Raw genomic sequence first — 57,092 nt, 5'->3', positions numbered from 1 at the left:
AGGTTTCCTCGGTGTTGGTATAGGGGGCCATGGCGGTTCCGCCTCTGGTCCGGAAGGGTTCCGCGTCGGCGATGCCCAGAGCCTTGAGGCGGCGACCCACCTCCTTGTCGGGGTTGGGAGTGATTCTGTCGATCATGGTCAGCGGGAAGGTGATCTTGTTCTTGTCTCTGAGGTAGTCGCCGAAGCCTTTTTCGGCCAGGCCCCTTCCTATCCACTCGTCGGCCATCTGTCTGACGGCTTGGCCGAACCGCTCCCCGTTTCGTGAGAAGTTGTCGGTGCTGACCAGGGCCAGTGGAAGGGCGTCGGCCTGGTAGCGCTCCAGCAGGAGGGCCGTGATGACTGCAATGGCGCTCTTGGCTTTATCAGGTCCGCCCTCGAATTCCGGAGCGATCCACGGCAGTGGCCGACCTTGGGAGTCGACCAGGGCATAGCCTTTCTCGGTGATGGTGGTGGTGACCATCTGCAGGCTGGGGTTGCGGAAGACCTGCCTCAGATCATGCAAGGGCTTCGGATCCTCGCCCAGCGGGTAGGCGCCCGCAACGGAGGCGACCAGTGAGGTTTTCATGGAGCCGTCCGCTTTCAGGATGACCTGAAGATAGCGGTCGTCGAAGGGGGTGTAGGCCTGATCGACAATGGCGGGGTCGAAGGATTCGGCCACCAATATGCCTCGGTCGGTGGCGCCTGAATCCAGAAGTTTTTGGGTAATGGGGGCGTGAACCGCCCTGAAGAGATTGCCGGCCCCGAAGTGGACCCAGGTAGGCGAGCGCTTGGTGGCCTGGCGCATGGCTTCGATGTCGTAGGTTGGCAAAGTCACGCCGGCCTTCTGCCAGGCTGCGGACTCATTATGTATATCGTCACTAAGGTGAAGCATCAGTGCCTTCCTTTATCAAAAAAACATATCGCGGAGACCAGGCGTAAACGCTTGCCCATCCTGCCTCCGAACCTATCAAGTTGGTGCCTGTCTGCTTTCGTAGTTGCAGTTTGTTTCTCATCAGACTGCTGTCGGCTGCCATAGAACCGGGAAGTCACTTATACTTGGATGCCAGGAAGTGCTCGGCGCCGTTGGCGTGTATTTCATGCGATATGGGGCAGACGAAGGAAGGCTGATACGTATAAATGAAGACCGGAGCAGATTCGGGTAGCGATTCCTCCACGGACAACCGCCGTATCACCATATATGATGTGGCTCGCCAGGCCGGAGTGTCCCCTTCAACGGTCTCGCGTACCTTCTCGCGCCCGGATCGGGTCAGTATTTCGACGGCTCGAATGGTTCAGAAGGTCGCTGATGCACTGGGCTATCACAGCGATATCGTCGACAGCCGGTCAGGTTCGCAGGGCAGGGGGCTGGTTGCGGTCGTTGTGCCCGACTTGGGCAATCAGTTTTTCACCGGCGTCATTCGCAGCATTCAGGACGAGTGTGAGCGCTTCCGCTTTGAAACCCTGATTCTTGATACCCGGGAGTCCATCACCCGGGAGCGCAGGATCGTCGATACGGTCGCTCCCGTGGTCTCGGGAATCATCCTGGTCTCCCCAAGGATGCCCGATGCCATGATCCGAAAGTGCGCCCAGCTGCGTCCCTTGGTCAGCGTCAACCGTGACGTTCGCGGTGTATCCAGCATTAGCATCGACGTGGCCAAGGGGGCCTGCCAAGCGGTCGACTACCTGTACTCATTGGGTTACCGGAGTCTCACCTATTTGGATGGTCCCGCGGCCTCATGGTCAGGAGGTATCCGGTGGCGGCATATCTTCAATGAATGCGACACCAAGGGGATGAGCGTCAAGCGTTCGCTGCCTTGCGCACCTACCTTTTACGGAGGCTATTCCTTCGCAGAGAAGTATATGGACGACCCTACAGGTGCGGTCATCGCCCATAATGATCTGATGGCAATCGGCCTGATTGTGGCCCTCAGAAGGCTTGGTTGCGAGTGCCCTCGTGATATCTCTGTCATCGGGTTCGACAACGACACCATGTCCATGGTGAGCAGTCCGCCTCTGACCACCATTCATATGTCCCTTTCAGTCCTTGGGCGGGGGGCTGCCGACCTCCTTATGCAGCGCCTTTCCGGAGCCAACCTGTCTGTAGCCCCGACGGTTCCGGCCCGTCTGGTCATCAGGCAGAGCACGGGTGCCAGGTCGAGCAAGCCTTTGGGCCGGAACGGGGCAGAGAAGGAATCCCGGTCATGAGCGGTCATAACCGTTCCAGGCGTGTCACGATCAGAGAGGTGGCTGACAAGGCAGGAGTCTCCCCCTCCACGGTATCAAGAGCATTCGCTCGGCCTGATAGGGTCAGTGCGGCCACAACCAAGCGGATATTCGCTGCAGCCGACGCACTGGGGTACTATACGGAGCCGGTCGATACGGTTCCGTCCAGGACGCTGCGGGGCATGATCGCCATCATCGTTCCTGACATCGCCAACCAGTTCTTCTCCGACATCATCCGTTCTGTACAACACGAGTTCAATCTGGCTGGATTCGCCCTTATCGTCGCTGAATCCGAGGAAAGTGCCAGCAGAGAGCGGCAGGCCTTCAACAGGATTGCCGCCTATGTGGACGGGGTAATTCTGACCTCATCGAGAATGCCTGATGCCATGATCCGCAAGTGCGCCCAGACCAGGCCCATCGTCGTGGTCAACCGGACTGTGCGTGGGGTGCCCAGTGTGGCCATAGATATCGGCACTGGTATCCGTCAGGCCGCGCAACTGCTGGTTTCCATGGGTTTTTCGCGGGTGACCTATCTCGATGGACCTTCCGCATCATGGTCTGTGGGAGTCAGGTGGAATCACACTTACGAAGAATTCCACAAGCGTGGAGTGGCTGTTCGACGAATTTGGCCGGGTCTTCCCACCTTCGTCGGGGGTTATGCCTTGGCGAAGCAGTATCTGAATGATCCCACAGGTGCCGTCATTGCCCACAATGACTTGATGGCCTTGGGTTTCATGGCTGCCATGCGTCGTCAGGGTATTCGCTGTCCGGACGACTATGTGATCATCGGATTCGACAACGACACTATGGCACAGGTAAGTGATCCGCCATTGTCCAGCGTGGGTAACACGCCTCCGAAACTGGGAAAGACAGCAGCAGGCATCCTTCTGGATCGGCTGAATGGCCGAACTAATCCGGCGCAGAGCATCACGATCCCCTCTCGCCTGATCGTCAGGGAAAGCACGGGTAAGGCTACGTCGGATTCCTGACCAGGAAAGGTTCCGGCAAATCATGGCAACATCAAGACCGTCCCTTTTCAGGCGTGCATAGGCTGACTAATAGCATATGTGAGTTCCGATCGTGTGACTGTTCCGCCTGTCCGTTGGTCTGTGCAGGAGGATTTTGAGCATCGCGGAAATTCGAATGCCGAACTTGCTGTTTTCGACTAAGGAGTTTGTGGTGGCTTTTCTGGATGACGATTTTCTTCTCGGGACGCAGTTGTCTCGGGAGTTGTTCCATGATGTGGCTGAGAACCTTCCTCTGGTGGATTATCATTGCCATCTGCACGCCAAGGAGATTTATGAGGATCCCAACTTCGATAATATTGTCGATGCCTGGCTGACGGATGGCCACAATTATGGAGACCATTATAAATGGCGGCTGGAGAGGGCCAATGGCGTTCCGGAGCGGCTGATCACAGGGGACGGTGACCCTTGGGACAAATTTATGGCTTATGCCCAGACTATGGAACAGGCTGTGGGTAGCCCGGTCTATCTGTGGACGCACATGGAGCTGCAGAGGTACTTCGGCATCTCCGAACCCCTGACCACCAAGACCGCAAAGTCCATCTTTGACCAGACGAATGAAGAGCTGGCCACCCCAGACTTCTCGAGAAGAGCGCTTCTGCGTCGCATGAACGTCAAGATCGTCTGCACCACGGATTCCCCTGAGGATAATCTGGAGTATCACGATCGATTCGCCAAGGAGGGGGAGCCCTTCAGGATGGTTCCCGCCTTCCGTCCGGATGCGGCCCTGAATCCGACCGCCAAAGGGTATGGCGATTGGATCGGCACAATGGAGTCGGTTTGCGGCAAGCCGATCAATGACTTCAGCGGACTGGTCGACGCTCTGCGTGATCGGGTGGATTACTTCCACCGGCATGGTTCCAGACTCTCCGACCATGCTGTCGATGTGGTGGAGTTCGCTCCGGCGACTGCTGAGGACCTGGATGCCATTTTCAGCAAGGCCAAGGCCGGACTAGGCCTGGACAGGCATGAACAGGCCCAATATCGTGCGGCCATCCTTCTTGAGCTGATGCGAATCTACAAGGATAAGGGCTGGACCATGCAGCTGCACCTTCAGGCCAGCCGCAACAACAACTCGACGGCTTTCCAGAAGCTTGGAGCCGACACGGGTTACGATTCCATGGCTGACAACTCGGTTGCCGCCCCCCTTGCCGCCCTTCTTGACCAGGCGCAGAGTTCGAACATCTTGCCCAGAACCATCGTCTATTCCCTCAATCCCAACGACTACATGGCCATAGCCACTGATTTGGGCTGCTTCGGAGGCGATGACAGGGGCCAGCTTCAGTTGGGCAACGCCTGGTGGTTCAACGACACCGTCACCGGGATGCGTCGGCAGCTCGAAGTTCTGGCTGAAACCTCGCTCCTGGGCAATGCGGTAGGGATGACCACGGACTCCCGCAGCTTCCTGTCCTTCCCCAGGCATGAGCTCTTCCGCAGGGTGCTCTGCGGGCTCTTGGGCGACTGGGCCGCCCAGGGCATCATACCTGATGACAAGGAGTATCTGGCTCCTCTGGTGCGTGCGGTCTCCTATGAGAACGCTCTGGCCCTCTTCGAGGGCTAAGGCCCGAGCAGCCGGCAGGGTAGTCTTGCGCTACACGATTCCTGTCCGTCCCTGGTTCATGCGATTTGGCGGCGGACAGGTCGATTCGCGGACAACCAGCGTGTTGGGCAGGATGGCTCTCGGGTCTACGGCCTTGCCTGACCTGGTATCCAGGATCATCTTCGCCGCCCTGGCTGCCATCTCGGTCAAAGGCTGATGGATGGTGGTCAGAGCGGGGCCCATGAACGCCGCAGTCTGTATGTCGTCGAAGCCGACGACTGAGAGTTCATCGGGGATGCTGATCCCCAGGTGCTTGGCTGCCTTGTAGACTCCCATGGCCAGGAAGTCGCTTTGGGCGAAGATGGCGGTGGGACGATCGTCGAGGTTCAATAGCTCCATGGCGAATCGTTCACCATCGGCCACGCTGAATTGGCCCTGGCGTATCAATCTTGGATCGGATTCCAAACCAGCCTCGTGCAGGGCGGTTCGGTAGCCGTCAAGGCGTGCTATGGAGCACATGACCCCATCTGGTCCTGTGATGGTGCCAATGCGTTGATGACCCAGCTCGATCAAATGGCGTGTGGCGAACAGACCGCCCGACCAGTTGTCTGATTGAACTGACATGGTCCCCAGGACGGGGTTTCCCCATGGGTCGACGAAGACCGCCGGTATGCGGCGGGATGCGAATCGTCTGGACAGGTCAGCCGATGGATTGGAAAAGATCAGGATGGCTCCCAGAGGCCTGCGGGCCAGGACCTCGTCCAGCCAGGTTGTGGACAGAAGGCGAGGATCGCCTATCTCGCTCAGAACCAGCCGAATTCCGCGGCTGGAGGTTACCTCGGCAGCCCCGTCCAGGAGGTTCAGGGTCCATGGATTGTCTAGATGCTGCAGGGCCAATTCAATTAGGTTGGAAGAGGTCCCGATTCTGTCAGACTTGAAGTACCCGAGCTGATCAATGGCTTCCTCAACCCGTTCGCGAGTCTTGTCGGCCACATCGCTCTTCCCGTTTATCACCTTGGACACAGTGGCGATGGAGACTCCGGCCAGACCTGCGACATCGGCTAAGGTTGGATTCTTGCCATTTTGGGACGACGATTTCGGGCTCACAGTTCCCCCTAGCATCATGGATTGAACAGAAACAGTATAACGAAAAGTTTCGATCATTTTCGGACTAGAATGTGATGAAAATGTGGATTTACCGGTAATGATATTCTGTGCTTAACCTGGGAATAAAGACGATAAAGCGGTCATTGCAGGCATTGTCCTCAATAGTTAGACGATTTGACTGTGAGAGATGTCACAACTACTATCGAAAATAGCGAAAATGATATTCGCAAAATCAATGAAGATTATCGAAAGGCAGCTGGTATGAGCTGGAGAACAAAAGGGAAGCAAGCCTTGAGCGTTTGTGCCGGGCTGGCTATGATCATCGGTCTATCGGCTTGCGGAGGCGGCGGTAATTCCTCCTCGTCAAAAGTCGCCAAGGAAAACAGTGGCATGACGATGAGCGATGTGAACAAGGCGCTCAAGTCCGACAAGAAGGTGACACTGAACTTCTGGACATGGCGTTACGACATCGAGCAGGCCAATATCGACGCCTTTCAGGCTAAGTACCCTAATATCAAGATCAACGTGACGCAAACCGGTGCTTCGTCAGATCACTACACGAAGTTTCAGAACATATTGAAGTCAGGCAAGGATGTTCCTGACATCGTCCAGCTGGAGTATGACTACCTGCCCCAGTTCGCAGTGACGAATTCCCTTCTGAACTTCGCGGACAAGAGCATTGAGTCCGACATGGGCAAACTTTACAATGACGCAGCCTGGAAAAATGTCCATGTAGCCGACGGACTGTATGGCACCCCGTTGGATCAGGGGCCCGAGGTCATGTTTGTTCGTCATGACGTTCTGGATCAGTTCGGTCTGAAGGTGCCTACCACCTGGAAGGAATTCGAGGAAGAAGGCATCGCCCTGCATAAGGCCGATCCCAACAGGTACATGAGCTTCATAGACACCACCGATGTTCGCTACATGGCTTCCATCATCCGTCAGTCCGGCGCCAAGCCATGGACCGTCAAGGGCGTTCAGGATGTGACGCTTGACATGACCAATTCCAAGGTCAAGGAGGCCGTCGATTTCATTCAAAAGCTGATCGATGAGGATGTGCTTGAGCCGGTGGCCAATAAGAGCGACCAGTACAACCGCGGATTCGCCCAGGGCCGATGGGGCATCCAGTTCGATGGTTGCTGGAAGGGCACCTCCTTCGTCCAGCAGCAGCCCTCCCTCAAGGGGAAGTTTGAAGTGGCCCTCCCGCCGGCATGGGGCGATGGATCCACTGGTCTGAAGACCGGCGAAATAGGCGGATCGCTGCTTTCCGTAACCTCAAAGTGCGCCAAGGAGAAGCAGGCCGCAGCCGTCGCCTTCATCAACTGGATGGGTTCGGATAAGCAGTCCATCGATCTTTTCCAGAAGACGGGAAGCTTCTTCAACGCGGCCAAATCCTTCCAGACGGACAAGGATGCCGCCAATGTGCCCAACGACTACTTTGGCGGTCAGAAGGTCAATGCGGTCTACTTCAAGTCGGCTGATGCCCTCAATGCCGACTGGTCGGTTCTTCCCTTCAACTCACAGTACGCCACGGACTTCAAGGATATTGTCGTGCCGCAAATGAAGAAGGGCGGAGACTTGTTCGGCTCCTTCTCCAAGTGGCAGTCTTCCCTGAAGACCTATGCCGATGGGCAGGGCTTCAAGATCACCGCCAAGTAGCAGTGGATATAGCCCCGCAGGCCGGCTTGGCCTCGGGGCTTCCATTTTGAACTTTCAAGAAAGGAAAGCGCCATGAGCGCAGCGAGTGTATCCGCGGGACCCGGGTCTCGGGTGAAATCGCGCAAGGAACGGCTCCAGCACATTGGAATGTTGTGGTGCCTGCCTTACGTGATCGTCTTCCTCGGCGGAACGATAATCCCGATGGTCTATGCCTTTTATCTGGGTCTGTTCAAGCAGCAGATGATAGGCGGCGAGCAGTTCACAGGCTTCGCCAATTACATCAGGGCCCTGAAGGACCCCCTGCTTTGGGACGGTTTCAAGCGGGTTGCCGTATTTGCGATCATTGAAGTGCCGCTCATGACCTTCCTTGCCCTCCTGGCGGCCTTGATGCTGGATTCCCAGAGGATTCGGCATGTGGCCATCCCGCGCATCCTGCTCTTCCTGCCCTATGCGGTTCCCAATGTCATCGCCGCTCTGATGTGGAGCTACATCTACGGCACCGACTATGGCCTGATTGGACAGTTCTTCAGACTCTTCAACGGGCACGCGCCCAATATGATGTCCAAGGAGTTGATGATCTTCGCCATGATCAACATCAGCATCTGGGTATCCATGGGGTACAACACCTTGATTTATTATTCGTCCTTGAAGGCTCTGCCCGAGGAGCTCTACGAATCGGCCAGAGTGGACGGAGCGTCCGAGTTCAGAATCGCCTGGTCCGTCAAGATTCCGCAGATCCGTTCCTCGGTGGTCATGACCCTGCTCTTCAACATCATCTATGCGCTGCAGCTGTTCAACACACCCAGCATGATGCAGACCATTGCGCCTGAGGTCGTGACCAGCTACTACACGCCCAACCTGTACACCTATTCCCTGGCTTTCAGCGGCAATGATCTGAATTACGCGGCTGCCGTCTCTCTGGTCGTCGGTCTGTTCACCATGATCATCATCACCGTTGTCAAGACCCTGGGCAACCGCTGGGAGGAGAGGTAAACCATGTCCAGTACACAAACCGAATCCCGACCCAGGCCCGCCCAAAGGCGGTCTGCATCACTGAGCAGGCGGGATGCCAAATTAGCGCGGAAGGATCATGCCATAAGGCTGCGGAAGGCCTCCGGTGGCAATGGCGTCCCGGTCCGTCTGACCCCAGCGCAAAAGGTCATGGATATCCTCCTGCACCTGATCATGCTGATCATGGTCATTTACTGTCTGATCCCCTTGATCTGGCTGGTCTTCTCCTCGACCAAGACCAATGAGGGACTCTACAGCTCCCCCGGGCTTTGGTTCTCTGACCAAAACGCCTTCTTCCAGAATATCCATGACGTGTTCGTTTTCCAGGATGGAACTTACGGCCGTTGGCTGATCAACACCCTGGTCTATGCAATCGTAGCCGGCTTGGGAGCCACGCTCTTCGCCACTTTCGCCGGGTATGCCATTGCCACCATGAAGTTCCACGGCCGTAAAGCCCTGCTTTGGGTCACGCTGATTTTCATGTCGATACCTTCTACGGTCATCACGGTTCCCCTCTTCCTCCTGTACTCGAAGATAGGCATGACCAATACACCGTGGGCCGTCATCATTCCTCAGCTGTCCAACCCCTTTGGTCTGTACTTGATGATCATCTATGCTCAGACTTCCATCCCCATATCCCTGGTGGAGGCCGCGAGGATCGATGGCGCCAACACCTGGACCATATTCTGGAAGATTGCCATGCCTCTGCTTGCCCCCGGTTTTGTTACCACACTCCTCTTCGCCCTGGTCAGTGTCTGGAACAACTATTTCCTGCCTCTGATCATGCTCTCCGATGTCAAGGACTACCCACTGACTGTGGGCCTGAACGTCTGGATGAAGATGGGGGGCGACGCCACCTACCATGTGGTGCCCAACAATATGATTCTGACAGGGTCACTGATAGCCATCGTGCCGTTGATCATCGCCTTCCTCTTCCTGCAGCGGTACTGGCAATCCGGTCTTTCGGCCGGCGCGGTCAAGCAGTGAGGAATGTTATGAGCAGTCTGACCAATCCCATCATCCCGGGATTCCATCCCGACCCATCCGCCCTCCAAGTGGGGAAGGACTATTACATAGCCAATTCCACCTTCGAATGGTGGCCAGGGGTCGACATATATCACTCGACAGACTTGGTGAACTGGCAGTGGGTGTGCTCGCCCCTGACCCGGACCAGCCAGGTCGACCTGATGGGGGATCCGAATGCGGGGGCTATCTGGGCGCCTCATCTCTCCTATGCCAAGGGATTGTACTGGCTGGTCTTCACCGATGTGAAGACCGGGACCATATATAAGGACACGCTGAACTACATTGTCACTGCCCCTTCCATTACCGGACCCTGGTCCGATCCGGTCTTTGTAACGGCTTCCGGCTTCGACCCCTCCCTCTTCCATGATGAGGATGGGCGTTCGTGGTTCGTCAATATGCTCTATGACTGGCGAATGGACCATGAGCGTTTCGCCGGCGTGGTCATTCAGGAGTTTGATACCGACGCCAAGCGTCTGGTCGGACCTCGCCGCCACATCTTTCGGGGCACGAGTCTGGGGGTCTGTGAGGGACCGCAGATCTATCGTCGACACGGCTACTACTATCTGGTATGCGCAGCTGGTGGAACCGAGTGGAATCATGCAGCCACAGTGGTGCGTTCACGCAAACTGACAGGACCTTGGGAGGAATCCCCCCATACGCCTCTGATCACTTCCAGGGACGATCCGGACGGGCCCATCCAGAAGGCAGGGCACTGCAGTCTTTTGGAATACAAGGGTCAATGGTACATAGCCTATCTTTGCTCGCGTCCTCTGGGCCGCAGGGGTGATTGCGTTCTGGGCAGGGAGACCAGCCTGGATCCCATCGTCTGGGATGAGGACGACTGGCCGCTCCTGGCGAATGGCGGTCATAATCCTTCTCTTCATGTGGAAGTCAAGGGGAGCACGGCCAAACAGGTTGTGGATTATTCCGAATCCGTCCGATTTACGCCGACCAGCGGCCTGCCTGCCTCCTTCAAGACCCTTCGTGGCCCTCTGCGCCCTGAGCTTGATTATTCCCTTAAGGAGCGTCCGGGTTGGCTGCGGCTCCATGGCGGTCAGAGCCTGTCCAGCCTGCACAGGCAGACCCTGCTGGCCCGTCGCTGGCAGACCTTCGACTTTGATGCCTTTACCTGGATGGAGTTCGAACCTGCCAACTTCCAGCAGACCGCCGGCCTGGTCCTCTTCTACGACACTGCCAACTGGATGTACGCTTACGTCACTGCACAGGAGGAGGAGCGTGACTGCCCGGTGGTCCGTGTCCTCATCAACGAAGGGAATCACTTTGGGTTCGGGAGCGACTTGCTGCCTCTTCAGCCTGGTGTGGGTGTGGGCCTTGCAGTGAAAGTCCGGGGATCGAGGGCCCGCTTCTATTTCGGTCAGGACCCGGACGACTTCCAGGGTGAACGCAAGAAGCTCCAGCCTTTGGGGGACACCCTGCCAGCCAACCATCTCAGTGATGACCACGTAGGAGCGCTCCGGGGGAAGACCGTCTTCTCCGGAGCCATGGTCGGCATCTGTGCCCAGGATATGGATGCCCATTGTTCATATGCCGACTTCAAAGGTTTTGGCTATAAGGAGGTGTCAAGGGATCGATAAGAGCTGCAGCATTCAATAGACCCACCTGGGCGCAAGGGGATCCATGCCGCAAGACTTTTCGAGCTGAACGGCGGACCAGGTCTGCCGGAAATGCATGTTCACAACGTTTGTGGGCCTTTGTGCTTCTCGTGCAGTGACAGCGCCCAAGGGGCCAATAACGGTTTTCAAGGAGGAAAACTGATGATTCGAAGACGATATTCCGCCGTTTGGGCTGCTATAGCTGCAGTGACCATGTTGGCGGGTATGGGCTCCATGGGAGTCACCGGCGTTCAAACCGCTTGGGCGGACGAAACTGGTCCCATCGCGGTTGAGACGCCATCGGCTCTGGCCCAGGCTCCTGCATCGCTGACCGACCAATCGGTGGTGCTGACCTGGAGCAAGCCAGCTGGGTATGACAAGATCATCGGGTATCGGGTTTACCGTGACGGCAAGGAGGTGGGAACCACCCCCATGACCTACTTTAAGGTCCTGGGTCTGCAGCCAGAGCACGGCTACGACTTCACAGTCCGAGCGGTTGGCGCTGACGGTACGCTGTCGTACCAGTCAACCAAGCTTCACCTGACCACAACGGCTACTCCCAAGCGCTACAATGTGCGTGATTTCGGTGCCTCGGGCGACGGCAGCACGAAGGATACGGCAGCGATACAAAAGACCATTGACGCCTGCAAGGAGAAGAACTGCCAGGTGTATCTGCCTGCCGGCACCTACCTTTCCGGGGCGCTGAACCTGCACAGCGACATGAGCTTCTTTGTTGACGCCGGCGCCCAGCTCAAGCCCAGCAGGGAACTGGCTGACTATCCGTTCACCTCGGCACGACATGACATAGAGGACGTGATGGGCCGCAACCCCGCCTATTCCAGTCTCCTCAACGCCGGTGAGATGGACAGCAAGGCAGGAGTGACCACCAGGAACATCAAAATCATGGGTCCGGGAACCATCGGCGATGAGGCCAATGGCCTGCTTCTGCGCAAGGCCTACGACGACTTCACCCACAACGGCGACGGCGGGGATCTTGATATACCTTCAGACATCTACCAGCCAGGCCAGCATGTGGGCGGCGGCAGCCTGATCAGCATGAAGAACGTGGGTGGCGTCTATCTGGATGGCATTCATATCCGCAACGGGATGATGTGGACCGTGGTCCCCGTCTACAGCAAGGACATTACGGCGTATGGCCTCCAGTTGGTCACCTCGGTCCATAATGGCGACGGTTTCGATCCGAACTCCTCGTCAAACGTCTGGATCCTTGGCACATCGTTCTCTACCGGCGATGATTGCAGCGCCATCAAGTCCGGGAAGGATGCCGAAGGCATCGCCATAGCCCGCCCCTCTGAAAACATCTATTTCCGTGGTGACGTTTTCAACTCCGGTCATGGCGGTGTGACCATCGGCAGCGAGATGTCGGGAGGGGTCCGCAACGTCTTCGTGGAGGATTCGACCATCGTCCCGGTCGATCTTACTTCGGGCGCGGTCAATCCCGGCATCAGAGTAAAGGTCAGCCCCAAGCGGGGCGGGTACGTGCGCAACATCCAGGTGCGTGACAGTGTGATCAACAAGATCAGCGTCATCACCAACTATGACCGGACTTCGGTCGATGACCTGGATTCGCAGACCCCATTGCCGCAGACCGAGAATTTCAAGTTCTCCCATATCACGGCGCCTAACTGGGACAAGCCTGCAGGCAAGGACAACATCATCGATATCAGTGGCTCCAACTTCGGCCACGGCCTGGTCAAGTACCTTAAGGACATTCGCTTCGACGATTGCCGATTCCACGGCGCCTCCCTGGACACAACCCAGAATGTGTCCTTTGTCAAGACCAGCCTGACCGATGGTCTCTCGGCTTCCCGCTCCGTCAACGTCACCCGCGACGGTAAGGTCTACAAGGACGACGGGTTCCCGGTCCATGACGATTTCGAGGCCGAGGGCGCCTCCTTGCCCAAGGGCTGGAAGACCAAGGATTCCCAGACCGGTGGCGGTGCGTTTGTGCGCCACGATGGCGGAAGGGGATACCTCCTCCTGGACGACAAGGGTCCTGGCTATGAGACCATTGAGCGCACCTTCAGCCAGCAACAGGGGTTGGTCAAATCCTCCCTCTCATTCATGTTCCCAGGTGATCCCGCCACGGCCTCCAATGCCGTTTTCACCTACAAGGACAGCAATGGCAAGTCTGCGGCTTCTTTCGTCTTCCGGCAGTCCAAGTTGGTTCTGACTGGAAAATCAGGTGATCGGACCCTCACCAATGAGTTGGAGGCTGGTACCTGGTACACCCTTGAGGTTCGCATGGACACCGATGCCAAGAAGATCGACGCCTCTGTCGCCGGACAGGGTTCGGTCACCCAGGTGCCGCTGAGCGACACCAAGGCCGCCGGGGTGGCTGCGCTTGAAGTGCACATGGCCAATTCCAACACCCAAGAGGTCTCCATGGCCTTGGATGATCTGGTCGTCGAGTCCGATGCCGCCGCAGGTGCTGGTCTTCAAGGCATAGAGCTGACGGCTCCGGCCGGCGTCATCGATCGCAGGGGCGGATCCCTCCAGATTGCTGCACGACTGATCGGCCCCGGCCGTTCTAATGCCGTGACCTGGCAGGTTCTTCGTCCTGATCTGGGACAGACCAGTGCTGGCGTGATTGATCAGAACGGTCTCCTCCAAGCCAAGTCCAACGGCACTGTGCTCGTTACGGCTACAGCCACGGATGGCTCCGGCATTCAAGGCATCCTGCCGATACTGATGACCAATCAGCAGGTACAAACCGGATACGTCCCGATTGAAGTGATGACCACGGTGGGCGTGGCTCCGGTCATGCCGACGACCATCTATCGCACATTGGACGACGGAAGCGCCATACCCGCCAAGGCTACATGGGAGGCTATCGGCGCTGACTCCTACAACCGCGAGGGTGACTTCCAGGTTGCCGGGAATTCCGGGGGCGACAAGATCACGGCCTCGGTTCATGTTTCCAAGGTAGCGATAGCTTCGATCGACGACAGCATCGTCAAAACCACCCCTGGCAGGTTGGTGATGCCCATTGCGGTCAAGGTCGTCCTCAATGACGGAAGCAGAAGGATTCTGCCGGTCAACTGGGATAAGGTCGAGCCCTCTCGCTACGCCAGCCAGAATATCGATGGCTTCGATGTGCAGGGGACCGTCCCCGGCACAGAGGTCAAAGCCGTGGCCAGGGTCTTGGTCCTTCCGGACAACAAGGAGGGGGTCATCCCCATCGTGGTTTCGGCTGATGGGCATGGTGACTTCCGGACCGTTGGGCAGGCTCTGGCTTCGATTCCGGAGAGGAACGCCCAGCGGAGGGTGATTTTCATCAAGCATGGGACCTATCGGGAGAAGCTGCTTATTGACCGTCCCTATGTGACCATCCAAGGCCAGGATCCGGATGGCACCGTCCTGACTTATGATGACAAACCCACGGATCTGGGTCCTGACGGCAATCCTCTTGGCACTTATGGCGACTATGCCGTCAAGATCACCGGCGGGGATTTCGTGGCCAGGGACATCACCATACAGACGCTGGCTGGTTCTACTGTCGGCCAGGCAGTCGCCCTGGATGTGAACGCGGATCATGCCTCCTTCGACAATTGCCGGATCCTGGGTTACCAGGACACCCTGTACTTGCAGAACCGTACGGATGAGACCGCCAGCAGCAATCCTCCGGATCAGCCGACTGTGCAGACCAACAGAATGTACTTCAGGAATTCGACTATTGCGGGGTCGGTGGATTTCGTTTTCGGATCAGCCATCGCGGTTTTCGACCATTGCGATTTGCATTCCGTTCTGAACGGATACGTGACTGCCGCCAGCACGCCGAAGGAGCAGAAGTACGGCTTTGTCTTCCTGAATAGCAAGCTGACTGCCGAGAACCCCTACAGCGGTTCCCTCAAAACCTATCTGGGCCGTCCTTGGAGACCATATGCAAGCGTGGCCTTCATCGACACCAGTATGGCGCGGCACATCCTGTCCGAAGGGTGGAACGATTGGGGGAGTGCATCCAACCAGTCCACGGCGAGGTTCTCCGAGTATGGGTCCACCTATGAGAACGACGCCAAGCCGAGTCGCGTTCCGTGGGCGAAAACCCTATCGGAGCAAGAGGCCTCCGACTATACGATCCAGCGGGTCTTCGCGCGTTCAGCAGGCATCAATGCAGCCGACGACTGGGATCCCACGAGGATAGTCTCGCCTACGCCATCACCGGCCACGCCGATCACTGTGGATGCTCAGGGTTCCACTGACCAAGGCGTTACGCTGAATGCGACCCTGGTGCCTTATGCACAGAGCGAGGATGGGACCAGGCTCTCCTTCAAGGCCAAGGATCAGCCTCGGCACGGTCTGCTTACCATGCGTGGGGACGGTACCTTCTCCTATACTCCTCAGCCAGGATTCAGCGGGGGCGATCAGTTTACCTTCCAGGCCTTCAACAGGGACGTTGCTTCCAACGTATCCACCTTTGCGATCACGGTCAGGCCGGGTTCGGATTCCGGTTCTGCGGGAATGAGTGGTGGAGACAATGCCGGCGGGACAGGGACGGTCAAGCCCGGGCCCGCCCATCCGGTCGGGAAGACGGACAAGGGAGGAAAGAACCGATTCTCAACAGGGCCGAAGGATCCAGGTTCGGCTCTTTCCCGGACCGGTACGGATGTGACCCGGCTCGTCCTGGCTTCTGTTGCAGGAATCTTCATGGGGCTGGCCGCCCTGATTGGGATTAACCGGCATCCAAGGTCGGAACGCTAGTCGAATATGGCCCCGGACCCCGCCTCGGAGGAGGGGGACCGGGGCCTTTTTCTGCGCAAAGGTTGGCAACAAAGTGACCGGTATCTTAGAAGGTTCGTTAGCTTGAGAGCATGAGTGAGGCAAAGAGGCAATGCATGATTCCAGAGGGCGGCTCCACAGGATTCGTCTCCACATGCGGCGACGGCAAAGCCACTGGTTTGAAGCATGACTATATCAAGGATATACCAGCGCGGACCGGTCAGGACACAATCCTGCTTAATCCTACGGATATGGTGGCTGTCGCTGCCAGGAATCTGGAGCCCGGCGAAAGGGTCCTGGTCGAGGGGCATGGCGAGGTGACGGTGCTTGACCAAATTCCCCGTGGACACAAACTTGCGCTTCAGGACATTGCCAAGGGTGAGGACGTCATCAAGTATGGCTATGCCATAGGCCATGCCAAGGAGGCTATCAGAACGGGGCAATGGGTCCATACACACAATCTGGCCACCAACCTGGGCGCCGACCTGACCTACCGTTATCAGCCGGTTACCGACACGGTCAAACCGGGCAGTCCGACCGGGACTTTTCAAGGATACCGGCGCGCGACGGGCAAGGTAGGCATCCGCAACGACCTCTATATCGTCCCAACCGTAGGTTGCATCAACAGTCTGTGCAACGCCATGGCACGGTCTTTCTCAGCCCGCCATCCCGGCAACGGATCCTTTGACTCGGTGATCGTGGCGCGTCATCCTTATGGATGCTCCCAACTCGGCGGCGATCTGGTCTACACCAGGCGTTGTCTTCAGGACATCGCCACACATCCCAACGCCGGGGGTGTGCTCCTCGTCGGTCTGGGGTGTGAGAACAATCAGATGGAGGACATGCTGAGCACCTTGGGGGAGTATGACGCGAACCGGGTTCGTTGGATCATATGCCAGGAGGTGGAGGACGAGCTGGATGAGGCCGATGCCCTCCTGGACAAGATTAACGAGGCGGCCAAAGGTGATCACCGTGAAGAGGTGCCCCTGTCCGAACTCAAGGTCAGCGTCAAGTGCGGCGGGTCCGATGGAATGTCAGGCATCACGGCCAACCCGCTGGTCGGTCGGTTCGCTGAATGGGTGGTTACCCAGGGCGGTTCCGTGGTCCTGGCCGAGGTTCCTGAAATGTTCGGGGCCGAGCAGGTCCTGATGAGCCAGGCACGCGACGAGCAGGTCTTCCATGATGTCGTCGACCTTATCAACAATTTCAAGGGATTCTTCCGCAAATACGGCGAAGTCATATCCGACAACCCCTCTCCAGGCAACAAGGAGGGTGGAATAACCACTCTGGAGGATAAATCCTTGGGATGCATCCGCAAAGGCGGTCGTTGCGAGGTCGAGGATGTGCTCAACTATGGCGACCATATCTCCAGACCCGGGCTCTCACTGTTGCAGACGCCAGGCAACGACCTTGTCTCCAGTACGGGAATGGCTGCGGCCGGAGCGCAGGTGGTCCTCTTCACTACTGGACGGGGCACTCCCTTCGGAACCTTCGTGCCTACTGTGAAAGTAGCCACCAACACGCCTTTGGCCACCAAGAAGCATCGTTGGATTGACTTCGATGCCGGCCGTCTTCTGGATGAGCCAGGTGATCGGGTTTTCAATGATTTCCGCGAGAAGGTCATTGCAGTGGTCAACGGTGAGCAGACCTGCAATGAGCGTAACGGCATGCAGGATATCGCCATATTCAAGGATGGCCCGACTGAATAAAGTACGGGTTGTATCCAGTGGACACCCCGGTCGGAACGGCTGGGGTGCCTTGTTGTCTACTTGTCTATTGGCGGATTGCTGCGCCTGGATCGAGTCGTCGATTCCGGAAGGCCTGCCAGCGGGTAATATCCCGAAATGAGCAAAGTCCGGAGTTGTGCGCCCCCATCTCCTATAGTGATGGGCCGGAGGAGTTTGCGGCACAATAAGTCACGATTGGGAGCAGGATGGAATTATTCAGGAAGAAATCCGTTGAACAGACCCTGGCGGAGACCGGGGAGGAAGGCAGGTCGCTCAAGCGGACGCTGACCACCTGGGACCTGGCCATCATGGCCGTCGCAGTGGCCGTGGGCGCTGGCATCTTCTCGGTGGGGGCCCAGGCGGCGGCCTTCCATGCGGGTCCGGCCGTCATCATCTCCTTCGTCATCGCAGGCATCGTCTGCGCGGCAGCCGTCATGTGCTACGCGGAGTTCGCCTCCATGATCCCGGTTTCAGGCTCGGCCTACACCTTCACCTACAACACCATGGGCGAACTGGTGGCTTGGATCATCGGCTGGGACCTGATTCTGGAGATGCTCATGGCCGCTTCGGTCATCTCCAAGTACTGGGGCGTCTACCTGAACGACTTCATCCATCTAATGGGGGGCACCTCGTTCAGCTCCAGCTTCCATGTGGGCGGCATGGATGTGGACCTGGCCCCGCTGGTGGTCGTCACCCTCTTCACGGTCCTTCTGGTCCTGGGCACCAAGCTCTCGGCCCGGTTCGACGGTGCCTTGACCGTCCTCAAAATCGGCATCGTGGTCTTCGTCATTGTGGTGGGCTTCTTCTACGTCAAGGTGGACAACTATCGGCCCTTCATCCCGCCTTCTGAGCCGGCCTCGGCCGTTCCGGGGGCCAGCGTGCCAGGAATCATGGGTCAGCCCCTCTGGCAGTGGGTTTCCGGCATGCAGCCCACAATCTACGGTGTCCCCGGCATCCTCTCAGGCGCCGCCTTGGTCTTCTTCGCCTTTGTGGGCTTTGATATCGTCGCCACCACCTCCGAGGAGGCCAAGGAGCCCCATAAGACCATTCCCCGTGGAATCGGCCTGGGCATGCTGATCGTCATCACCCTGTACATCCTGGTCGCCATCGTCACCACCGGCATGGTCTCCTACAAGGATCTGGCCAAGGCCAAGAACCCTTCCCTGGCAACCGGCTTCGAGATGGTGGGCGCTCCCTGGGCTGCCAAGATCATCTCCTTCGGCATTGTGGTGGGGCTGACCACCGTGGTCATGGTGCTCCTGCTGGGGCTGACCCGCATCGTCTTCGCCATGAGCCGCGACGGGCTTCTTCCCCGTGCCCTCTCCCGCACTGGCCGCCATGGCACGCCTGCACGCATCCAGATCCTGGGCGGCATCGTGGTGGCCGTGGTGGCCTCCTGCTTCCCCATCGACGTCTTGTCCGACATGGTCAACATCGGCACGCTCTCGGCCTTCCTGTTGGTGGCCATCTCCCTGCCCATCATGCGCAAGCGCCGGCCTGACCTGCCCCGGTCATTCAAGATGCCCGGCAACCCCTGGGTGCCTATTCTGATCGCTCTGGCCTGCCTCTGGCTCATGCTCAACCTGACCGTGCTGACCTGGATCCGGTTCGTGGTCTGGTTGGCTGCGGGCCTGGCCATCTACTTCGGCTACTCCTATCGGCACTCCCTGCTCGGCCGCCATCAGCTCAGCGGGAAGATATCCAAGGCCACCCAGGCCGGTCTTCACTGACCTGGAGCGTCGGCGCTGGAGTGTAGAGTGAATATTCGCATACTCAGGAGGTAACCTATGACCTACGTCATCGCTCAGCCCTGCGTGGATGTCAAGGACAAGGCCTGCGTGGACGAATGCCCGGTGGACTGCATCTATGAGGGCGTCCGTTCGCTCTACATCAACCCCAACGAGTGCGTGGACTGCGGCGCCTGCGAGCCGGTCTGCCCGGTGGAGGCCATCTTCTACGAGGACGACCTGCCCGAGGAGTGGACCTGGTATAAGGATGCGGCGACTGATTTCTTCGCCCAGGTGGGGGATGCCGGCGGCGCTGCTGCGGTCGGTCCCTACGATCACGATCCGGAGGGTGTGGCAGCCCTGCCACCCAACAAGTAGTTGAAATGAGGCTGACGAGCCGCGGATGGGAGTCATCCCGCCGCGGCTTATTTATACGAGGAAGGCGGGCCATGGGTTTTCACTCTTTTGAATCCCCCTATGACTGGTCAAGGATTGACCCTTACCGTCGGCGTGCGGAGCAATGCACCGGTGGTCTGGTGGACCTGTCGGTGGGTTCGCCGGTGGATCCTGTGCCCAGGTCGGTCAAGGAGGCCTTGGCGGCGGCTGCGGATGACGGCCAGGCACGGGGATATCCAAAAACCGCCGGTGACGCCCCCCTGAGGCAGGTCGCGGCCGACTGGTTCCGACGTCGCCGCAGAGTCGATCTGGATGCCCTGGGGGCGGATCTGGTGCCCACGGTGGGGTCCAAGGAGGCGGTGGCGCTCATGGCCTCACTCCTGCATCTGGGACCGGGGGACCGGGTGGTGCAGCCGACGGTATCCTATCCCACCTATGCCATCGGAACCCAGCTGGCCGGGGCCCAGGTGACGACCGTGGACGATCCTGTTGATACGGATTCATGGGTGAATCTGCCCGGCGTTCGAGCAATATGGATCAATTCTCCGGGCAACCCCAGTGGTCGAATCATCGGCCGAGCCGGGTTGGCTAAGATCGTACGGGCGGCCCGTTCTATAGGGGTCACGGTCCTGAGTGACGAGTGCTATGCCCTGCTGGATTGGTCAGGGCCCGCCCAGGCTGGGCGAGATGCGCAAATTCCTGCCTCGCCCTGCATACTGGAGTCTGAAGTCTGTGGCGGCGATGCCAGTGGGATACTCTGTCTGTACTCGATGAGCAAGCAGTCCAGCATGGCCGGATACAGGGCAGCCCTGGTGGCCGGCGATGCTCGTCTGGTGGAGGCCATGACCGCCTACCGCAAGCAGATGGGGCTGATTGTGCCAGGTCCGGTGCAGCGGGCCATGCGGGCCGCCTTGGAGGACGGTGAGGCTGTGATGGCCCAGCGTGGCGTCTACGCCAGTCGTCTGCATGCCCTGGCTGAAGCTCTCAGATCTTACGGATACGATGCCGTCATGCCTCAGGGAGGCCTGTATATCTGGGTGCAAGCCCGTTCGGGCGACTGTTGGGCCGATATGGCGGACCTGTCCCGTCTTGGTATTCTGGCCAGTCCAGGGGAGTTCTATGGGGACGGCCACTGTCTGCGATTCTCGTCAACCATCACTGACGAGCAGCTGGAGCTGGCCTTAGGACGTCTGCGTAGCGCCGCTTAGAGGCCCATGCTGACTGAGCCCTTGCCATAGCGGCTTCTGATGGAGTCCATGGTGGCCTCTGCCTGATCCAGGCGCTGAGACTCGCTGCCGGTGTGACGTTTGCTCTCGTGGATGATGTCGTCCAGGGATGGCTGGATGGGAGTGTCCTCCACCCGGCTCAGACCGGATGCGCTGACACCGGCCAGACGAATCAGCCTGGGCAGGGGGGTATCCATGGGCACGCCATCGGGCAGCCCCAACATGGCCTTGAGCAGACCGACCGCTTGCGGATAGATCCGGTTGGCTGAGTTGACCGGGGTTTCCAGGGTGTGGGCCTTGGTCATATAGCGCAGATCATCGAAGCGCAGTTTGACGGTGATGGTCCGGGCGATCAGGTCGTGTGATCGCAGTCCGGTGGCCACCTCGTTGCTGCAGACGCGCAGGAGGTCGCAGACCTGTTTCATGCTGGTGGTGTCGTGCAGAAAGGTGCGTTCCGCGCCCAGGGACTTCTCTGGCGCTCGCGGCTGGACCGGATCGTCGTCCAATCCGTGGGAGGCCTGTGCCAGCTTCCGGGCTGTAACTGTTGAACCTGTGGCCCGGGTCAGATCCCGTTCGCTCATGGTGGCCAGGTCGGCTACATCCTTGATGGCCCAGGCGTTCAGCCGCTTCTCCAGGGCCGGTCCTATGCCGGGAATGCCGCGCAGGGGCATCAGCTGGACGAACTCGGCCTGGCGGGCCTTGGGAATCAGCAGCATGCCATCGGGTTTGGCGTTGGTGGAGGCCATCTTGGCCACAAGCTTGTTGGTGGCGATGCCCACCGAGCAGGTCACGTGGAATTGGCGGGCCACGCTGGCTCGGATCCACCTGGCGATGGCTGTGGGCATGCCCCAGCGCATGAGCGCCCCGGACACGTCCATGTAGCACTCGTCTACCGAGACCTGCTCGATCTGATTGGTGATTCGTGAGAAAACCGTATCAAATATCCGTCTTGAGATGCTCTGGTAATAGGTCATGTCAACCGGAAGGAAGACCCCTTGGGGGCACAGTCGCCTGGCACGCGCCAGGGGCATGGCCGAGTTGATGCCGAAGGTTCTGGCCTCGTAGCTGGCTGCGGAGACCACCGAACGTCGTCCGGTGCCGATGATGACCGGCCGGCCTTGCAATTGCGGGTGTCGAGCGACTTCGCAGGAGGCGTAGAAGGCATCCATGTCAATGTGCAGTACCGTGCAGCCGGTCTCGTCATGTCCCCAGTCCTTCTTGGCGGCTGCAAGCCTTGGTGCGGTACTCATAGCTCCATGATAGGAGGAGGTCCCGGAGGAACATGCGATAAATTATTCTCATACGTAAATTCTTGAAAAAGATTCACTTTTATGGTTTTAATCCATGAAAATAAACGAATCCGTTCCCTGCTCGCCGCTTTCAGCCGCCCCGGCGAGTCAGGTCGGTAAATCATGGTATTCTATTGTTCTGTTCTCGAAACTCTGGGGCTAAGGTCCTGGCTCGGGAGCCTGCATGGAGACGTGCCTGAGTGGCCGAAAGGGGCACCCTGCTAAGGTGTTGACTGCGCAAGCGGTCCAGGAGTTCGAATCTCCTCGTCTCCGCCTGATGACCGGTGATCGCTTATTATGCACGATTGCCGGTCTTAGTCCTTTTCAAAGGTCTTTCTTGTTCTGTGCTCTTTTCTGTAATTTCTATATCTTTGCCCAGGTCACGGTCTGGCAGGGTCATAGTCCGCACGGCGGAGGACCGGCGATACTTGGCATGAGCCTGTCTGGCAGGTAGACCGCAGCCGGGCAACGGCTGTATGGCTCGTCTTGGCCATCATGAAGCAGATGAAGCCCTGTCCTCAGACAGAGGAATCAGCCTGCGGCCTTCACCGAGGGCACTGGGCTGGGCCCGGCCCTGCAGAAGGTCGGCCAACCGTCCATCAAAGGACGGCACCGCTGCGGGTTCCAGGTCGTAGGTCAAGCGCACCCGGTCAGTGAAGTCTTCGGTCTCCACGTGGCCCCCGGAGTTGCGGATCAGACGGCAGAGGGAGTCGTACTCCGGGTAGTCCACAGTGATCGTGAACCGTTGCGTCGGGAGCACGCGTGCCGATCTCGCCGCCTCGAGCGCCAGGGAGGCTGCTGAGGAATAGGCTCGGATCAACCCCCCTGACCCTAGAAGGATCCCCCCGAAGTATCGGGTAACGGTCAGGACGCAGTCGGTCAGCCCCTGCCGACGCATGACCTCAAGTATGGGCTTGCCGGCCGTTCCGGAGGGCTCTCCGTCATCGCTCATGCGCTCGCTGGTGCGGCCCTCGGGCCCCCAGATTGCGCAGTGGCAGACGTGTCGGGCCTTGGGGTGCTGTAATCGGACCTCCTGGACGAATGCCATGGCCGCCTCCTGGTCCTCTATATGGCAGGCCTGGCCAATGAACTCGGACTTCCGCTCGGTCAGAGAGCCTGTGGCCGGTTTCTGCGGCCTATCCAGTATGGTGAGCAAATCGGCTTGCCTCCTATGCCTATCGTCTCCTCGGTTCCTGCGCTATCTCCATGCTAGAGGGGGTTCCGGGCCGAGTCTGTTATCAGGGAGACGACCTAAGCTGGCCGCATGACCAATCCCCAGGACCAACCGGAAACCGAATCCCCGTCAGCCGGCAAGCCCCACGAGGCCCTGACCGTTTTCTATGAAAGGCTCAGGCACTCCACCGATACGGACGAACTGCACGAATTCGCCCGGAGCCCTCTGCCCGACAGGTCCGACCAGGCCGCCTTCTCCCGCTTCACGGCACTGCTGGAGGCCGTGGCCGGCAACGAGCACACGCCGGTGGAGGACAGGATCTACCTGGCGCAGACCATGCCCTTCCCCAACATTCTGGTCAAGCTCTCCCAGGATTCCAGCCCGGAGGTCCGTCGGGCCGTGGCCGCCAACAAGGATGACAAGAACTGGCTGGCCGGTCTGCTCACCAAGGACGAGGATGCAGGAGTCAGGGCTGCTGCGTTGACCAATCCCATGACCTCCTGGAAGATGCGCCTGGAGGGTGCCCAGGACGAGCGCACTGATGCTGATACTTTGGACTTTCTGGGAGCCCTCGGCACTCGCGATGAGCAGAATGCCCCCCATGTGCTGGCCGCCATGGTCCGCCGGGCCGTGGCTCTGAATCCCAACACCAGGCAGGCCACCCTCGACGCCCTTCGCCAGGACCCGGACGGGCAGGTGGCACGGGCGGCAGCCACCCGCTGAGACCGGGACGACGCGAATTTTGACGAACGGCACTCAGGCGTTACAATAATGGATTGTTGTGTTTCCCTAAGGGGTCCTCAAAGCGCTTTTCCCACTCGCCGTCTAGGACTTTAAGGGAGCCCACGGAATACATGGCTTTCGGCCAGCATGGCAGCATGCGGCGCAGAGAGCCCGAAACACAATGCAAGGAAAAGGTTGAATCGTGAAGACTTTCACCCCGAAACCAGCCGATCTGACACATGACTGGTATATCGTCGACGCCTCCGGTGTGGTGCTGGGGCGTCTGGCAGCCCAGGTGGCCGATCTGCTGCGCGGCAAGAACAAGCCCACCTATGCGCCCTACGCCGACTCCGGCAACAACGTCATCGTCATCAACGCGTCCAAGATGGTACTGACGGGCAACAAGAGCGACAAGGTGCTCTACACCCACTCCGGCCGTCCCGGCGGTCTGCGTCGCGACTCCTATGGGCAGTTGATGGAGCACAACCCCGAGCGCATCATCATGACGGCGGTCAAGGGAATGCTGCCCAAGAACAAGCTGGCCAAGGTCCAGCTGACCAGGCTGCGGGTCTTCGCAGGCGAGGAGCATCCTCACACCTCGCAGCAGCCCATTGAGTACAAGATCCATCAGGTCGCCCAGCAGGCCAAGTAGGACCAGAGGAGATAATCACCATGGCTGACAACAACAACAGCTCCGCGGTTCTCGAGGCCGAGGAGACCAGCGCTTCCTACACTTCCGAGACCAACGCCGGCGCAGGCACCGGCACCTCCGCAATCGAGCCGGGCTACGGCACCGGCCGCCGCAAGGAGGCAGTCGCCCGCGTCCGTCTGATTCCGGGCTCCGGCAAGTGGAGCATCAACGGGCACACCCTGGAGGAGTACTTCCCCAGCAAGCTGCATCAGCGCGAGGTCAACTCGCCTATCGTGCTGCTCAAGCTCGAGAACAAGTTCGACGTGGTTGTGCGCGTAGAGGGCGGCGGCGTGACCGGCCAGGCCGGCGCAGTTCGTCTGGGCGTCGCACGCGCCCTGAACGCCATCGACCGGGACGCCAACCGCCCTGCCCTGAAGAAGGCCGGGTTCCTGACCCGCGACGCCCGCGTGGTGGAGCGCAAGAAGGCCGGTCTGCACAAGGCCCGTCGAGCTCCGCAGTTCTCCAAGCGCTGACGTTCGCAGTTTCTTCCATCCCCGAGGTTCTCACGGACCTTGGGGATTTTTCATGCCTGGATTCACGCCTGGACGGCCCAGTCTGAAGCGAACGCCAAAGCGCACGTTGCAGTGCGGAAAATGAGCAGAAAAACAACGGATTCCCACACGACACGCTTCAAGCGAACGTTCGCTCATCCTGGGGCTCAATGGTGCCCCCTCCGGTCTATATTGTGACTTTCGTCACGTTATGACGGATGCCTTTCGTGGACCGGCATCCGCGGAACATGAGGAGGGCCAATACCTTGGCTGGAACGCAGAAGCAGAAGCATGAGCAACAAATGAAGGATCCGGCAGCAGGCAGGGAAGGTGGCCGGGTCGACAGCAGTGAGCTGGCCAGCAGGGAGGTGGATGCTCTGGTCGTCCGCGCGCAGTCGGCTTTACGCGCCTTTGAGGAGCTCAATCAGGAACAGGTGGATCGGATTGTGGCCAAGGCCTCGATCGCGGCCCTGAACAAGCATCTGTCCCTGGCACAGATGGCCGTGGAGGAGACCGGGCGCGGTCTGGTGGAGGACAAGGCCACCAAGAACATCTTCGCCTGCGAGCATGTGACCAACTACCTGGCCAGGCAACGCACCGTGGGCATCATCGGCGAAAACGACGTGGACGGCATCATCGAGGTGGCCGAGCCGGTGGGTGTAGTGGCTGGCGTGACTCCGGTTACCAACCCCACCTCGACTGCCATTTTCAAGTCGTTGCTGGCCCTGAAGACCCGCTGCCCCATCATCTTCGGATTCCACCCCTACGCCCAGCGCTGTTCGGTGGAGGCGGCCCGGATCGTCCGCGATGCCGCTATCGAGGCAGGCGCTCCTCAGAATTGCATCCAGTGGATCGAGCATCCCTCAGTCGAGGCCACCGGCGCGCTCATGCGGCATCCCGGCGTGGCCACCATTCTGGCCACCGGAGGCACCGGCATGGTCAAGGCCGCCTACTCTTCGGGCAAGCCTGCCCTGGGCGTAGGAGCCGGCAATGCCCCTGCCTATGTGGACCGCAGGGTCAACGTCCCCAGGGCCGTCAACGACCTGATTCTGTCCAAGCATTTTGACTATGGCATGATCTGCGCCACAGAGCAGGCCATCATCGCCCATCAGGATGTGTATGACCGGGTGATCCAGGAGATGAAGCGGCGCAAGGCCTACTTCGTCAACCCTGAGGAGAAGGCCATGCTGGAGGAGTACATGTTCGGCGTGCGGGCCCATGCCGGTGCCGATGCGTCTGCTCCCAGGCTCAACTCCGAGGTTCCGGGCAAGTCCCCCCAGTTCATCGCCCGTCAGGCCGGCTTCGAGATACCCGAGGATGCGACCATCCTGGCTGCCCAATGCGACCAGGTCGGCCCCGTGGAGCCCCTGACCTTGGAGAAGCTGGCTCCGGTTCAGGCTGTACTCAAGGCCAGCAACAAGGAGGAGGGCTTCACCCTCTGCGAGCAGATGCTGCGCTACGGCGCCGGGCACACGGCAGCCATTCACACCGATGACGAGAGGCTGGTGCGTGAGTACGGTCAGCGCATGCACGCCTGCCGGATTGTCTGGAACCAGCCCAGCTCCCTGGGCGGCATCGGCGACATCTACAATGCCATCGCCCCCTCCTTGACCCTGGGCTGCGGCTCCTATGGCGGCAACTCGGTCTCGGGCAACGTCCAGGCGGTCAATCTGATCAACATCAAGCGGATTGCGCGGAGGAACAACAACATGCAGTGGTTCAAGGTGCCCCCCAAGACCTACTTCGAGCCCAACTCCGTCCGCTATTTGCGCGACATGTTCGGCATCCGACGTGCCGTCATCGTCTGTGACAAGGTCATGGAGCAGCTGGGGATCGTGGACAAGATCATCGATCAGCTGCGGGCCCGGTCCGAGCCGGTCACCTTCCGGATCATTGACTACGTAGAGCCGGAGCCCAGCGTCGAGACGGTGGAGCGCGGTGCGGCCATGATGCGCGATGAGTTCCGTCCCGACACGATTATCGCCGTGGGCGGTGGCAGTCCCATGGACGCGGCCAAGATCATGTGGCTGCTCTATGAGCACCCGGAGATCTCCTTTGCCGATGTCCGGGAAAAGTTCTTCGACATCCGCAAGCGGGCCTTCAAAATTCCGCCCCTGGGCACCAAGGCCAGGTTGGTCTGCATTCCCACCTCCTCGGGCACGGGTTCGGAGGTCACCCCATTCGCGGTCATCACCGACCATAAGACCGGATACAAGTACCCCGTCACCGACTACGCCCTGACTCCCAGCGTGGCCATCGTGGATCCGGTTCTGGCCCGTACCCAGCCCAAGAGCCTGGCCTGCGACTCGGGCTTCGATGCCCTGACCCACTGCATTGAGGCCTTCGTCTCGGTCTATGCCAATGACTACACCGACGCCATGGCCCTGCATGCGGCCAAGCTGATCTGGGACAACCTGGAGCCTGCCGTAGATACCGCCGGCGGCGAGGCCAAGGTGCGCGCCCAGGAGAAGATGCATAATGCGGCGACCATGGCTGGCATGGCCTTCGGTTCGGCCTTCCTGGGCATGTGCCACGGCATGGCGCATACCATCGGAGCCCTCTGCCATGTGGCCCATGGGCGCGCCAACTCCATCCTCCTGCCCTATGTGATCCGTTACAACGGACGGATCCCGGACGAGCCGACCAGCTGGCCCAAGTACAGCGAGTATGTGGCCCCGGAGCGCTACAGGCAGATGGCTCACGTACTGGGCATCGAATCCGCAACTCCCGAGGAAGGCGTGGAGCTCTTGGCCCGTGCTGTGGAATCCTACCGGGACGAGCGCCTGGGCATGGATGCCTCCTTCCAGGCTGCCGGAGTGGACGAGGACTTCTACTGGAAGTCCCTGGATCAGATCGGCATGCGCGCCTATGAGGATCAGTGCACGCCCGCCAACCCCCGTATTCCGTTGATTGAGGACATGAAGGACATCGCTGTGGCCGCCTACTATGGGGTCAGCCAGGAGGAGGGCCACCGGATGAGGGTCGCCCGCCAAGGTGAGGATATGGTCCAGGAGGCCTCCCAGCGGGCTTGACAGTCCATAATTGAGCCGGGGGTTCTCCTGGAAGAGGCGCGACACGCCCGGATTCTTCTAGGGGAACCCTCGTGCTTTAATAAGAAAGTTGCCTGTTTTGGGCTCGCATTTTGTCAATCACAATAGCGGGTGCAGCGAGGACTCCCATCCCCACGGGATTCTCCACGGCTGCGCATGGATCCGGCTGAGGCCTGTCGGGAGGAATGTCTCCAGTGGCCGTCGTTCCGTGCCCTTGAAACAGACTGGGTAATCAGTTCATAGATCGCTAGAAAGGGCGGACGGCAATGGCGGGACAGAAAATCCGCATCAGGCTAAAGTCCTATGACCATGAGGTCATCGACCAATCGGCGAAGAAGATCGTCGAGACGGTGACGAACGCGGGCGCAACTGTGGTTGGCCCCGTTCCGCTGCCGACTGAGAAGAACGTGTATGTCGTCATCCGTTCTCCTCATAAGTACAAGGACTCCCGCGAGCACTTCGAGATGCGCACCCACAAGCGCCTGATCGACATCGTGGATCCCACGCCCAAGGCTGTGGATTCGCTGATGCACATCGATCTGCCGGCGGACGTCAACATTGAAATCAAGCTGTAGGGGAGGAGGAAACCGCATGGCTGAAGAGCAGAGGAACCGCAAGGCTCTCCTGGGCCGCAAGCTGGGCATGTCCCAGGTCTGGGACGAGAACGGCTTCTTCGTCCCGGTGACCCTGGTGGACGTGTCCACCAACGTGGTGACCGCGGTCAAGAACCAGGAGAAGGACGGCTACCAGGCCATCCAGATCGGCTACGGGCAGATTGATCCCACCAAGGTGACCAAGCCGCTGGCCGGTCACTTCGCCAAGGCCGGAGTGACCCCGCGTCGTCACCTGGTTGAAGTCCGCACCGCCGATGCCGGCAGCTATCAGCCCGGCCAGGAACTGGGCCTGGATCTGTTGCCCGAGGGCAGCGAGGTCGATGTGACCGGCACCACCAAGGGCAAGGGCTTTGCCGGCACCATCAAGCGCTGGGGCTTCAAGTCCTACCGCCGCACCCACGGCTCGCACAAGAACGAGCGTCGTCCGGGTTCAGTGGGCGCCTGCGCCACGCCCAGCCGCATCCTCAAGGGCAAGCGCATGGCCGGCCGCATGGGTCATGACACTTCGACCGTCCAGAATCTGACCATCGTCTCCGCAGATGCCGAGAAGGGCGTCATCGCCATCAAGGGTGCCCTGCCCGGGCCCCGCGGTGCCATCGTCCTGGTTCGTTCGGCAGTGAAGGGAGCCTGAAACCATGGCTAAGTTGACTCTGAACATCACCAACGCCCAGGGCAAGAACACCGGGACCGTGGACGCACCCGAGCAGATCTTCGGCATTGCCGAGGAGGACGTCCGCTCGCACGTGCCGCTGATTCACCAGGTGGTCGTCGCCCAGCTGGCTGCTGCCCGCCAGGGCACGCATTCGGTCAAGACCCGGTCCACCGTCTCCGGCGGCGGCCGCAAGCCTTGGAAGCAGAAGGGCACTGGTCGTGCTCGTCAGGGCTCCATCCGCGCTCCCCAGTGGACCGGTGGCGCCATTGTCCACGGCCCGCAGCCGCGTGACTACTCCCAGCGCACCCCCAAGAAGATGAAGGCCGCAGCCCTGCGCTATGTCCTGTCCGACCGGGTCAACGCAGGACGTGTGCACGTGGTCGACTTCGGCATTGGTGAGACCCCGTCCACCAAGGCCGCCAAGGCAGCCTTGCTGCCCCTGGTCGACAACAGATTCACCACCGTCGTGCTATCCCGTGAGAACATCAGCGAGTGGCTCTCCGTCAGGAACCTGCCCACCGTCCATGTCCTCTTCGCCGATCAGCTCAACACCTACGATGTGGTCACGGCGGAGGATGTCGTCTTCAGCAAGGATGGCTTCGATGCCTTCCTGGCCGTCAAGGGCGGCGCCAAGTCCGAGACCGTCAAGGAGGCCTGATTTTCATGGCAGCTATTCACAAGCCAGCGCACGACATCATTCTGCGCCCGGTCGTCTCCGAGAAGAGCTACGCCAACTCGGACCGCGGCCAGTACACATTCGTGGTGGACCCTGATGCCAACAAGGTCGCCATCAAGCAGGCCATCGAGCAGATCTTCAACGTGAAGGTCACATCGGTCAACACCCTCAATCGGCAGGGCAAGCGGACCCGAACCCGTACGGGCTGGGGTCGTCGCGCCGCCGAGAAGCGCGCCATCGTCAAGGTGGCTGAGGGCCAGTCGATCGATGTCTTCGGTACCAACAACTGAAGGCTAGCCGAGAAAAGTTAAGGAAGAACTAGATTATGGCTATCCGTACATACAAGCCGACGACCGCGGGCCGTCGCAACGCCTCGGTTTCGGACTTTGCCGAAATCACGCGCTCCAAGCCCGAGAAGTCGCTGGTTCGCAAGCTGAGCAAGACAGGCGGACGCAACTCCTATGGTCGCGTCACCAGCCGCCACCGCGGCGGTGGGCACAAGCGCCAGTACCGCCTCATCGACTTCCGTCGCTGGGACAAGGACGGCGTACCCGCCAAGGTTGCAGAGATCGAATACGATCCCAACCGCTCGGCCCGCATTGCCCTTCTGCACTTTGCAGATGGAGAGAAGCGCTACATCATCGCACCGCAGGGAATCAAGCAGGGTGACGTCATCGAGACCGGTCCACAGGCCGACATCAAGCCCGGTAACAACCTGCCTCTGCGCAATATCCCGACCGGCACCATCGTTCATGCCATCGAGCTGCGGCCCCTGGGCGGCGCCAAGATCGCCCGCTCGGCCGGTGCTGCGGTCCAGCTGGTGGCCAAGGACGGAGCCTACGCCCAGCTGCGTATGCCCTCCGGCGAAATTCGTAACGTCGACTCCCGTTGCCGCGCAACGGTGGGCGAGGTCGGAAACAACGACCATGCCAACGTTCAGCTCGGCAAGGCAGGACGCGCCCGCTGGATGGGCCGCAGGCCCATCACCCGTGGTGAATCCATGAACCCGGTCGACCACCCGCATGGTGGACGCACTCGTGGCGGCAAGCCGCCGGTGTCTCCCTGGGGCAAGGGCGAGGTCCGCACCCGCAGGCCCAAGAAGGCCTCCAACAAGATGATCGTGCGTCGTCGTCCAAATGGTAAGAACCGCAAGTAAGGGAGTGTCGGAAAGATGACTCGTAGCATCAAGAAGGGCCCATTCGTCGACGCCCACTTGCAGAAGAAAGTCGACGAGCAGAACGAAAAGGGCACCAAGAACGTCATCAAGACCTGGTCCCGTCGTTCCATGATCACCCCGGACTTCATCGGGCACACTTTCGCTGTGCACGATGGTCGCAAGCATGTCCCGGTCTTCGTCACCGAGGCCATGGTCGGCCACAAGCTCGGCGAGTTCGCCCCCACCCGGACCTTCAGGGGTCACGTGAAGGACGACAAGAAAGCACGCCGCTGAGGCGAGGGAGAGTAGAGACACATGGAAGCTAAGGCAATTGCACGTCACGTTCGCGTGACGCCTCGCAAGGCTCGCCGCGTCGTCGACCTCATCCGAGGCAAGCAGGCGACCGAGGCCGTGACCATTCTGAAGTTCGCCCCCCAGGACGCGGCCGTTCCGGTCCGCAAGTGCCTGGAGAGCGCCATCGCCAACGCGCGTGTCAAGGCGGACAAGGCAAACCAGCCCTTCCGCGAGAACGAGTTGGTGGTTCGGGAGACCTACGTGGACGAGGGCACCACCCTGAAGCGGTTCCGCGCCCGCGCCCAGGGTCGTGCGGCCCGCATCAACAAGCGGACCAGCCACATCACCGTCGTGGTGGCCGACAAGGAAGGAGCCCGATAATGGGGCAAAAGATCAACCCGTTTGGGTACCGACTCGGCATCACCGAGGAGCACCGCAGCAAGTGGTACTCCGACTCCAACAAGGCGGGGGAGCGTTACAGCGACTTCGTTCTTGAGGATGACAAGATCCGCAAGGAGATGAACAAGGACCTGGAGCGCGCAGGCGTCTCCAAGATCGTCATCGAGCGGACCCGCGACCGCGTGCGCGTCGACATCCACACCGCCCGGCCGGGTATCGTCATCGGCCGTCGTGGGGCCGAGGCCGAGCGCGTGCGTGCCAAGCTGGAGAAAATCACCGGCAAGCAGGTCCAGCTGAACATCTTCGAGGTCAAGAACGCCTCCATCGATGCCCAGCTGGTGGCTCAGGGCATCGCCGAGCAGCTGACCAACCGCGTCACCTTCCGCCGGGCCATGCGCAAGGCTCAGCAGGATGCCATGAGGGCCGGTGCCAAGGGCATCAGGATCAAGCTGTCCGGCCGTCTGGGCGGAGCCGAGATGAGCCGTTCGGAGTTCTATCGCGAGGGCCGTGTGCCCCTGCAGACTCTGCGCGCCCTGATCGATTATGGCTTCTTCGAGGCCAGGACCACCTACGGCCGCATCGGCGTCAAGGTCTGGATTTACAAGGGCGATATGACCGAGCGTCAGTTCGAGGAGCAGCAGGCTCAGCAGAACAACCGTCCCGGTCGGCGCGGCGATCGTCGTCCCCGTCGTGGCGTCCGTCCCTCCGAGGGGCGTACCCGTCGCGAGCAGGATGCAGCCAAGCAGAACAGCGGTGTGGCCGTGCCGCCGGCGGCGGCTCAGGAAGAGACCGCCTCGGCACCCGTCGCAACCGAAGCAAAGGAGTGAGCCGTGCTTATCCCAAAGAGGACTAAATACCGCAAGCAGCATCGTCCGGGTCGTTCGGGCATGTCCAAGGGCGGCAACGAGATCGCTTTTGGCGATTACGGCATCCAGGCCCTGGCTCCGGCTTACCTGACCAACAGGCAGATCGAGGCGGCCCGTATCGCCATGACCCGGTACATCAAGCGAGGCGGCCGCGTCTGGATCACGGTCTTCCCGGATCGCCCCCTGACCAAGCACGCCCTGGGATCCCGAATGGGTTCCGGCAAGGGTGCGCCCGAGTTCTGGGTGGCCAATGTCCGTCCAGGCCGGGTGCTCTTCGAGATTGGCGGCGTGAGCGAGGATGTGGCCCGTGAGGCCCTTCGCCGCGCTACTGACAAGCTTCCTATGAAGTGCCGGATTATTGCACGTGAAGGCGGTGACATCTGATGTCAGTCGGAACAGCCGAGTATTCCATCAAGAATCTGAATGAAAAGACCAATGCGGAGATCGAGGATTTCCTGAAGAAGTCCAAGGAAGAGCTGTTCAACCTGCGCTTCCAGTCGGCCACCGGTCAGTTGGAGAACACCTCCCGCCTCAAGGCCGTCAAGCACGACATCGCCAGGATGTACACCGTCCTGCGTGAGCGCGAGCTGGGCATCAGCCAGGAGCCCGCCGAAGCAAAGGCCGAGAGCAAAGCTGAGGAGAAGTAAGCATGGCTGACAAGCAGGAGCGCAACTTCCGCAAGGTTCGCAGCGGCTACGTCGTGTCCGACAAGATGGACAAGACCATCACCGTAGAGCTGGAGCAGCGTTCGACCCACCCCCTGTACGGCAAGGTCGTCCGTAGCAACCGCAAGGTCAAGGCCCATGATGAGAAGAACGAGGCCCATGTGGGCGACTTCGTGAGTATCATGGAGACCCGTCCTCTGAGCAAGACCAAGCGCTGGCGTCTCGGCTCCATCGTCGAGCGCGCCAAGTAACAAGTTCGGCCAGGCTCCGCATTTCATCCCGCCCCTGTGCGGGGTATCTGCGGAGAACCAGCGCGGCTAAGGAGAATCAATGATTCAGCAGGAATCGCGGCTTCAGGTCGCCGACAACACGGGTGCCAAGGAGATCCTGGCCATCCGCGTGCTCGGCGGGTCGAAGCGACGCTATGCCGGCATTGGCGACGTGATTGTCGCCACCGTCAAGGATGCCATTCCCGGCGGGTCGGTCAAGAAGGGCGAGGTCGTCAAGGCGGTCGTCGTCCGTACGGTCAAGGAGCATCGTCGTCATGACGGCTCCTACATCAAGTTCGACGAGAACGCGGCGGTCATCCTCGGCACCGGTCGTGAGCCCCGTGGCACTCGTATCTTCGGACCGGTCGGTCGTGAGTTGCGTGACAAGCGATTCATGAAGATCGTGTCCCTGGCACCGGAGGTGATCTGAAGTGGTAGCCAAGATCAAGACAGGCGACCAGGTCAAGGTCATCCGCGGCAAGGATCGCGGCAAGGAGGGCAAGGTTCTGCGGATTCTGCCCAATGACCGCCTGATCGTCGAGGGTATTCAGATCGTCAAGAAGCATGTGCGGGCCACCCAACAGGGTCAGGAGTCGGGCATCGTCCCGACCGAGGCGCCCATCCATCGCTCCAACGTGATGGTCATCGACCCGGAGACCAAGAAGCCGACTCGCATCGGCGTGAACATCAAGGAGGAGGCGCGTGACGGCAAGGTCAAGGTCGTGCGCACCCGCTTCGCCAAGAAGTCAGGCAAGGAGCTGTCATGAGCGATACCACCGTTGAAGCACCGGCAGTCCCTCGTTTGCTGCAGCAGTACCGTGACAGCATTGTGCCCGAGCTGGAGAAGGAGTTCAAGTTCTCCAACCCCATGCAGGTGCCCAGGATCGAGAAGGTCGTGGTCTCCATGGGCGTGGGTGCCGCGGCACGCGACTCCAAGCTGATCGAGGGCGCGGTCAAGGATCTGACGGCCATCACCGGCCAGAAGCCCAAGATCACCAAGGCCAAGAAGTCCGTGGCGCAGTTCCACCTGCGTGAGGGACAGGCCATTGGCGCCTTCGCCACCTTACGCGGCGTGCGCATGTGGGAGTTCCTGGATCGTCTCCTGACCCTGGCCCTGCCCCGCATCCGCGACTTCCGCGGCATCAGCGACCGCCAGTTCGACGGCCAGGGCAACTACAACTTCGGTCTCACGGAGCAGTCCATGTTCCACGAGATCGATCCTGATCAGATCGATCACCAGCGTGGTATGGATATCACCGTGGTGACCTCCACCAAGAACGATCAGGAGGCCCGGGCACTGCTCAAGCAGCTGGGCTTCCCCTTCAAGGAGAACTGATATGGCAAAAACCGCTCTGAGAAACAAGGCGGCACGCAAGCCGAAGTTCAAGGTGCGTGGCTACACGCGCTGCCAGGTCTGCGGTCGTCCTCATTCCGTCTATCGCAAGTTCGGCCTGTGCCGCATCTGCCTTCGCGAGAAGGCCCATCGCGGCGAGCTGCCGGGTGTGACGAAGTCCAGTTGGTAAAGATCGACGCTGAAGGTCCGCGGCCGCGGCAGATTGCTGCCCGGCGGCGGAAACCACGGCGAGGAAGGGCATAAGCCCACATGACAATGACAGATCCCATCGCAGACATGCTGACACGTCTGCGTAATGCGAGTGCGGCCAAGCATGAAACAGTCGACATGCCGTACTCCAAGTTCAAGGCGAACATCGCGCAGATCCTCAAACGCGAAGGCTTCATCGCCGATTACCGAGCCAAGGAGGCCCGCGTCGGGCAGGATCTGGAGATCACGCTCAAGTACGGTCCCGATGGACGTCAGTCCATTCAGGGAATCAAGCGCGTCTCCAAGCCCGGTCTGCGCCGGTACGCCAAGTCGGATTCCCTGCCCATGCCCCTGGGCGGGCTGGGAATCGCCATCATCTCGACCAGCTCGGGACTGATGACCCAGAAGGAATGCCTCGACAGGGGCATCGGCGGCGAGATCGTCGCCTACGTATGGTGAGAAAGGAGAGCTGAACATGGCATCGCATATTGGTAAGCTCCCCATCGCCGTTCCGGCAGGTGTGGAGGTGGCCTTCAAGGGCCAGGAATTCACCGCCAAGGGTCCCAAGGGCTCCGACGGATACACGCTGCCCGAGGGCATCACCGGCAAGGTCGAGGGCAATGAGATCATCATGACCCCCGCCGACGAGGACCGCACCACCAAGGCCAAGCACGGACTTAGCCGCTCCATCGTGGCTTCCATGGTCGAAGGCGTCTCCAAGGGCTACAGCAAGCACCTGCAGATCGTCGGCACCGGCTACCGCGTGGTCGCCAAGGGCAAGTCCCTGGAGTTCTCGCTGGGCTACTCGCACACCATCACCGTCGACCCCCCGGAGGGCATCACCTTCGAGACGCCGAACGCCAACGAAGTGGTCGTCTCCGGCATCGACAAGCAGGCTGTCGGCCAGGCTGCGGCCAACATCCGCGCCCTGCGTGCTCCCGAGCCTTACAAGGGCAAGGGCATCAAGTACGCCGACGAGCACATCCTGCGCAAGGCTGGAAAGGCTGGTAAGTGATATGACGGTCTCGATACTAGGCAAAGGCAAGAAGATCGCACGTCTGCGCCGCCATGCCCGTCTGCGCAAGCACGTCTCCGGCACGGCAGAGCGTCCCCGTCTGGTGGTCACTCGGACCAACCGCAACATGATCGCCCAGATCGTCGACGACACCAGGGGTGTCACCCTGGTCAGCGAGTCGACCATGGCTTCGGACTACGGCTCCTTCAAGGGCACCAAGACCGAGGCCGCCCGCAAGGTGGGCGAGCAGATTGCGGCCAAGGCCAAGAAGGCCGGCATCACCACCGTGGTCTTCGACCGTGGTGGCAACAAGTACCACGGAAGGGTCGCAGCGGTTGCGGAAGGCGCCCGTGAGGGAGGTTTGGCACTGTGAGCGACAACGAAACGACAAAGGAAACAACCCAGGTGACTGAAGATTCCACAAATGCTCAGTCCAGCCAGGGTGGCAGAAGGGACCGGAACGACCGGAACGATGATCGCCGCGGCGGTCGTCGGGGCGGTTCCCGTGATGGTCGCAGGGATGGCCGTCGGGGCCGTCGCGATCACGATGACCGTGACGACATGCTCGACAGGGTCGTGACCATCAACCGCGTCTCCAAGGTCCACAAGGGAGGCCGAACCTTCAGCTTCGCGGCACTGGTGGTCGTGGGCGACGGCAAGGGCACCGTGGGTGTTGGCTACGGCAAGTCCCGCGAGGTCCCCGCAGCCATCTCCAAGGGTCAGCTGGATGCCAAGAAGCACATGTTCACCGTCCCCCGCATTCGCGGCACCGTCACCCACCCGGTGATCGGCCACGATGCGGCCGGCACTGTTCTCCTGCGGCCTGCAGCCCCCGGAACCGGCGTTATCGCCGGTGGTCCGGTTCGCGCCGTCCTGGAGTGCGCCGGCATCACCGACATCCTGAGCAAGTCCATGGGATCGGCCACGGCCGTCAACATGGTGCGGGCCACTGTAGCTGCCCTGAAGCAGCTGGAGGAGCCCGAGGAGATCGCGGCACGCCGTGGTCTGCCCCTGGAGGAGGTCGCCCCCGACTCCCTCCTGCGCGCACGTGCCGCCGGTATCGCCGACGAGCGCAAGGAGCGCGAAGAAGCCAAGGCCAAGGCTGACGAGCAGTCGAAGGCAGGTGAGTGATGACCAAGCAGATCAAGATCACCCTGGTCAAGGGCGTGGCTCATGCCACCGACCGCCAGAAGGAGAACGTCAGGTCTCTGGGCCTTCACAAGATCGGCCAGTCTGTCCTGCGTGAGGACACCCCCGTCTACCGGGGGATGGCCGACAAGGTCCGCCACCTGGTGAACGTAGAGGAGGCAGACTGATTATGGCCAGCGAGAAGCAAGAGCCCACGATCCTGCAGATGCATGACCTGCGTCCGGCTCCGGGCGCCAAGCGCGACCGCATCCGTGTGGGTCGCGGCGAGGGATCCAAGGGCAAGACCTCCGGTCGGGGCACCAAGGGCACCAAGGCCCGCTACCAGGTCCGTCCGGGCTTTGAAGGCGGCCAGCTGCCCCTGTACATGCGGCTGCCCAAGCTGCGCGGGTTCAGGAGCCCCTTCAAGAAGGAGTACCAGGTGGTCAACCTGGGTGCTCTGGAAGGACTCTTCCCCAAGGGCGGTGAGGTTACCGTCGAGGATCTGGTCAACAAGGGAGCGGTCCGCATGGGCCACCCTGTCAAGGTCCTGGGTGATGGTGACGTCAAGGAAGCTTTCACCCTCAAGGGCGTCAAGGCCTCGGCCTCGGCCAGAAGCAAGATTGAAGCCGCAGGCGGGTCCGTCTCCGAGGACTGATACTCAATAGGGGGACAGACCGCAAGGCAGACGATTCCGGCCCTCCCCGCTCCAAGCGGGCGGGGGCCGGAACTCGTTTCCGGCCTGGATGCCGTCGGGTTTGACGGAGCCATCGGCTAAGCTGGTCGGAGCAAGAAGGTGCGATGCACCGGGACCAACGCGTGGGCGCGTAGGGAGGGAACTTAGGTGAGGACGTTAATCCAGGCCTTCAGGACCAAGGAGTTGAGGAAGAAAATCTTCTTCGTTCTTGGCATCATCATCATCTATCGCATCGGGTCGTTCATACCTACCCCAGGCGTGGATTATCCCGCCGTGCAGAAGTGCATAACCACGGCCGGCAATGAGGACTTCATCGGCCTGGTGAACCTGTTTTCGGGCGGGGCTCTGCTACAGCTGTCCATCTTCGCACTGGGCATCATGCCCTACATCACTGCATCAATCGTGGTGCAGTTGCTGCGCGTGGTCATTCCTCGCTTCGAGGCTCTGCACAAGGAAGGCCAGTCAGGCGAGGCCAAACTGACCGAGTACACCAGGTATCTGACCATCGGCCTGGCGGTGCTGCAGTCCACGACCATTCTGGTTACGGCCAACAAGGGTGCGCTCTTCGGCGGTGCCTGTCAACAGCAGGTCATCCCTGACAGTTCCTGGTGGAATATGGGGGTCATGGTTCTGATTATGACCGGCGGCACTGGTCTGATCATGTGGATGGCCGAGCTGATTACCGACAAGGGGATTGGTAACGGCATGTCCGTCCTGATTTTCATCTCTATCTGCTCCGGCTTCCTGCCCCAGCTCTGGAACATCGGTTGGGGAACCAACGGCAAGGACGGCGACTGGGTTAAGTTTGGCATTGTCGTGACTGTCCTGCTGGTTATTCTGATTCTGGTCGACTACGTGGAACTGGCTCAGCGTCGTATTCCCGTCCAGTACACCCGCAGGATGATTGGCCGCAAGATGTACGGCGGCTCTTCCACCTACCTGCCGCTCAAGATCAACATGTCAGGCGTGATTCCTCCCATCTTCGCCTCCTCAATTCTGGCCATTCCCACCCTTATCGCTCAGTTCGGCAATTCCGATCAGAACTGGGTGAAGTGGATTGATGCCAACATGGCCAACACGACCTCGGTCTGGTACATCGTGCTCTACTCGGTCATGATTGTCTTCTTCTGCTTCTTCTACACTTCCATCACCTTCAATCCCGATGAGACGGCCGACAACATGAAGGAGTATGGCGGCTTCATCCCGGGTATCAGGGCCGGACGGGCCACCAGCCGGTACCTGTCATACGTGATGAATCGACTGAACACAGTGGGTGCCATCTACCTGCTCTTTGTGGCTCTGATTCCCACGGTGCTGATCATGTTGCTGAAGATCAACTCCAAGCTGCCCTTCGGCGGCACCACCATTCTGATCATCGCCGGCGTCGGCCTGGACACCCTGCGCCAGGCCAGGGCTCAGACCGAGCAGTTCCAGTACACCGGCTTCCTGCTGGAGGGTGAACACAAGGAGGGCTGACCTTTCGGTCAGAAACCTGCAAGCGGTGTCAAACCATAACAGATGAAGGTCCGACCCCGGCCCTTGGTGGCATGGGGCCGGACCCTGTCATATTCGGAAGAGCGTTTGCATGGGTTTGGTGGGTGGAACCTGTATTGGGTCAGGCAGCCGCTAGCATACGTAAATGAGGGTTCTGCACGGCCAAGACAGTTACGGCCGTCCGTGGCCGGAGAGCTAAGAACAATGGAATATCGAACAAAGGATAGAGAATGGTACAGCGACTGTTGATCATGGGACCTCAAGGTGTTGGCAAGGGCACTCAGGCGGCTTTGCTCAGCAGGCATTACGGGATTCCTGCCATCTCCACCGGCGACATTTTCCGCTACAACCTGAAGAACGGAACCGGGTTGGGCAGGCAGGCCAAGGCTTACACCGACAAGGGTGAACTGGTTCCAGACGAGCTGACCAACAAGATCGTCAAGGACCGCCTTGGCATGGACGACGCTGCCCAGGGCTGGATTCTGGACGGCTACCCCCGTTCGGCCTCCCAGGTCGAGGCGCTGGACAAGATGCTCCAGGAGCTTGGCACTCCGCTGACGGCAGTGGTGGCCCTGGATGCCGACCATGACGTGCTCATGCAGCGCATCGCCAAGCGGGCCAAGGAGGAGGGGCGGGCCGACGATACCCCCGAGGCCATCGCAAAGCGTTTGGATATCTACGCCAAGGAGACTGCCCCCCTGCTGGACACCTATAAGTCCCGTGGCCTTCTGGTCGCAGTGGATGGCCAGGGCGAGGTCGACCAGATCTCCAAGGAGATCATCACCAAGTTGGACGAACGCTGATTCATAGCCTGTCAGGCGAGAGGCCTTCGCCGATTCAATCAACCGTAAGTATGCCTTGTTCAGAACCCGCAGGCAAGACTCGCTGGTAAGACTGACTGAAGCATGGAAGCTGCATGACCCCAAGGGATTCCAAGGGGCGTGACAGCTTCTTTTTGTGGAGGGCGGAAATCACCGCGCGTCCGCCCAACCCTGGCGCACAGGATGATAGCCTAGGTTAATTCAGCCCCTCTTACGAGGGTATTGCATGTCGGTGATTGGCCGTAAAAGATAGAGAAACCAGTACAGAAACAGAAGAGGTCCATTTGAAGGGGTCTACGGCATCCGTGGTCAGATCGGATAAACAGGAACCAGCGCGCCCGAAGCACACCATCCGTACCATTCTGCGCTCACTGCGCGAATACCGGAAGGCCAGCTTTCTGGCTCCGGCCTACGTCTTTCTTGAGAGTGTTCTTGAGATTGTGATCCCGACCATCATGGCCTCCCTGATCGACCAGGGGGTCTCGGGGAGATCCATGCCGTCCATCTTCAAGTTCGGTTTGATACTGTTGGCCTGCTCGGCCGTCTCCCTGTTCTCCGGGTTCATGTCCGGGCGGTATGCGGCCATTGCCTCTTCCGGCTTGGCCAGGAATGTCCGCAGCGATCTGTTCGCCAAGGTGCAATCCTTCAGCTTCACCAACATCGACCGCTTCTCCACAGGATCCATCATCACCAGGCTGACCACCGATGTGACCAATCTGCAGAACGCCTATCAGATGGTCATCAGGGTCGGTGTCAGGGCGCCGATCATGGTCATCGTGGCCTGGCTTTTTTCTTACAAGATCTCCAGGCCCATATCTCTGGTCTTCCTGATCGCCATCCCCATCCTGGGCTTCGGGCTGATCGGCCTGTCCCTGCTGGTTCACCCCATCTTCGAGCGGGTCTTCCACACCTACGACCACCTCAACAACGTGGTGGACGAGAACCTTCAGGGCATCAGAGTGGTCAAGTCATACAACCGTGAGGATTACGAGGAGCGCAAATTCAACGGTATTTCTTTGGCCATCTACCGGGCCTTCTGCAAGGCCGAGCGGATCATGAGTCTGAACCCGGCACTCTTGAACTTCTGCATCTATGCCTCTCTGTTGGTCATATCCTGGATGGGAGCCTCCCAGATCGTGGCCTCCGGGAACAATGCTGCCCTGGGGTTGACCACGGGCGATCTGACTGCACTGGTCACCTATGCCATCCAGATCATGATGGCCATGAACATGGTCTCCATGATCGTGGTCATGGTCGTCATCTCCCAGGCTTCGGCGGAGCGCATATGCCAGGTGTTGGACGAGGTCAGCACCGTGCATGATCCCGCCGAGCCGGTCACGAAGGTGGCCGACGGATCCATCAGCTTCCAGGATGTGACCTTCCGCTACTCGGACCGGTCCGAACGTCCTGTTCTGAGCCACATCAATCTGGACGTTCCCTCGGGCTCCACACTGGGCATCGTGGGCGGCACCGGTTCCTCCAAATCCAGCCTGGTCCAGCTCATTCCCCGCCTCTATGACGTGACCGAGGGGTCCCTCCAGGTGGGTGGGGTGGACGTGCGCCAGTACGACCTGACGGTCCTGCGCGACCAGGTGGCCATGGTGCTCCAGAAGAATGTCCTCTTCACCGGGACCATCGCCGAGAACCTACGCTGGGGCAATCCTGATGCTTCGGACGAAGAGCTGGTGCGCGCCTGCACCCTGGCCCAGGCTGACGGTTTCGTGCGGGAGTTTCCCGATGGCTATCAGACCTACCTGGACGAGGGTGGCACCAACCTCTCTGGTGGCCAGCGACAGCGTCTGTGCATCGCACGGGCCCTTCTGAAGAAGCCCGACATCCTGATCCTGGATGACTCAACCAGCGCCGTGGACACCAAGACCGACCAGCTGATCCGTCACGCCTTCAGCCAGGAGATTCCCGACACCACCAAGATCATCATCTCCCAGCGCCTGGCCTCTGTGGAGGACGCTGACATGATCGTGGTCCTTGAGGAGGGCAAAATCCTGGACAAGGGCACCCACCGGGAGCTCCTGCGAACATGTCAGGAGTACCGCTCCATCTACGAATCACAGACCAGGAACCAGAGCGAGGGGGACAAGGACCATGAGTGACGGATCATTCAAGAATCGCAAGCCCCGCTTGGACAAGGCCGCGCCGGGAACGACCCGTCGCATTCTGAGCTACCTGTTGTCCTACCGCTGGCAGCTGGCGGTGATCGTGGTATGCATCATCATCAGCGCCGGGGCCCAGGCGGCATCGGCCTTCTTCCTCCAGCCGCTGATCGACCACTACATCCTGCCGCTGGTCGGGGCCGCCGACCCTGATTGGGGACCGCTGATGAGGACCCTGATCCTGATGGGCTGCCTCTATGCGGTGGGAACCTTCTGCTCCTGGTTCTGGAATTGGCTGATCGTCAAGGTGGAACAGGGTACCTTGAAGACCATCCGCGACCAGATGTTCGCTCACCAGCAGGAGTTGCCCATCGGTTTCTTCGACACCCATGAGCACGGCGACACCATGAGCCGCTACACCAACGACACGGATACCCTTCGTCAGGCCATCTCCCAGTCCTTTCCGCAGATGGTCTCCTCGGTCCTGTCCGCCCTGGCAGCCCTGATCTCCATGCTCTGGCTCTCCATCCCCTTCACCGTCCTGACCCTGGTCTTCGCGGCGGTCCTGATTGTGGTGGTCCGGGTTCTGGTCACCCGAAGCGGCCGTTACTTCGTTCACCAGCAGCGCTATCTGGGCCAGGTGAACGCCTTCGTTGAAGAGGCCGTCAACGGGCAGAAGGTCATCAAGGTCTTCAACCACGAGGATGCCACCGCCAGGGTCTTCGAGGCCCGGAATGAGGAGCTCTTCCAGGCCTCGGCCAAGGCCAACACCTACGGCAACGTCACCATGCCGGTCGTAGGCAACATGGGCTACCTGCTCTATGTCATCCTGGCCATCGTCGGCGGGCTGGCCGGCATTGCGGGCATGGGCAACGTAGGACTGACCGGGGCAGGGCCGCTGACCCTGGGAACCATCGTCTCCCTCCTGACCCTTTCCCGCTCCTTCATCAACCCAATCGGGCAGGTCTCCATGCAATTCAACATGGTCATGATGGCCCTGGCAGGCGCCTCCCGGATCTTCGACCTGATGGACCAGCCCGTCGAGTCCGACCAGGGTACGGTCAGATTGGTCAGCGTCGAACTGGCCTCGGACGGCCGGACCATGACCCCTGTCGACCACGAAACCGGGCACTGGGCCTGGAAGCGCGAGGCCGATGACGACGGCAGGCGCTCGCTGGAGGCCGCCATGAAGCTTCCAGGCGACGCCCGGGACGTGGCCCTGAAGGCTAAGGATCAGGCAATCACCTCTCCCGACGGGCGATACACCCTCCTCCAGGGGGATGTGCGATTCACCGACGTCAGCTTCGGGTATGACCCGAGCAAGCCCGTCCTGCACGACATCACCTGGTTCGCCAAGCCCGGGCAGAAGGTGGCGCTGGTCGGTGCCACTGGTGCCGGCAAGACCACGATCACCAACCTGATCAACCGCTTCTACGACATCCAGCAGGGCCAGATCCTCTATGACGGGATCGACGTGAGGAACATCCGCAAGCCTGACCTCCGCCGCTCCCTGGGCATCGTCCTTCAGGACGTCAACCTCTTCACAGGCACCGTCCTGGACAACATCCGCTATGGGCGCCTGGATGCCACTGACGAGGAGTGCATCGAAGCAGCGAAGATGACCAACGCCGACAGCTTCATCCGCATGCTTCCCCAGGGCTACCAGACCGTTCTTGAGGGGGATGGAAGCGGACTGTCCCAGGGTCAGCGTCAGCTGATCTCCATTGCCAGGGCGGCGGTGGCGGATCCTCCGGCCATGATCCTGGACGAAGCCACTTCCTCAATCGATACCAGGACCGAGGAGGTGGTCCAGCAGGGAATGGACGCACTGATGCGCGGCCGGACGGTCTTCGTCATCGCCCACCGGCTCTCTACGGTTCGCAACTCCGATGTGATTATGGTCCTGGATCACGGGAGGATCATCGAGCGCGGCAATCACGATGAGCTGATAGCCAGGCATGGCGAGTACTACCAGCTCTACACCGGAGCCCTGGAACTGGAGTAGGGCTCTCCGGGATTGTCGAAGGTCGAAGGAAGGTACCGAAAGGTATGATCCGGGATTAAGTGAACGTCAGCCTAGGAGGTCGGTCCTTGATGGGCCGACCTCCTTTCATGTGTATGCATCCGCCCATTTCGGCATTCGCCCCGAGCCGGAAGTCACTGGTCAGTCATATCAATTTAGTAGCAATTTTTTAATACTTTCAAACAATTTATGCGGTTCCAAGGGCCGATTCCGATTCTAGACTGAGAGCAAATATATACAGTTTTGCTGAGCAGACAAGGGGCTGATGACCATGGGCGTCACAGTGAAGGTCACAGAGCTTGCGATTCCCACCTACGGGATTGGAAAACCGGACAAGAATCCGCAATTTATTGAAAACCGAGTCTACCAGGGCTCTTCGGGACGGGTCTATCCCTACCCGGTCATCGAGACCATCTCGGACGAATGCAAGGATCAGGACTACAAGGCGGTCATCCTGGAGAATGAATACCTCGAGGTGACCGTCCTGCCCGAACTGGGCGGACGCATCCAGTATGCCCGGGACAAGACCAACGACTATGACTTCGTCTACCGCAACCGGGTCATCAAACCTGCCCTAGTAGGCCTGACCGGTCCCTGGATCTCGGGGGGCATCGAGTTCAACTGGCCGCAGCATCACCGGCCCAGCACCTTCCTTCCGGTGGACTGTACGCTGAAGGACCTGCCGGACGGTGGCAAGGCGGTGGTCTGCCACGATACCGACCGCATTTACGGCACCCAGGTCACCACCACCATCGCCCTGCATCCCGGGGTCAGCGTCATCGAAATCTCCGCCCGGCTCTACAACGGCACGCCCCTGCCTCAATCCTTCCTCTGGTGGGCCAATCCGGCAGTGGCGGTCAACGAACATACCAGGACCGTCATGCCACCCGATGTCACTGCGGTCATGGACCACGGCAAGCGCGACGTCTCCCGCTATCCCATCGCCACGGGTACCTACTACAAACACGACTACTCCCAAGGAGTGGATATCAGCCGCTACAAGAACGTGCCGGTGCCGACCTCATATATGGCGGCTCATTCGGACTATGACTTCGTCGGCGGCTACGATTTCTCCCGGCAGGCGGGCATTCTGCATGTGGCTGACCATCACATCTCCCCGGGCAAGAAGCAGTGGACCTGGGGTTGCGGGGACTTCGGCCACGCCTGGGACCGCAATCTGACCGATGCCGACGGCCCCTACGTGGAGCTGATGACCGGGGTCTTCACCGACAACCAGCCTGACTTCACCTGGCTCAAGCCCTACGAGGGCAAGACCTTCACCCAGTACTTCATGCCCTACAAGCAGGTGGGGCTGGTCAAGAATGCCAGTGTGGATGCGGCCCTCAACCTGGAAGTTGGTCCCGAGCAGACCTTCGGGGCTGCCGGCGAGCGTGAGGGGATCGAGGCTCAGGGGCTGAAGGCTGGGCAAGGGCGAATCACCGTCTACGCCACACGGCTTCAAAAGGAAGCGCGGATCCGGATCTGTGCCGATGACGGGGCCATCCTTTACCAGTGGCAGGGCACCCTTGGCCCGGACAATCAGGTCAGGGCCGAATTCGAGACCGGTGATCGTCCGGCCACAGCACTGACAGCCCGAGTGGAGGATGCGCAAGGGCGGCTCCTGGTAAGCTATCGTCCGCAGCCACCCGCCGGAGGCAGGATTCCCGAGCCGGCACAGGCTGCCGATCGGCCTGAGCGTATAGGCACCAACGAGGAACTGTTGCTGACCGGTCTGCACCTGGAGCAGTACCGCCATGCCACCTACCGGCCTGATCCTTACTACCTGGAGGGGCTCAAGCGTGACCCGGGCGATGCGCGCATCAACAACGCCTACGGCCGACTTCTGCTTCGACGCGGCGACTTCGCCGGAGCCGAGCAGCACTTCCGCAGAGCCATCAAGCGGTTGACCTGGCGCAACAGCCAACCCTATGATTCCGAGGCTCATTACAATCTGGGTCTCGCCTTGAGCTATCAAGGACGAACGGATCAGGCCTATGACGCCTTCTACAAGGCCACCTGGGACGATGCCCAAAAGGAACGGGGCTTCTTCTGCCTGGCCTGCATCGCGACCTGTCGCGGCCAGCTGGAACAGGCATTGGACTTTGTCCAGCGCGCTTTGACCCGCAACACCGACAACATCCGGGCTCGCGGACTCAAGGCCTATCTGCTGCGCCGGCTGGGCAGGCAGGATCAGGCGGACCAAGTGGTCAGCGAGAACCTGGTTCTGGATCGGTTCGACTTCGTATCCGGCTACGAGCGGGTCTTGGCAGGCGGTGATCCGGACGAGCTGTCCGGACTGATGCGTGGGGATTACCTCAATCTGCTGCGGACTGCCCGTGACTACGCTGCCTTCGGCGCCTATGAGGAGGCGCTGCAACTACTGGGCCAAGCCGATCAGCACCAGCCCATGATCCGGTATTATCAAGGCTGGTATCTGTACCTGCTGGGTCGAGAAGATCAGGCCCTTCAGGCCTTCCAGGCCGCCGAGGCTGCGCCTTCGGACTACTGCTTCCCCAATTCCCTGGATGATATAGCCCCCCTGCGCATGGCCATGACTCTGGTCGATGGTCCCAAGGCAGCCTATTATCTGGGCTGCCTCTACTACGACAAGTCTCTGACGGACCGGGCCATCAAGCTTTGGGAGCATTCCAGGCGATTGGATCCCGACTTCGCCACTGTTCACCGCAACCTGGCCATCGCCTACGGCAACAAGCGACACGACTGGCAAGCCGCCGAGCGGGAGATCGAGACCGCCTGCCGGTTGGATCCCGAAGATGCCAGGGTCTTTCTGGAGCGGGATCAGCTTCATCGGCTGATGGGCTGGAGCTTTGCCCGTCGACTGACTGAATTTGAGAAGCATCCAGAGGTTGTGTCATGCAGGGACGATCTCTATATCGAATACCTGAGCCTGCTGAACCAGACCGGCAGCTACGAACAGGCCTATCGGCTGATGAGCAGCCGACGCTTCCACCCTTGGGAGGGCGGCGAAGGCAAGATCACCGCCCAATACCGAATCTCCCTGAAGCTGATGGCCAAGGATGCCATGGCGGCCCAGGACTGGGGCCGTGCCGCAGATCTGCTGGAGCGAGCCATGAGCTATCCGGAGAACCTGGGCGAAGGCAAGCTGGAAGGTCAGAAGGACAACGATCTTCACTACTACCTTGGGCTGGTCAGACGAGCGGCAGGTGACAAGGAGTCTGCGGATCAGGAGTTCCGTCAGGCCTGCCTGGGCTCCGGGCAGGTGGGAGAGTCGCTCTACTACAACGACCAACCCGCCGAGATGGTCCTCTTCCAGGGACTGGCCCATCAGGCCCTTGGCGAGCAGGGTCCGGCAAATGCCTGCTTCTACCGGCTGCTGGACTTCGGCGAGCAGCATTTGGATGACCATGCGGAAAAAGATTACTTCGCAGTCTCCCTGCCTGACTTCCTGACCTTCGATGCGGACTATACCCGCATGAACCGGGTTCACTGCCTCTACCTGATGGCTCTGGCACGCATCGGCACAGGGCAGATCGCCCAGGCTCGGGAGTGCCTGAAGCAGGTGCTGGAACTGGACGCCGGACATATTCAGGCCGGGTTGTTCACTGACGAGTTGGACCACAGAACACTTCTTACCGGGAGGAAAGCATGATTGAGGTTGCATTGACTGGAGCCTGGCGGGTTCAGTCCCCGTCTCAGCTGCAGGGAACCGTCCTGTTGCCAGGTACGCTGGACACCAACGGACTCGGACATGATGATCAGGAGCTGTCCGCTACCTATGGCAGCGGCAAGCCCGGCCCAATCGGCTCTCGGCTGACCAGGCGGCATACCTTTGAAGGAACGGTCAGGCTATCCCGACGGATTAGATGGTCTCCGCAGCCTGGGCAGAGGGTCTTCTTCGAGCTGGAGCGCGCTCGCCGCCTGGAGGTCAGGGTCGGTGAACGTCTGGCTGAACCCTACCGTCCTCAGACCTTGAACACCCCGCATGTCTTCGAGCTGACTGGACTACTGACGGGCGATGACCTGTTGCAGGTGGATTCCGACAACGCCTACCAAGGCATGCCCCACGACGCAATCCTGGATTCCTCGACCGCCACTGATCACACCCAGACCAACTGGAACGGGCTTCTGGGAAACATCGGCCTGCGTGTGGAGGAGGACACCTTCCTGGATGGCATTCGTGCCTACCCCCATGGCGATGTGCTGATCGTAAAGGCTGACGTGGATTCGCGCCAAGGATTCCATGGTCGCTTGAGGGTTTCTTCAGACGCGCTGGCCCAACCTCTGGAGGTCGCTGCAGATCTGGAACCTGGGCGGCGAACACTGACCTGGCCAGATCTGCCGCTTGATGCCCATGCGGATCGCTGGGACGAATACCAGGGCTGTCTGCACGAAATAACAGTTGAACTCCTGACACCGGACGGATCCAGGGTGCTCTCTCGGGTCAGCACGGATTTCGGCATCCGCGACTTCGCAGCCGATGAGCAGGGGAGACTGACTCTGAACGGCAGGGCCTTCTTTCTGCGTGGCGAGGCCAATTGCGCTGAGTTTCCGCAGACCGGTTTCCCGCCCATGGACGTGGGCTCCTGGATTCGCATTCTGGAGGCCTACCGGTCATACGGAGTGAATGTGGTCCGCTTCCATTCGCACTGCCCGCCCGAGGCGGCCTTCATCGCAGCAGACCGGATGGGGATGATGATGCAGCCCGAGCTCTCCCACTGGGACTGCCATCATGCCTTCCAGGAGGATGTCAGTTATCGCTACTATCGCACCGAACTTGAGCAGACACTGCTCTTCCTGGCCAACCATCCCTCCTTCGTCATGCTTACCCTGGGCAACGAGCTGTGGGCTGATGCGACCGGCCACGAGCGCATGGCTCAGCTGATAGAGGATGCACGAGGCATTGACGACACCCGGCTCTATGCCAACTCCTCCAACCCGCACTATGGTCAGCTTGGCAGCGACGACTGCAACGAGATTTATACCTCCGAGTTCTACAAGGGCCACGACCTGCGCTGCTGCTTCGCCGACATGCGTGGGTCCACCAACGCAGTTCATCCGGGCACTGCCCACAATTTCGAGGATTCCATGCAGGCAGTGCGCAAAGAGTGCAAGGTGCCGGTCTACGGCTTCGAGGTCGGCCAGTATGAGGTGCTGCCGGACTTCCGAGAGATCGAGGAGTTCACCGGGGTCACCCGTCCTGACAATTACGCAATGATCCGTGACAGGGTCCGTGAATCTGGCCTGGATCAGAGCACCTGGCTGGACTGGGTGGCCGCTACAGGAGAACTGTCGCGGATCTGCTACCGGGAGGAGGTGGAGTCCGTCCTGCGGACACCCTCCATGTCGGGGCTTTCGTTGCTGGGTCTTCAGGATTTTCCCGGGCAGGGCACGGCTCTGGTGGGCATGATGGATGCCCATCTGCACCCCAAGCGTTTTCCTTTCGCCCGCCCTGAACGCTTCCGGTCCTTCTTCACGGACCAGTTGCCGTTGGCTGTCATGGGCCGCTATGCCTATACCAGCCGGGAGGAGCTCTCAGGGGCGGTCAAGGTGGCCAACTACGGCCGGTGCGCGCTGCAGGGTGATCTACGGCTGCGGTTGCAGGGCCAGGGGGTTGATCTGGAGCATGTCTTCCCCAAGGTCACCTGCCCGGTGGGCAAGCTGACTGATCTGGGAGCCTTCGAACTGCCCCTGAATGGCATTCGAGGCAGCCAACGCTGCCGTCTGAGTCTGGAGATTGACGGCGTGACCAACGTCTATCCGATCTGGGTCTACCAGGACAGCCAGCCTGGCCGACCGGACGGCTTGTACGAGACCAGGAGGTTCGACCAGCAGGCACGTCGGGTCCTTGATCAGGGGGGCACGGTCTATCTGAGTCCCGACTCCACGGCCCAGTCCCTGCCCAGATCCGTTCAGGCCCACTTCTCAACGGACTTCTGGTCAGTAGGGACGTTCAAGGACCAGAGCGGTACCATGGGGCAGTTCATCCAGGCTGATCACCCTATTTTCGCTGATTTCCCGACTGAATCGCACACTGACTGGCAGTGGTGGCCCATGGCCACCCAGCGGGCCATCATCCTGCCTGAGCGCTACCAGTCCATCATCACCGAGATGGACAGCTACGCCTACCTGCGACCCATGACACAGCTGTTGGAATGCCGCTGCGGGAAAGGCCGGCTTCTGCTCTCCTCCATGGGCTTGCAGAATCTGACCGAATATCCGGAGGCCCGGGCCCTTCAGGCCAGCATCTACCGGTATCTGGGCTCCGAGGATTTCAACCCGGGCCAGAGGATTGAGCCCGAGGTCATCGGGCAGCTGGTCGCCTGAGTCCTGTTTTCTGCTGAAGCGCAATAAGGGGTCCGACCTGCAGAGGATGCAGGTCGGACCCCTTATTTATCTATCTAGAGCCTATTTCAGAGGATGCCCTGGGCCACCATGGCATCGGCCACCTTGGTGAATCCGGCCACGTTGGCGCCCAGCATCAGGTCGCCCTCATGCCCGTATTCCTTGGAGGCCTGGTAGGACTTCTGGAAGATCCCGGTCATAATGTCCTTGAGTCGCTGGTCCACCTCGTCGAAGGTCCACTGCAGGCGCAGCGAGTTCTGGCTCATCTCCAGACCGGAGACCGCCACGCCGCCGGCATTGGCGGCTTTGGCGGGCCCGTAGAGCACCTTGTTGTCCTGGTAGACCTGGATGGCCTCGGGGGTGGAGGGCATGTTGGCGCCCTCGCAGACCACGGTGCATCCGTTGGCGACCAGGGTCTTTGCGGATTCCTCATCGATTTCGTTCTGCGTTGCGCAGGGCAGGGCGATGTCGCAGGGCACAGTCCAGACGCCCTTGCAGCCCTCGTGGTACTCAGCGGAATCCACACGGTCCGCATACTCGCGAATTCTGCCGCGGTGACCCAGCTTGATGTCCTTGACGACGTCCAGGTCAATTCCGTTGGGATCGTAGACGTATCCGTTGGAGTCGGATGCCGTCACCACCTTGGCACCCAGCTGTTGGGCCTTTTCGGTGGCGAAGATGGCCACATTGCCTGAACCGGAGATGACGACGGTCTTGCCCTGGAAGGAGTCCTTGCGCAACGTCTGCAGGGCCTCCTGGGTGTAGTAGCACAGTCCGTAACCTGTGGCCTCGGTCCTGGCCAGGGAGCCGCCGAAGGTCAGGTCCTTGCCTGTCAGCACGCCCGAGTACTCGTCGCGAATTCTCTTGTACTGGCCGAACAGGTAGCCGATTTCGCGCGATCCAACATTGATGTCGCCGGCAGGCACGTCGGTGAACTGTCCGATGTGGCGCTGCAACTCAGTCATGAAGGCCTGGCAGAAGCGCATGACCTCGGCATCCGAACGGCCCTTGGGGTCGAAGTCGGATCCTCCCTTGGCACCGCCCATGGGCAGTCCGGTCAGCGAATTCTTCAGGATCTGCTCGAAGCCCAGGAACTTGATGACCGACTCGGTCACGGTCGGGTGGAAGCGCAGGCCGCCCTTGTAGGGGCCGATGGCTGAATTGAATTGGATCCTGTAGCCGCGGTTGACCTGAACATGGCCTTGGTCGTCGGTCCAGGCCACTCGGAACTTGACTGCACGCTCGGGCTCGACCAGGCGCTCCAGCACGCCGTTGACCTCATACTCGGGATGCCGCTCCACCACAGGTTCCAGGCTGGAGAAAACCTCGCGAACAGCCTGCAGAAATTCCGGCTGGTCGCCGTCGCGCTTCTCAACCTGCTGGTAGACGCGCTTGATGTATTCGTTGGTGAGCATCTGAGCTCCTTTGACTAGGAATGGCCGGTCCGTCCGGTCCACATGGGATTGGGTCCGCCCTCAAGAGCCTACGGGGGCTGGCGGAATCTTATCCTATGGTAAATGCCTCAAAGTCGCGTCACAAGAATTTTGGCCCGTAACGTCTGACATGTGGTCATTCAAGGCCCGAAGAGTGAGAGGACAAGGACGAAAAACAGGACTGTTTACAAAAGTTGAGTCACCAAGACTCAACTTTTATTCCTTGGGTGAACATCGGGCATGGAAACCGGGGTCCGCGGTTTGGACAAAGTGAAGGGCAGGGAGCCCGGGAGGACAGGTCAGGATGTCCACCTGGGGTTTCGGTCCGCAGAAACTATGACTTAGAGAATCAGGAGATGTGATTATGGCTATGTTTCCCGCATTGATGAACAATTCGATCTTCGGCGACTTCTTCGATGATCCCTTCTTCAACAACTGGCGTGACGGGCGTCGGCAGGGCCAGGGCCCCAAGAACGCGCTGAACAGCCCCTTGATGAATACGGATGTGCGTGAGAAGGACGGGCAGTACCAGCTCTCCATCGACATGCCGGGCTTCGACAAGCAGGACATCGGCCTGCGTCTGGAGGACGGCTACCTGATTGTCTCTGCCCAGAAGAACAGTGACCAGGGCGACAAGGACGATCAGGGACGGTGGATCCGGCGTGAGCGCTACACAGGATCCTGCTCCCGCAGCTTCTATGTGGGCGACAAGGTCCGCCAGGAGGACATACATGCCCACTATGCCAACGGCACCCTGGAGGTGACCCTGCCCAAGACCAGCATCGAACCGGCTGACAATACGCAGAACATCGCCATCGAGGACTGAGGGATTCGGATCCTTACCGGACCGCCTGAACGACTGCTATACTGATTGAGCGACAGCCGTTCAGACGGCCCTTTTGTCGTGTCAACACGCTATTGCCCAATTTTGGGTCCATCAATGCTATACTTGCCATTTGGCGTGTCTTTCGATGCGCTGTGTAACCGGCCGAGGATCGGATAGAAGGCTTATGGCAAAAGATGGTGTGATCGAGGTGGAAGGGCGTGTGGTCGAGGCCCTCCCGAATGCGATGTTCCGCGTCGAGCTCGAGAACAAGCACCTGGTGCTGGCCACCATTTCCGGCAAGATGCGCAAGAACTACATCCGCATTCTGCCCCAGGATCGGGTGGTGCTCGAAATGAGCCCCTATGATCTGAACCGCGGACGGATTACGTACCGGTACAAGTAACTAAGGTACACAAGCAAAGGAAAACCATGAAGGTCAGCCCTAGTGTGAAGAGAATCTGCGAGAACTGCCGCGTGATTCGTCGTCACGGCCGCGTCATGGTGATCTGCAAAAACCCACGCCACAAGCAGCGCCAGGGCTGAGCGGATTCCCAGCGGCAACGAACACCAAAGGCGCTGAGTCACAGCCGATAGGCTGAACCCCGGGTGCGCAGGCCCGGGCCGGGAGACCGGAAGACTCGGTGCACGACCTGCGTAGAGCAAAAAGGAATCGCAATGGCACGTCTTGCCGGAGTCGACATCCCCAACGAGAAGCGCATAGAGATAGCCCTCACCTACATCTTCGGTGTGGGGCGTACTCGCGCCAAGGAAACACTTGCCGCGACCGGAGTGAATCCGGACACCCGCGTCAAGGATCTCACGGACGAGCAGCTCATTACGCTGCGTGATTACCTCGAGGGAAACTACAAGATCGAGGGTGATTTGCGTCGTGAGATCGACGCTGATATTCGCCGTAAGATCCAAATCAATTGCTATCAGGGCCAGCGCCACCGCCGGGGCCTGCCCGTGCGCGGCCAGCGGACCAAGACCAACGCCCGCACCCGCAAGGGACCCAAGCGCACTGTCGCCGGAAAGAAGAAGGCGACCAAGTAAGGCCGAATGCGAAGCGGGGATGAGGGTCCCCGATGGTTCGCACTAGCAATCAGTTATTCGTTATTCGTGACAAGGAAACGAGGATCAATGGCAGCAGCAAAGCAGGCCGCGCGCAAGCCTCGTCGTCGGGATCGCAAGTCGGTTCCGGTCGGGCAGGCGCATATCAAGTCAACATTCAACAACACCATCATCTCCATCACCGATCCTTCCGGTGCTGTAGTGGCCTGGGCTTCGGGCGGCGACGTAGGCTTCAAGGGCTCCCGCAAGTCCACTCCCTACGCAGCGGGCATGGCCGCGGAATCAGCAGCCCGCAAGGCCATGGAGCATGGGGTCAAGAAGGTGGATGTCTTTGTCAAGGGTCCGGGTTCGGGCCGTGAGACCGCCATCCGCTCCCTGCAGTCCGCAGGCCTGGAGGTCGGTTCAATCTCTGATGTGACCCCACAGGCACACAATGGCGTTCGTCCTCCCAAGCGCCGTCGCGTCTGAGCACTAGAAAACCCATGAATCCACCCGCGAAGACCGGTGAGTGCACCACCGGTCGGAGCTGAAAGGATAGCAACAGTGCTTATTGCACAGCGTCCGACTCTTACTGAAGAAGTCGTCAATGCCCAGCGCTCCCGTTTCACCATCGAGCCCTTGGAGCCCGGATTCGGGTACACCCTGGGCAACTCCCTGCGCCGTACCCTGCTGAGCTCCATACCCGGTGCGGCTGTGACCTCGGTCCGCATCTCAGGTGCCCTGCACGAGTTCACCACGCTGCCTGGTGTGGAGGAGGACGTCACTGAGATCCTGCTCAACATCAAAGGCATCGTGCTGACCAGTGAATACGACGAGCCTGTGGTCATGTATTTGCGCAAGAGCGGCAAGGGCGAGGCCACCGCCGGGGACATCACCCCGCCGGCCGGCGTCACCGTAGCCAATCCCGATCTGCATATCGCGACCCTGGCCGAGGATGGCGAGCTGGAGATCGAGTTTACGGTGGAGCGCGGTCGTGGATATGTCCAGGCCCAGCTCAACAAGCAGGACAACGATGAGATTGGCCGTATCCCGGTCGATTCCATCTATTCTCCTGTGCTCAAGGTCAGCTACAAGGTCGAGGCCACCCGTGTCGAGCAGCGCACGGATTTCGACAAGCTGATCCTGGATGTGGAGACCAAGCCGGCTATTTCGCCGCGTGACGCGGTGGCGTCCGCCGGGTCGACCCTGGTCGAGCTCTTCGGTCTCTGCCGCGAGCTCAACACTCAGGCTGAGGGCGTGGAGGTCGGGCCCGAGCCTGTGGTGGAAGAGGCCGATCCGCAGATGTCCGTGCCGATTGAGGACCTGAACCTGACGCAGCGTTCCTACAACTGCCTCAAGCGCGAGGGAATCCATACCATCGGTGAGCTGGTCTCGCATACCGAGCAGGATTTGCTGGACATCCGCAACTTCGGCATGAAGTCCATCGACGAGGTCAAGGAGAAGCTTGAGGGCATGGGGCTGTCGCTGAAGGCCTCCCCACTGGGCTTCGACACCAATAATCTCGAGGGGGGCACCTTCTTCTCGCCTGACGACGAGTGAAGGATTGCAGCCTTCGTATGAGCGGGCGAGGGGGAAGGGTTCCGTCGCCTGCTGACAGCAATTCCGGGAAGTCGGATGTTCGGGCGTATGCCCACCTGTCCTCCCGGGCCGTAAGGAGATAATCCAATGCCAAAACCTAGCAAGGGCCCACGTCTGGCCTCCAGCCCGGCGCACGAGCGGCTGATGCTGGCCAACATGGCCACCAGCCTCTTTGCAAACGGCCGTATTACGACCACCCTGCCCAAGGCCAAGCGCCTGCGTCCGCTGGCCGAGCGGCTGATCACCTTCGCCAAGCGCGGGGATCTGTCCGCCCGCCGTCGCGTCATGCGCGTCATCCGTGACAAGTCCGTGGTCCACATCCTGTTCACGCAGATCGCCGAACAGATGCAGCAGCGTGAGGGCGGCTACACCCGCATCACCAAGATTGCTCCCCGCCGAGGGGACAACTCCCCGCAGGCGGTGATCGAGCTGGTCACCGAGCCCCTGTCGGCCAAGAAGGCCGTCGTCAAGGAGGCCGAATCCGCAGCCAAGGTGGCCGCCAAGGATGACAACGCCGAGGTGGCTGCAGCCACCGATGCCGCTGTCGCAGAAGGTGCTGCCAAGGATGCCGTCGATCAGGCCGTGGAGGCCAATGAGTCCGATCAGGACGTGGCCCAGGCTGACGAGGCCGCTGAGGATCTGGAGCAGACAGCTGACAAGGCGGATCAGGCGGAAGCCCAGGCAGAGGAAAATGCCGATGTGGCTGAAGATGCCGAGAAGGCCGCTGAGTAATCGGTCTTTGTTCTGGTGACGGGGTCGGGGAGCATGGCTCTCCGGCCCCGTTTGTCATTGGTGCCAGGGAGGTCTTGATGGAGGATCAGGAAGGGGAAATGCCCCTTGTCAGGCTGCGCATGGATCTGGCCTACGACGGTGGCGGCTTCCATGGCTGGGCCCGGCAGCCTGGGCTTCGTACAGTCCAGGGCTGCGTCGAACAGGCCCTGTCTGTGATCACTGGAGCCCGCAGACCGGATGGCCAGGTTTCCCACAGCTGCGTCGCCTGGGAGCCCAAGCTGGTCGTGGCTG

Annotated in this window: 56 protein-coding genes and 1 tRNA gene (2 of these 57 only partly in view); 52 read left to right on the top strand and 5 right to left on the bottom strand. The window is 60.1% G+C overall.

Annotated elements, in window-relative coordinates:
* Positions 1–871, bottom strand: the 5' portion of a protein-coding gene (locus H3T89_RS03305; RefSeq protein WP_198216242.1) for a mannitol dehydrogenase family protein. 773 nt of this gene lie to the left of the window's left edge; only the first 871 of its 1,644 coding nucleotides appear in the window; its start codon is at positions 869–871; the stop codon falls past the left edge of the window.
* Positions 872–1,116: 245 nt separating this feature from the next.
* On the opposite strand from H3T89_RS03305, the gene H3T89_RS03300 reads away from it, so the two are divergent.
* From H3T89_RS03300 to uxaC, 3 genes are all read left to right on the top strand, one after another.
* A complete protein-coding gene (locus H3T89_RS03300; protein WP_198203301.1) occupies positions 1,117–2,184 on the top strand; it encodes a LacI family DNA-binding transcriptional regulator in 1,068 nt (355 codons plus the stop codon).
* Positions 2,181–3,191, top strand: coding sequence for a LacI family DNA-binding transcriptional regulator (locus H3T89_RS03295; protein WP_015022377.1), 1,011 nt, complete (start codon positions 2,181–2,183; stop codon positions 3,189–3,191). Before H3T89_RS03300 ends, H3T89_RS03295 begins: the two co-directional genes overlap by 4 nt.
* 190 nt (positions 3,192–3,381) lie before the next feature.
* Positions 3,382–4,788 carry a glucuronate isomerase gene (uxaC, locus tag H3T89_RS03290; protein ID WP_110417856.1) on the top strand — a complete coding sequence of 469 codons (1,407 nt, stop codon included), beginning with the start codon at positions 3,382–3,384 and terminating at the stop codon, positions 4,786–4,788.
* A gap of 30 nt (positions 4,789–4,818) precedes the next feature.
* Here the strand turns inward: uxaC and H3T89_RS03285 are convergent, their stop codons facing one another.
* Complete coding sequence (locus H3T89_RS03285) at positions 4,819–5,874, bottom strand: LacI family DNA-binding transcriptional regulator (protein WP_015022375.1); 1,056 nt, start codon at positions 5,872–5,874, stop codon at positions 4,819–4,821.
* Between the two features lie 390 nt (positions 5,875–6,264).
* Between H3T89_RS03285 and H3T89_RS03280 the strand changes: the two genes are divergently transcribed.
* The 9 genes from H3T89_RS03280 to dapC all read left to right on the top strand — a co-directional run bounded on the left by H3T89_RS03280 (position 6,265) and on the right by dapC (position 20,981).
* Positions 6,265–7,533, top strand: a complete 1,269-nt coding sequence (locus H3T89_RS03280; protein WP_157930023.1) for an ABC transporter substrate-binding protein — start codon at positions 6,265–6,267, stop codon at positions 7,531–7,533.
* Between the two features lie 72 nt (positions 7,534–7,605).
* Positions 7,606–8,526 (top strand): carbohydrate ABC transporter permease, encoded by a 921-nt coding sequence (locus H3T89_RS03275; RefSeq protein WP_110417617.1) that lies wholly within the window; start codon positions 7,606–7,608, stop codon positions 8,524–8,526.
* A 3-nt stretch (positions 8,527–8,529) separates the two neighbouring features.
* Complete coding sequence (locus tag H3T89_RS03270; RefSeq protein WP_015022372.1) at positions 8,530–9,531, top strand: carbohydrate ABC transporter permease; 1,002 nt, start codon at positions 8,530–8,532, stop codon at positions 9,529–9,531.
* 8 nt (positions 9,532–9,539) lie between these two features.
* On the top strand, positions 9,540–11,165 hold the full coding sequence (locus tag H3T89_RS03265; RefSeq protein ID WP_110417616.1) for a glycoside hydrolase family 43 protein: 1,626 nt from the start codon (positions 9,540–9,542) through the stop codon (positions 11,163–11,165).
* Positions 11,166–11,345: 180 nt separating this feature from the next.
* Positions 11,346–15,905, top strand: a complete 4,560-nt coding sequence (locus H3T89_RS03260) for a pectinesterase family protein (protein WP_198216241.1) — start codon at positions 11,346–11,348, stop codon at positions 15,903–15,905.
* Positions 15,906–16,039: 134 nt separating this feature from the next.
* Positions 16,040–17,632, top strand: a complete 1,593-nt coding sequence (locus H3T89_RS03255; RefSeq protein ID WP_198216240.1) for a UxaA family hydrolase — start codon at positions 16,040–16,042, stop codon at positions 17,630–17,632.
* Positions 17,633–17,856: 224 nt separating this feature from the next.
* Positions 17,857–19,380: an amino acid permease gene (locus tag H3T89_RS03250; protein ID WP_110417613.1), complete on the top strand. Its 1,524-nt coding sequence runs from the start codon at positions 17,857–17,859 to the stop codon at positions 19,378–19,380.
* 57 nt (positions 19,381–19,437) lie between these two features.
* Complete coding sequence (fdxA, locus tag H3T89_RS03245; protein WP_015022367.1) at positions 19,438–19,755, top strand: ferredoxin; 318 nt, start codon at positions 19,438–19,440, stop codon at positions 19,753–19,755.
* 71 nt (positions 19,756–19,826) lie between these two features.
* Complete coding sequence (gene dapC, locus H3T89_RS03240; protein WP_198216239.1) at positions 19,827–20,981, top strand: succinyldiaminopimelate transaminase; 1,155 nt, start codon at positions 19,827–19,829, stop codon at positions 20,979–20,981.
* On the opposite strand, the gene dinB is transcribed toward dapC, so the two are convergent.
* Positions 20,978–22,249, bottom strand: coding sequence for a DNA polymerase IV (gene dinB / locus H3T89_RS03235; protein ID WP_198216238.1), 1,272 nt, complete (start codon positions 22,247–22,249; stop codon positions 20,978–20,980). The two genes, dapC and dinB, sit on opposite strands and share 4 nt — an antisense overlap.
* A gap of 225 nt (positions 22,250–22,474) precedes the next feature.
* On the opposite strand from dinB, the gene H3T89_RS03230 reads away from it, so the two are divergent.
* Positions 22,475–22,561: transfer RNA gene (locus H3T89_RS03230), tRNA-Ser, on the top strand.
* A 220-nt stretch (positions 22,562–22,781) separates the two neighbouring features.
* On the opposite strand, the gene H3T89_RS03225 is transcribed toward H3T89_RS03230, so the two are convergent.
* A complete protein-coding gene (locus H3T89_RS03225; RefSeq protein ID WP_198216237.1) occupies positions 22,782–23,444 on the bottom strand; it encodes an IMPACT family protein in 663 nt (220 codons plus the stop codon).
* Positions 23,445–23,552: 108 nt separating this feature from the next.
* On the opposite strand from H3T89_RS03225, the gene H3T89_RS03220 reads away from it, so the two are divergent.
* The 31 genes from H3T89_RS03220 to H3T89_RS03070 all read left to right on the top strand — a co-directional run bounded on the left by H3T89_RS03220 (position 23,553) and on the right by H3T89_RS03070 (position 51,143).
* The gene (locus tag H3T89_RS03220) at positions 23,553–24,185 is read left to right on the top strand and encodes an AbrB family transcriptional regulator (protein ID WP_015022363.1); all 633 of its coding nucleotides are present in this window, start codon (positions 23,553–23,555) and stop codon (positions 24,183–24,185) included.
* 202 nt (positions 24,186–24,387) lie between these two features.
* Positions 24,388–24,837 (top strand): 50S ribosomal protein L13, encoded by a 450-nt coding sequence (gene rplM, locus H3T89_RS03215; protein ID WP_045935716.1) that lies wholly within the window; start codon positions 24,388–24,390, stop codon positions 24,835–24,837.
* Positions 24,838–24,857: 20 nt separating this feature from the next.
* Positions 24,858–25,349, top strand: coding sequence for a 30S ribosomal protein S9 (rpsI, locus tag H3T89_RS03210; protein ID WP_015022361.1), 492 nt, complete (start codon positions 24,858–24,860; stop codon positions 25,347–25,349).
* A gap of 266 nt (positions 25,350–25,615) precedes the next feature.
* Positions 25,616–28,399 carry a bifunctional acetaldehyde-CoA/alcohol dehydrogenase gene (gene adhE, locus H3T89_RS03205; RefSeq protein ID WP_415873468.1) on the top strand — a complete coding sequence of 928 codons (2,784 nt, stop codon included), beginning with the start codon at positions 25,616–25,618 and terminating at the stop codon, positions 28,397–28,399.
* 284 nt (positions 28,400–28,683) lie between these two features.
* Positions 28,684–28,992, top strand: a complete 309-nt coding sequence (rpsJ, locus tag H3T89_RS03200) for a 30S ribosomal protein S10 (protein ID WP_006295278.1) — start codon at positions 28,684–28,686, stop codon at positions 28,990–28,992.
* A gap of 16 nt (positions 28,993–29,008) precedes the next feature.
* The gene (rplC, locus tag H3T89_RS03195; protein ID WP_110417607.1) at positions 29,009–29,662 is read left to right on the top strand and encodes a 50S ribosomal protein L3; all 654 of its coding nucleotides are present in this window, start codon (positions 29,009–29,011) and stop codon (positions 29,660–29,662) included.
* Positions 29,663–29,666: 4 nt separating this feature from the next.
* On the top strand, positions 29,667–30,341 hold the full coding sequence (gene rplD / locus H3T89_RS03190; protein WP_198216236.1) for a 50S ribosomal protein L4: 675 nt from the start codon (positions 29,667–29,669) through the stop codon (positions 30,339–30,341).
* Positions 30,342–30,346: 5 nt separating this feature from the next.
* On the top strand, positions 30,347–30,649 hold the full coding sequence (rplW, locus tag H3T89_RS03185) for a 50S ribosomal protein L23 (protein WP_015022357.1): 303 nt from the start codon (positions 30,347–30,349) through the stop codon (positions 30,647–30,649).
* A 35-nt stretch (positions 30,650–30,684) separates the two neighbouring features.
* A complete protein-coding gene (rplB, locus tag H3T89_RS03180) occupies positions 30,685–31,515 on the top strand; it encodes a 50S ribosomal protein L2 (protein ID WP_015022356.1) in 831 nt (276 codons plus the stop codon).
* Between the two features lie 15 nt (positions 31,516–31,530).
* On the top strand, positions 31,531–31,809 hold the full coding sequence (rpsS, locus tag H3T89_RS03175; protein ID WP_015022355.1) for a 30S ribosomal protein S19: 279 nt from the start codon (positions 31,531–31,533) through the stop codon (positions 31,807–31,809).
* Positions 31,810–31,830: 21 nt separating this feature from the next.
* Positions 31,831–32,190, top strand: a complete 360-nt coding sequence (gene rplV / locus H3T89_RS03170; protein ID WP_015022354.1) for a 50S ribosomal protein L22 — start codon at positions 31,831–31,833, stop codon at positions 32,188–32,190.
* Entirely contained in the window at positions 32,190–33,035 is an 846-nt protein-coding gene (gene rpsC, locus H3T89_RS03165) for a 30S ribosomal protein S3 (RefSeq protein WP_110417605.1), read from the top strand. Before rplV ends, rpsC begins: the two co-directional genes overlap by 1 nt.
* 3 nt (positions 33,036–33,038) lie before the next feature.
* Complete coding sequence (gene rplP, locus H3T89_RS03160; protein ID WP_015022352.1) at positions 33,039–33,458, top strand: 50S ribosomal protein L16; 420 nt, start codon at positions 33,039–33,041, stop codon at positions 33,456–33,458.
* A complete protein-coding gene (rpmC, locus tag H3T89_RS03155; protein WP_015022351.1) occupies positions 33,458–33,721 on the top strand; it encodes a 50S ribosomal protein L29 in 264 nt (87 codons plus the stop codon). The genes rplP and rpmC overlap by 1 nt, the downstream gene beginning before the upstream one ends.
* A gap of 2 nt (positions 33,722–33,723) precedes the next feature.
* Entirely contained in the window at positions 33,724–33,990 is a 267-nt protein-coding gene (rpsQ, locus tag H3T89_RS03150) for a 30S ribosomal protein S17 (protein WP_198216235.1), read from the top strand.
* A gap of 79 nt (positions 33,991–34,069) precedes the next feature.
* Positions 34,070–34,438, top strand: a complete 369-nt coding sequence (gene rplN, locus H3T89_RS03145) for a 50S ribosomal protein L14 (protein WP_015022349.1) — start codon at positions 34,070–34,072, stop codon at positions 34,436–34,438.
* A gap of 1 nt (position 34,439) precedes the next feature.
* The gene (gene rplX, locus H3T89_RS03140; RefSeq protein ID WP_015022348.1) at positions 34,440–34,775 is read left to right on the top strand and encodes a 50S ribosomal protein L24; all 336 of its coding nucleotides are present in this window, start codon (positions 34,440–34,442) and stop codon (positions 34,773–34,775) included.
* Complete coding sequence (gene rplE, locus H3T89_RS03135) at positions 34,772–35,344, top strand: 50S ribosomal protein L5 (protein ID WP_015022347.1); 573 nt, start codon at positions 34,772–34,774, stop codon at positions 35,342–35,344. The genes rplX and rplE overlap by 4 nt, the downstream gene beginning before the upstream one ends.
* 1 nt (position 35,345) lies before the next feature.
* Positions 35,346–35,531 carry a type Z 30S ribosomal protein S14 gene (locus tag H3T89_RS03130; protein WP_015022346.1) on the top strand — a complete coding sequence of 62 codons (186 nt, stop codon included), beginning with the start codon at positions 35,346–35,348 and terminating at the stop codon, positions 35,529–35,531.
* Positions 35,532–35,611: 80 nt separating this feature from the next.
* Positions 35,612–36,010: a 30S ribosomal protein S8 gene (rpsH, locus tag H3T89_RS03125; protein ID WP_024626787.1), complete on the top strand. Its 399-nt coding sequence runs from the start codon at positions 35,612–35,614 to the stop codon at positions 36,008–36,010.
* A gap of 16 nt (positions 36,011–36,026) precedes the next feature.
* Positions 36,027–36,566 (top strand): 50S ribosomal protein L6, encoded by a 540-nt coding sequence (rplF, locus tag H3T89_RS03120; RefSeq protein WP_015022344.1) that lies wholly within the window; start codon positions 36,027–36,029, stop codon positions 36,564–36,566.
* Between the two features lies 1 nt (position 36,567).
* On the top strand, positions 36,568–36,939 hold the full coding sequence (gene rplR / locus H3T89_RS03115; protein ID WP_015022343.1) for a 50S ribosomal protein L18: 372 nt from the start codon (positions 36,568–36,570) through the stop codon (positions 36,937–36,939).
* Positions 36,936–37,697 (top strand): 30S ribosomal protein S5, encoded by a 762-nt coding sequence (gene rpsE, locus H3T89_RS03110; RefSeq protein WP_015022342.1) that lies wholly within the window; start codon positions 36,936–36,938, stop codon positions 37,695–37,697. The genes rplR and rpsE overlap by 4 nt, the downstream gene beginning before the upstream one ends.
* On the top strand, positions 37,697–37,882 hold the full coding sequence (gene rpmD, locus H3T89_RS03105; RefSeq protein WP_015022341.1) for a 50S ribosomal protein L30: 186 nt from the start codon (positions 37,697–37,699) through the stop codon (positions 37,880–37,882). The genes rpsE and rpmD overlap by 1 nt, the downstream gene beginning before the upstream one ends.
* A 2-nt stretch (positions 37,883–37,884) precedes the next feature.
* Positions 37,885–38,349: a 50S ribosomal protein L15 gene (gene rplO / locus H3T89_RS03100; protein WP_198216234.1), complete on the top strand. Its 465-nt coding sequence runs from the start codon at positions 37,885–37,887 to the stop codon at positions 38,347–38,349.
* Positions 38,350–38,535: 186 nt separating this feature from the next.
* A complete protein-coding gene (gene secY, locus H3T89_RS03095) occupies positions 38,536–39,864 on the top strand; it encodes a preprotein translocase subunit SecY (protein ID WP_015022339.1) in 1,329 nt (442 codons plus the stop codon).
* Positions 39,865–40,112: 248 nt separating this feature from the next.
* A complete protein-coding gene (locus tag H3T89_RS03090) occupies positions 40,113–40,685 on the top strand; it encodes an adenylate kinase (protein WP_198216233.1) in 573 nt (190 codons plus the stop codon).
* A gap of 323 nt (positions 40,686–41,008) precedes the next feature.
* Positions 41,009–42,814: an ABC transporter ATP-binding protein gene (locus H3T89_RS03085; RefSeq protein WP_332461044.1), complete on the top strand. Its 1,806-nt coding sequence runs from the start codon at positions 41,009–41,011 to the stop codon at positions 42,812–42,814.
* The gene (locus H3T89_RS03080; protein ID WP_110417602.1) at positions 42,807–44,819 is read left to right on the top strand and encodes an ABC transporter ATP-binding protein; all 2,013 of its coding nucleotides are present in this window, start codon (positions 42,807–42,809) and stop codon (positions 44,817–44,819) included. The genes H3T89_RS03085 and H3T89_RS03080 overlap by 8 nt, the downstream gene beginning before the upstream one ends.
* Positions 44,820–45,108: 289 nt before the next feature.
* Positions 45,109–48,468: a DUF5107 domain-containing protein gene (locus tag H3T89_RS03075; RefSeq protein WP_232348432.1), complete on the top strand. Its 3,360-nt coding sequence runs from the start codon at positions 45,109–45,111 to the stop codon at positions 48,466–48,468.
* Complete coding sequence (locus H3T89_RS03070; RefSeq protein WP_198216230.1) at positions 48,465–51,143, top strand: hypothetical protein; 2,679 nt, start codon at positions 48,465–48,467, stop codon at positions 51,141–51,143. Before H3T89_RS03075 ends, H3T89_RS03070 begins: the two co-directional genes overlap by 4 nt.
* Before the next feature lie 86 nt (positions 51,144–51,229).
* Here H3T89_RS03070 and gdhA read toward each other — a convergent pair whose 3' ends face one another.
* Positions 51,230–52,576 carry an NADP-specific glutamate dehydrogenase gene (gene gdhA, locus H3T89_RS03065; protein WP_198216229.1) on the bottom strand — a complete coding sequence of 449 codons (1,347 nt, stop codon included), beginning with the start codon at positions 52,574–52,576 and terminating at the stop codon, positions 51,230–51,232.
* 382 nt (positions 52,577–52,958) lie between these two features.
* Between gdhA and H3T89_RS03060 the strand changes: the two genes are divergently transcribed.
* The 8 genes from H3T89_RS03060 to H3T89_RS03025 all read left to right on the top strand — a co-directional run.
* Positions 52,959–53,420: an Hsp20/alpha crystallin family protein gene (locus tag H3T89_RS03060; RefSeq protein WP_015022332.1), complete on the top strand. Its 462-nt coding sequence runs from the start codon at positions 52,959–52,961 to the stop codon at positions 53,418–53,420.
* A gap of 184 nt (positions 53,421–53,604) precedes the next feature.
* On the top strand, positions 53,605–53,823 hold the full coding sequence (gene infA / locus H3T89_RS03055) for a translation initiation factor IF-1 (protein WP_015022331.1): 219 nt from the start codon (positions 53,605–53,607) through the stop codon (positions 53,821–53,823).
* A 26-nt stretch (positions 53,824–53,849) separates the two neighbouring features.
* Positions 53,850–53,963, top strand: coding sequence for a 50S ribosomal protein L36 (rpmJ, locus tag H3T89_RS03050; protein WP_015022330.1), 114 nt, complete (start codon positions 53,850–53,852; stop codon positions 53,961–53,963).
* A 132-nt stretch (positions 53,964–54,095) separates the two neighbouring features.
* Entirely contained in the window at positions 54,096–54,473 is a 378-nt protein-coding gene (gene rpsM, locus H3T89_RS03045; RefSeq protein ID WP_015022329.1) for a 30S ribosomal protein S13, read from the top strand.
* 87 nt (positions 54,474–54,560) lie between these two features.
* Positions 54,561–54,959: a 30S ribosomal protein S11 gene (gene rpsK / locus H3T89_RS03040; RefSeq protein ID WP_015022328.1), complete on the top strand. Its 399-nt coding sequence runs from the start codon at positions 54,561–54,563 to the stop codon at positions 54,957–54,959.
* Between the two features lie 75 nt (positions 54,960–55,034).
* Positions 55,035–56,030, top strand: coding sequence for a DNA-directed RNA polymerase subunit alpha (locus H3T89_RS03035; RefSeq protein ID WP_015022327.1), 996 nt, complete (start codon positions 55,035–55,037; stop codon positions 56,028–56,030).
* A gap of 126 nt (positions 56,031–56,156) precedes the next feature.
* Positions 56,157–56,801 carry a 50S ribosomal protein L17 gene (gene rplQ / locus H3T89_RS03030; protein WP_198216228.1) on the top strand — a complete coding sequence of 215 codons (645 nt, stop codon included), beginning with the start codon at positions 56,157–56,159 and terminating at the stop codon, positions 56,799–56,801.
* Positions 56,802–56,878: 77 nt separating this feature from the next.
* Positions 56,879–57,092 carry the 5' end (the start) of a tRNA pseudouridine synthase A gene (locus tag H3T89_RS03025; protein ID WP_232348431.1) on the top strand. 749 nt of this gene lie beyond the right edge of the window, so 214 of the gene's 963 nt are visible here — the first part of the coding sequence; the start codon lies at positions 56,879–56,881; the stop codon falls past the right edge of the window.

It is taken from the genome of Bifidobacterium sp. W8114 (genome assembly GCF_016101165.1).
GTDB lineage: Bacteria > Actinomycetota > Actinomycetes > Actinomycetales > Bifidobacteriaceae > Bombiscardovia > Bombiscardovia asteroides.
This window is presented reverse-complemented; position numbering and strand designations above follow the sequence as displayed.

What these genes read in the sequence shown, in the direction of transcription:
- rpsH (WP_024626787.1), top strand. Translation starts at nt 35,612, where the DNA reads ATGACAATGACAGATCCCATCGCAGACATGCTGACACGTCTGCGTAAT.
- H3T89_RS03265 (WP_110417616.1), top strand. Translation starts at nt 9,540, where the DNA reads ATGAGCAGTCTGACCAATCCCATCATCCCGGGATTCCATCCCGACCCA.
- H3T89_RS03260 (WP_198216241.1), top strand. Translation starts at nt 11,346, where the DNA reads ATGATTCGAAGACGATATTCCGCCGTTTGGGCTGCTATAGCTGCAGTG.
- H3T89_RS03295 (WP_015022377.1), top strand. Translation starts at nt 2,181, where the DNA reads ATGAGCGGTCATAACCGTTCCAGGCGTGTCACGATCAGAGAGGTGGCT.
- rplV (WP_015022354.1), top strand. Translation starts at nt 31,831, where the DNA reads ATGGAAGCTAAGGCAATTGCACGTCACGTTCGCGTGACGCCTCGCAAG.
- H3T89_RS03220 (WP_015022363.1), top strand. Translation starts at nt 23,553, where the DNA reads ATGACCAATCCCCAGGACCAACCGGAAACCGAATCCCCGTCAGCCGGC.
- rplW (WP_015022357.1), top strand. Translation starts at nt 30,347, where the DNA reads ATGGCAGCTATTCACAAGCCAGCGCACGACATCATTCTGCGCCCGGTC.
- H3T89_RS03270 (WP_015022372.1), top strand. Translation starts at nt 8,530, where the DNA reads ATGTCCAGTACACAAACCGAATCCCGACCCAGGCCCGCCCAAAGGCGG.
- adhE (WP_415873468.1), top strand. Translation starts at nt 25,616, where the DNA reads ATGAGGAGGGCCAATACCTTGGCTGGAACGCAGAAGCAGAAGCATGAG.
- gdhA (WP_198216229.1), bottom strand. Translation starts at nt 52,576, where the DNA reads ATGCTCACCAACGAATACATCAAGCGCGTCTACCAGCAGGTTGAGAAG.
- rplQ (WP_198216228.1), top strand. Translation starts at nt 56,157, where the DNA reads ATGCCAAAACCTAGCAAGGGCCCACGTCTGGCCTCCAGCCCGGCGCAC.
- rpsK (WP_015022328.1), top strand. Translation starts at nt 54,561, where the DNA reads ATGGCAGCAGCAAAGCAGGCCGCGCGCAAGCCTCGTCGTCGGGATCGC.
- rpsJ (WP_006295278.1), top strand. Translation starts at nt 28,684, where the DNA reads ATGGCGGGACAGAAAATCCGCATCAGGCTAAAGTCCTATGACCATGAG.
- H3T89_RS03060 (WP_015022332.1), top strand. Translation starts at nt 52,959, where the DNA reads ATGGCTATGTTTCCCGCATTGATGAACAATTCGATCTTCGGCGACTTC.
- rplF (WP_015022344.1), top strand. Translation starts at nt 36,027, where the DNA reads ATGGCATCGCATATTGGTAAGCTCCCCATCGCCGTTCCGGCAGGTGTG.
- H3T89_RS03275 (WP_110417617.1), top strand. Translation starts at nt 7,606, where the DNA reads ATGAGCGCAGCGAGTGTATCCGCGGGACCCGGGTCTCGGGTGAAATCG.
- fdxA (WP_015022367.1), top strand. Translation starts at nt 19,438, where the DNA reads ATGACCTACGTCATCGCTCAGCCCTGCGTGGATGTCAAGGACAAGGCC.
- infA (WP_015022331.1), top strand. Translation starts at nt 53,605, where the DNA reads ATGGCAAAAGATGGTGTGATCGAGGTGGAAGGGCGTGTGGTCGAGGCC.
- rplO (WP_198216234.1), top strand. Translation starts at nt 37,885, where the DNA reads ATGGCCAGCGAGAAGCAAGAGCCCACGATCCTGCAGATGCATGACCTG.
- H3T89_RS03255 (WP_198216240.1), top strand. Translation starts at nt 16,040, where the DNA reads ATGATTCCAGAGGGCGGCTCCACAGGATTCGTCTCCACATGCGGCGAC.
- dinB (WP_198216238.1), bottom strand. Translation starts at nt 22,249, where the DNA reads ATGAGTACCGCACCAAGGCTTGCAGCCGCCAAGAAGGACTGGGGACAT.
- rpmD (WP_015022341.1), top strand. Translation starts at nt 37,697, where the DNA reads ATGACCAAGCAGATCAAGATCACCCTGGTCAAGGGCGTGGCTCATGCC.
- H3T89_RS03075 (WP_232348432.1), top strand. Translation starts at nt 45,109, where the DNA reads ATGGGCGTCACAGTGAAGGTCACAGAGCTTGCGATTCCCACCTACGGG.
- rplE (WP_015022347.1), top strand. Translation starts at nt 34,772, where the DNA reads ATGAGCGATACCACCGTTGAAGCACCGGCAGTCCCTCGTTTGCTGCAG.
- H3T89_RS03280 (WP_157930023.1), top strand. Translation starts at nt 6,265, where the DNA reads ATGACGATGAGCGATGTGAACAAGGCGCTCAAGTCCGACAAGAAGGTG.
- rplD (WP_198216236.1), top strand. Translation starts at nt 29,667, where the DNA reads ATGGCTAAGTTGACTCTGAACATCACCAACGCCCAGGGCAAGAACACC.
- H3T89_RS03090 (WP_198216233.1), top strand. Translation starts at nt 40,113, where the DNA reads ATGGTACAGCGACTGTTGATCATGGGACCTCAAGGTGTTGGCAAGGGC.
- rpsI (WP_015022361.1), top strand. Translation starts at nt 24,858, where the DNA reads ATGGCTGACAACAACAACAGCTCCGCGGTTCTCGAGGCCGAGGAGACC.
- rpsM (WP_015022329.1), top strand. Translation starts at nt 54,096, where the DNA reads ATGGCACGTCTTGCCGGAGTCGACATCCCCAACGAGAAGCGCATAGAG.
- rplR (WP_015022343.1), top strand. Translation starts at nt 36,568, where the DNA reads ATGACGGTCTCGATACTAGGCAAAGGCAAGAAGATCGCACGTCTGCGC.
- rpmJ (WP_015022330.1), top strand. Translation starts at nt 53,850, where the DNA reads ATGAAGGTCAGCCCTAGTGTGAAGAGAATCTGCGAGAACTGCCGCGTG.
- rplB (WP_015022356.1), top strand. Translation starts at nt 30,685, where the DNA reads ATGGCTATCCGTACATACAAGCCGACGACCGCGGGCCGTCGCAACGCC.
- rpsS (WP_015022355.1), top strand. Translation starts at nt 31,531, where the DNA reads ATGACTCGTAGCATCAAGAAGGGCCCATTCGTCGACGCCCACTTGCAG.
- H3T89_RS03250 (WP_110417613.1), top strand. Translation starts at nt 17,857, where the DNA reads ATGGAATTATTCAGGAAGAAATCCGTTGAACAGACCCTGGCGGAGACC.
- H3T89_RS03080 (WP_110417602.1), top strand. Translation starts at nt 42,807, where the DNA reads ATGAGTGACGGATCATTCAAGAATCGCAAGCCCCGCTTGGACAAGGCC.
- rpsC (WP_110417605.1), top strand. Translation starts at nt 32,190, where the DNA reads ATGGGGCAAAAGATCAACCCGTTTGGGTACCGACTCGGCATCACCGAG.
- rplN (WP_015022349.1), top strand. Translation starts at nt 34,070, where the DNA reads ATGATTCAGCAGGAATCGCGGCTTCAGGTCGCCGACAACACGGGTGCC.
- rpsQ (WP_198216235.1), top strand. Translation starts at nt 33,724, where the DNA reads ATGGCTGACAAGCAGGAGCGCAACTTCCGCAAGGTTCGCAGCGGCTAC.
- H3T89_RS03070 (WP_198216230.1), top strand. Translation starts at nt 48,465, where the DNA reads ATGATTGAGGTTGCATTGACTGGAGCCTGGCGGGTTCAGTCCCCGTCT.
- dapC (WP_198216239.1), top strand. Translation starts at nt 19,827, where the DNA reads ATGGGTTTTCACTCTTTTGAATCCCCCTATGACTGGTCAAGGATTGAC.
- rpmC (WP_015022351.1), top strand. Translation starts at nt 33,458, where the DNA reads ATGTCAGTCGGAACAGCCGAGTATTCCATCAAGAATCTGAATGAAAAG.
- rplC (WP_110417607.1), top strand. Translation starts at nt 29,009, where the DNA reads ATGGCTGAAGAGCAGAGGAACCGCAAGGCTCTCCTGGGCCGCAAGCTG.
- H3T89_RS03130 (WP_015022346.1), top strand. Translation starts at nt 35,346, where the DNA reads ATGGCAAAAACCGCTCTGAGAAACAAGGCGGCACGCAAGCCGAAGTTC.
- H3T89_RS03300 (WP_198203301.1), top strand. Translation starts at nt 1,117, where the DNA reads ATGAAGACCGGAGCAGATTCGGGTAGCGATTCCTCCACGGACAACCGC.